Origin of the sequence: Vibrio aquaticus, assembly GCF_003970385.1 — a bacterium.
GTDB classification, from domain to species: Bacteria; Pseudomonadota; Gammaproteobacteria; order Enterobacterales; family Vibrionaceae; genus Vibrio; species Vibrio aquaticus.
Genome location: NZ_RXZH01000001.1, coordinates 634386 through 691876, shown reverse-complemented (window position 1 = coordinate 691876; position 57491 = coordinate 634386). Strand labels below are relative to the sequence as shown.

Annotated in this window: 57 protein-coding genes and 1 pseudogene (2 of these 58 cut by a window edge); 23 read left to right on the top strand and 35 right to left on the bottom strand. The window is 45.7% G+C overall.

The features are described from left to right. A protein-coding gene (locus EJ063_RS02910; RefSeq protein WP_126572501.1) for a methyl-accepting chemotaxis protein crosses the window boundary here: on the top strand, positions 1 to 493 show its end. 1043 nt of this gene lie to the left of the window's left edge; only the last 493 of its 1536 coding nucleotides appear in the window; the start codon falls outside the window, past its left edge; it ends in the stop codon at positions 491 to 493. 21 nt (positions 494 to 514) lie between these two features. Further along, complete coding sequence (locus EJ063_RS02905; protein ID WP_126572500.1) at positions 515 to 1243, top strand: transporter substrate-binding domain-containing protein; 729 nt, start codon at positions 515 to 517, stop codon at positions 1241 to 1243. 81 nt (positions 1244 to 1324) lie between these two features. On the opposite strand, the gene guaD is transcribed toward EJ063_RS02905, so the two are convergent. The 8 genes from guaD to EJ063_RS02865 form a co-directional block, all read right to left on the bottom strand. Then, positions 1325 to 2662 carry a guanine deaminase gene (guaD, locus tag EJ063_RS02900; RefSeq protein WP_126572499.1) on the bottom strand — a complete coding sequence of 446 codons (1338 nt, stop codon included), beginning with the start codon at positions 2660 to 2662 and terminating at the stop codon, positions 1325 to 1327. Between the two features lie 41 nt (positions 2663 to 2703). Then, on the bottom strand, positions 2704 to 3555 hold the full coding sequence (xdhC, locus tag EJ063_RS02895) for a xanthine dehydrogenase accessory protein XdhC (RefSeq protein ID WP_126572498.1): 852 nt from the start codon (positions 3553 to 3555) through the stop codon (positions 2704 to 2706). Positions 3556 to 3585: 30 nt separating this feature from the next. Further along, complete coding sequence (gene xdhB / locus EJ063_RS02890; RefSeq protein WP_126572497.1) at positions 3586 to 5973, bottom strand: xanthine dehydrogenase molybdopterin binding subunit; 2388 nt, start codon at positions 5971 to 5973, stop codon at positions 3586 to 3588. Further along, a complete protein-coding gene (gene xdhA / locus EJ063_RS02885; RefSeq protein ID WP_126572496.1) occupies positions 5966 to 7411 on the bottom strand; it encodes a xanthine dehydrogenase small subunit in 1446 nt (481 codons plus the stop codon). Before xdhA ends, xdhB begins: the two co-directional genes overlap by 8 nt. Positions 7412 to 7735: 324 nt before the next feature. After that, entirely contained in the window at positions 7736 to 8467 is a 732-nt protein-coding gene (locus EJ063_RS02880) for a GntR family transcriptional regulator (RefSeq protein WP_126572495.1), read from the bottom strand. A 198-nt stretch (positions 8468 to 8665) separates the two neighbouring features. Then, positions 8666 to 10327 (bottom strand): methyl-accepting chemotaxis protein, encoded by a 1662-nt coding sequence (locus EJ063_RS02875; protein WP_126572494.1) that lies wholly within the window; start codon positions 10325 to 10327, stop codon positions 8666 to 8668. A 165-nt stretch (positions 10328 to 10492) separates the two neighbouring features. Further along, complete coding sequence (locus EJ063_RS02870; protein ID WP_126572493.1) at positions 10493 to 10876, bottom strand: thiol-disulfide oxidoreductase DCC family protein; 384 nt, start codon at positions 10874 to 10876, stop codon at positions 10493 to 10495. Between the two features lie 37 nt (positions 10877 to 10913). Continuing rightward, positions 10914 to 11684 (bottom strand): DUF4344 domain-containing metallopeptidase, encoded by a 771-nt coding sequence (locus tag EJ063_RS02865; protein ID WP_126572492.1) that lies wholly within the window; start codon positions 11682 to 11684, stop codon positions 10914 to 10916. A gap of 355 nt (positions 11685 to 12039) precedes the next feature. Between EJ063_RS02865 and EJ063_RS02860 the strand changes: the two genes are divergently transcribed. Then, positions 12040 to 14655 carry a hypothetical protein gene (locus tag EJ063_RS02860; protein WP_126572491.1) on the top strand — a complete coding sequence of 872 codons (2616 nt, stop codon included), beginning with the start codon at positions 12040 to 12042 and terminating at the stop codon, positions 14653 to 14655. 154 nt (positions 14656 to 14809) lie between these two features. Next, positions 14810 to 15166, top strand: a complete 357-nt coding sequence (locus tag EJ063_RS02855) for a YibL family ribosome-associated protein (RefSeq protein WP_004418490.1) — start codon at positions 14810 to 14812, stop codon at positions 15164 to 15166. A 68-nt stretch (positions 15167 to 15234) separates the two neighbouring features. Here the strand turns inward: EJ063_RS02855 and EJ063_RS02850 are convergent, their stop codons facing one another. The 4 genes from EJ063_RS02850 to EJ063_RS02835 form a co-directional block, all read right to left on the bottom strand. Continuing rightward, positions 15235 to 16398: an amino acid permease gene (locus EJ063_RS02850; protein WP_126573101.1), complete on the bottom strand. Its 1164-nt coding sequence runs from the start codon at positions 16396 to 16398 to the stop codon at positions 15235 to 15237. 264 nt (positions 16399 to 16662) lie between these two features. Then, the gene (locus EJ063_RS02845; protein WP_126572490.1) at positions 16663 to 16932 is read right to left on the bottom strand and encodes a DksA/TraR family C4-type zinc finger protein; all 270 of its coding nucleotides are present in this window, start codon (positions 16930 to 16932) and stop codon (positions 16663 to 16665) included. Between the two features lie 158 nt (positions 16933 to 17090). Continuing rightward, on the bottom strand, positions 17091 to 18188 hold the full coding sequence (locus EJ063_RS02840; protein WP_126572489.1) for a permease: 1098 nt from the start codon (positions 18186 to 18188) through the stop codon (positions 17091 to 17093). Between the two features lie 214 nt (positions 18189 to 18402). Continuing rightward, positions 18403 to 18726 carry a hypothetical protein gene (locus EJ063_RS02835; RefSeq protein ID WP_126572488.1) on the bottom strand — a complete coding sequence of 108 codons (324 nt, stop codon included), beginning with the start codon at positions 18724 to 18726 and terminating at the stop codon, positions 18403 to 18405. A 152-nt stretch (positions 18727 to 18878) separates the two neighbouring features. Between EJ063_RS02835 and EJ063_RS02830 the strand changes: the two genes are divergently transcribed. From EJ063_RS02830 to EJ063_RS02810, 5 genes are all read left to right on the top strand, one after another. Beyond that, complete coding sequence (locus tag EJ063_RS02830) at positions 18879 to 19199, top strand: helix-turn-helix transcriptional regulator (RefSeq protein WP_126572487.1); 321 nt, start codon at positions 18879 to 18881, stop codon at positions 19197 to 19199. A gap of 143 nt (positions 19200 to 19342) precedes the next feature. Further along, positions 19343 to 19636 (top strand): ArsR/SmtB family transcription factor, encoded by a 294-nt coding sequence (locus tag EJ063_RS02825; RefSeq protein ID WP_126572486.1) that lies wholly within the window; start codon positions 19343 to 19345, stop codon positions 19634 to 19636. After that, a complete protein-coding gene (sigZ, locus tag EJ063_RS02820; protein WP_126572485.1) occupies positions 19623 to 20195 on the top strand; it encodes an RNA polymerase sigma factor SigZ in 573 nt (190 codons plus the stop codon). Before EJ063_RS02825 ends, sigZ begins: the two co-directional genes overlap by 14 nt. Before the next feature lie 110 nt (positions 20196 to 20305). Beyond that, a complete protein-coding gene (locus tag EJ063_RS02815; RefSeq protein ID WP_126572484.1) occupies positions 20306 to 20995 on the top strand; it encodes a glutathione S-transferase family protein in 690 nt (229 codons plus the stop codon). A gap of 124 nt (positions 20996 to 21119) precedes the next feature. Beyond that, positions 21120 to 21506 (top strand): MAPEG family protein, encoded by a 387-nt coding sequence (locus tag EJ063_RS02810; protein WP_126572483.1) that lies wholly within the window; start codon positions 21120 to 21122, stop codon positions 21504 to 21506. A gap of 64 nt (positions 21507 to 21570) precedes the next feature. Here EJ063_RS02810 and EJ063_RS02805 read toward each other — a convergent pair whose 3' ends face one another. Next, positions 21571 to 22593, bottom strand: a complete 1023-nt coding sequence (locus EJ063_RS02805; protein WP_126572482.1) for an acyltransferase — start codon at positions 22591 to 22593, stop codon at positions 21571 to 21573. Positions 22594 to 22920: 327 nt separating this feature from the next. On the opposite strand from EJ063_RS02805, the gene EJ063_RS02800 reads away from it, so the two are divergent. The 6 genes and pseudogenes from EJ063_RS02800 to EJ063_RS02775 all read left to right on the top strand — a co-directional run bounded on the left by EJ063_RS02800 (position 22921) and on the right by EJ063_RS02775 (position 29019). After that, complete coding sequence (locus EJ063_RS02800; protein ID WP_158675983.1) at positions 22921 to 24771, top strand: methyl-accepting chemotaxis protein; 1851 nt, start codon at positions 22921 to 22923, stop codon at positions 24769 to 24771. 74 nt (positions 24772 to 24845) lie between these two features. Beyond that, on the top strand, positions 24846 to 25433 hold the full coding sequence (locus tag EJ063_RS02795) for a TetR/AcrR family transcriptional regulator (RefSeq protein WP_126572480.1): 588 nt from the start codon (positions 24846 to 24848) through the stop codon (positions 25431 to 25433). A 121-nt stretch (positions 25434 to 25554) separates the two neighbouring features. Beyond that, a complete protein-coding gene (locus tag EJ063_RS02790) occupies positions 25555 to 26403 on the top strand; it encodes an alpha/beta hydrolase (RefSeq protein WP_126572479.1) in 849 nt (282 codons plus the stop codon). A gap of 189 nt (positions 26404 to 26592) precedes the next feature. Then, entirely contained in the window at positions 26593 to 27981 is a 1389-nt protein-coding gene (locus EJ063_RS02785) for an SLC13 family permease (RefSeq protein WP_126572478.1), read from the top strand. 51 nt (positions 27982 to 28032) lie between these two features. Next, positions 28033 to 28254: pseudogene (locus EJ063_RS21235) on the top strand (nucleoside/nucleotide kinase family protein); the annotation flags it as partial. 18 nt (positions 28255 to 28272) lie between these two features. Continuing rightward, positions 28273 to 29019, top strand: a complete 747-nt coding sequence (locus EJ063_RS02775; RefSeq protein ID WP_126572477.1) for a phosphatase — start codon at positions 28273 to 28275, stop codon at positions 29017 to 29019. A gap of 61 nt (positions 29020 to 29080) precedes the next feature. On the opposite strand, the gene EJ063_RS02770 is transcribed toward EJ063_RS02775, so the two are convergent. Next, complete coding sequence (locus EJ063_RS02770) at positions 29081 to 29686, bottom strand: LysE family translocator (protein WP_126572476.1); 606 nt, start codon at positions 29684 to 29686, stop codon at positions 29081 to 29083. A 122-nt stretch (positions 29687 to 29808) separates the two neighbouring features. On the opposite strand from EJ063_RS02770, the gene EJ063_RS02765 reads away from it, so the two are divergent. Next, entirely contained in the window at positions 29809 to 30291 is a 483-nt protein-coding gene (locus EJ063_RS02765; protein ID WP_126572475.1) for an Lrp/AsnC family transcriptional regulator, read from the top strand. A gap of 902 nt (positions 30292 to 31193) precedes the next feature. Further along, a complete protein-coding gene (locus tag EJ063_RS02760) occupies positions 31194 to 32243 on the top strand; it encodes an acyltransferase family protein (protein ID WP_126572474.1) in 1050 nt (349 codons plus the stop codon). A gap of 374 nt (positions 32244 to 32617) precedes the next feature. Here the strand turns inward: EJ063_RS02760 and EJ063_RS02755 are convergent, their stop codons facing one another. The 20 genes from EJ063_RS02755 to EJ063_RS02660 all read right to left on the bottom strand — a co-directional run bounded on the left by EJ063_RS02755 (position 32618) and on the right by EJ063_RS02660 (position 51760). Continuing rightward, positions 32618 to 33805, bottom strand: coding sequence for a hypothetical protein (locus EJ063_RS02755; RefSeq protein WP_126572473.1), 1188 nt, complete (start codon positions 33803 to 33805; stop codon positions 32618 to 32620). Between the two features lie 133 nt (positions 33806 to 33938). Next, positions 33939 to 34394: a hypothetical protein gene (locus EJ063_RS02750; RefSeq protein ID WP_126572472.1), complete on the bottom strand. Its 456-nt coding sequence runs from the start codon at positions 34392 to 34394 to the stop codon at positions 33939 to 33941. Positions 34395 to 34407: 13 nt separating this feature from the next. Next, the gene (locus EJ063_RS02745; protein ID WP_126572471.1) at positions 34408 to 36363 is read right to left on the bottom strand and encodes an alkyl/aryl-sulfatase; all 1956 of its coding nucleotides are present in this window, start codon (positions 36361 to 36363) and stop codon (positions 34408 to 34410) included. A gap of 232 nt (positions 36364 to 36595) precedes the next feature. After that, the gene (locus tag EJ063_RS02740) at positions 36596 to 37819 is read right to left on the bottom strand and encodes a beta-ketoacyl-ACP synthase (protein WP_126572470.1); all 1224 of its coding nucleotides are present in this window, start codon (positions 37817 to 37819) and stop codon (positions 36596 to 36598) included. Further along, positions 37816 to 38541, bottom strand: a complete 726-nt coding sequence (locus EJ063_RS02735) for a 3-ketoacyl-ACP reductase FabG2 (protein WP_126572469.1) — start codon at positions 38539 to 38541, stop codon at positions 37816 to 37818. Before EJ063_RS02735 ends, EJ063_RS02740 begins: the two co-directional genes overlap by 4 nt. Continuing rightward, positions 38538 to 39002 carry a hotdog family protein gene (locus tag EJ063_RS02730; RefSeq protein WP_126572468.1) on the bottom strand — a complete coding sequence of 155 codons (465 nt, stop codon included), beginning with the start codon at positions 39000 to 39002 and terminating at the stop codon, positions 38538 to 38540. Before EJ063_RS02730 ends, EJ063_RS02735 begins: the two co-directional genes overlap by 4 nt. After that, positions 38995 to 40182 carry a beta-ketoacyl-[acyl-carrier-protein] synthase family protein gene (locus EJ063_RS02725; protein ID WP_126573100.1) on the bottom strand — a complete coding sequence of 396 codons (1188 nt, stop codon included), beginning with the start codon at positions 40180 to 40182 and terminating at the stop codon, positions 38995 to 38997. Before EJ063_RS02725 ends, EJ063_RS02730 begins: the two co-directional genes overlap by 8 nt. Before the next feature lie 6 nt (positions 40183 to 40188). Beyond that, complete coding sequence (locus tag EJ063_RS02720; RefSeq protein ID WP_126572467.1) at positions 40189 to 40815, bottom strand: DUF3261 domain-containing protein; 627 nt, start codon at positions 40813 to 40815, stop codon at positions 40189 to 40191. Continuing rightward, positions 40812 to 43145: an MMPL family transporter gene (locus EJ063_RS02715; protein WP_126572466.1), complete on the bottom strand. Its 2334-nt coding sequence runs from the start codon at positions 43143 to 43145 to the stop codon at positions 40812 to 40814. The genes EJ063_RS02720 and EJ063_RS02715 overlap by 4 nt, the downstream gene beginning before the upstream one ends. Beyond that, a complete protein-coding gene (locus EJ063_RS02710; RefSeq protein WP_126572465.1) occupies positions 43117 to 43728 on the bottom strand; it encodes an outer membrane lipoprotein carrier protein LolA in 612 nt (203 codons plus the stop codon). The genes EJ063_RS02715 and EJ063_RS02710 overlap by 29 nt, the downstream gene beginning before the upstream one ends. Continuing rightward, a complete protein-coding gene (locus EJ063_RS02705) occupies positions 43725 to 44171 on the bottom strand; it encodes an acyl-CoA thioesterase (protein WP_126572464.1) in 447 nt (148 codons plus the stop codon). The genes EJ063_RS02710 and EJ063_RS02705 overlap by 4 nt, the downstream gene beginning before the upstream one ends. Further along, entirely contained in the window at positions 44171 to 45724 is a 1554-nt protein-coding gene (locus EJ063_RS02700; protein WP_126572463.1) for an HAL/PAL/TAL family ammonia-lyase, read from the bottom strand. Before EJ063_RS02700 ends, EJ063_RS02705 begins: the two co-directional genes overlap by 1 nt. Continuing rightward, positions 45705 to 47408, bottom strand: a complete 1704-nt coding sequence (locus tag EJ063_RS02695; RefSeq protein WP_167469858.1) for a glycosyltransferase family 2 protein — start codon at positions 47406 to 47408, stop codon at positions 45705 to 45707. The genes EJ063_RS02700 and EJ063_RS02695 overlap by 20 nt, the downstream gene beginning before the upstream one ends. A 1-nt stretch (position 47409) precedes the next feature. After that, positions 47410 to 47769, bottom strand: coding sequence for an ApeI family dehydratase (locus EJ063_RS02690; RefSeq protein ID WP_126572461.1), 360 nt, complete (start codon positions 47767 to 47769; stop codon positions 47410 to 47412). Positions 47770 to 47778: 9 nt separating this feature from the next. Beyond that, positions 47779 to 49155 (bottom strand): AMP-binding protein, encoded by a 1377-nt coding sequence (locus EJ063_RS02685; RefSeq protein ID WP_126572460.1) that lies wholly within the window; start codon positions 49153 to 49155, stop codon positions 47779 to 47781. A 5-nt stretch (positions 49156 to 49160) separates the two neighbouring features. Then, positions 49161 to 49721: a COG4648 family protein gene (locus tag EJ063_RS02680; protein ID WP_126572459.1), complete on the bottom strand. Its 561-nt coding sequence runs from the start codon at positions 49719 to 49721 to the stop codon at positions 49161 to 49163. Continuing rightward, on the bottom strand, positions 49721 to 49978 hold the full coding sequence (locus tag EJ063_RS02675; RefSeq protein WP_126572458.1) for an acyl carrier protein: 258 nt from the start codon (positions 49976 to 49978) through the stop codon (positions 49721 to 49723). Before EJ063_RS02675 ends, EJ063_RS02680 begins: the two co-directional genes overlap by 1 nt. Positions 49979 to 49993: 15 nt before the next feature. Continuing rightward, positions 49994 to 50299: a phosphopantetheine-binding protein gene (locus EJ063_RS02670; protein WP_126572457.1), complete on the bottom strand. Its 306-nt coding sequence runs from the start codon at positions 50297 to 50299 to the stop codon at positions 49994 to 49996. Further along, on the bottom strand, positions 50271 to 51035 hold the full coding sequence (locus tag EJ063_RS02665) for a lysophospholipid acyltransferase family protein (RefSeq protein ID WP_167469857.1): 765 nt from the start codon (positions 51033 to 51035) through the stop codon (positions 50271 to 50273). Before EJ063_RS02665 ends, EJ063_RS02670 begins: the two co-directional genes overlap by 29 nt. Further along, positions 51035 to 51760 carry a beta-ketoacyl synthase chain length factor gene (locus tag EJ063_RS02660; protein ID WP_126572456.1) on the bottom strand — a complete coding sequence of 242 codons (726 nt, stop codon included), beginning with the start codon at positions 51758 to 51760 and terminating at the stop codon, positions 51035 to 51037. Before EJ063_RS02660 ends, EJ063_RS02665 begins: the two co-directional genes overlap by 1 nt. A 71-nt stretch (positions 51761 to 51831) precedes the next feature. Here EJ063_RS02660 and EJ063_RS02655 point away from each other — a divergent pair, with 71 nt between their 5' ends. The 5 genes from EJ063_RS02655 (at position 51832) to EJ063_RS02635 (ending at position 55782) form a co-directional block, all read left to right on the top strand. Continuing rightward, positions 51832 to 52224, top strand: a complete 393-nt coding sequence (locus tag EJ063_RS02655) for a hypothetical protein (protein ID WP_126572455.1) — start codon at positions 51832 to 51834, stop codon at positions 52222 to 52224. Between the two features lie 28 nt (positions 52225 to 52252). After that, a complete protein-coding gene (locus EJ063_RS02650; protein WP_126572454.1) occupies positions 52253 to 53320 on the top strand; it encodes a methyltransferase in 1068 nt (355 codons plus the stop codon). A 33-nt stretch (positions 53321 to 53353) separates the two neighbouring features. Next, positions 53354 to 54592 (top strand): NAD(P)/FAD-dependent oxidoreductase, encoded by a 1239-nt coding sequence (locus EJ063_RS02645; protein WP_126572453.1) that lies wholly within the window; start codon positions 53354 to 53356, stop codon positions 54590 to 54592. A gap of 91 nt (positions 54593 to 54683) precedes the next feature. Then, entirely contained in the window at positions 54684 to 54935 is a 252-nt protein-coding gene (locus EJ063_RS02640) for a DUF3081 domain-containing protein (RefSeq protein ID WP_126572452.1), read from the top strand. Positions 54936 to 55086: 151 nt separating this feature from the next. After that, positions 55087 to 55782: a VC0807 family protein gene (locus EJ063_RS02635; protein WP_126572451.1), complete on the top strand. Its 696-nt coding sequence runs from the start codon at positions 55087 to 55089 to the stop codon at positions 55780 to 55782. A 79-nt stretch (positions 55783 to 55861) separates the two neighbouring features. On the opposite strand, the gene EJ063_RS02630 is transcribed toward EJ063_RS02635, so the two are convergent. After that, positions 55862 to 56749, bottom strand: a complete 888-nt coding sequence (locus EJ063_RS02630) for a LysR substrate-binding domain-containing protein (protein WP_126572450.1) — start codon at positions 56747 to 56749, stop codon at positions 55862 to 55864. 90 nt (positions 56750 to 56839) lie between these two features. Here EJ063_RS02630 and EJ063_RS02625 point away from each other — a divergent pair, with 90 nt between their 5' ends. Continuing rightward, a protein-coding gene (locus EJ063_RS02625) for a DMT family transporter (protein WP_126572449.1) crosses the window boundary here: on the top strand, positions 56840 to 57491 show its 5' portion. 281 nt of this gene lie beyond the right edge of the window; the window shows 652 of its 933 coding nt (coding positions 1–652); its start codon is at positions 56840 to 56842; its stop codon lies beyond the right edge, outside the window.

Here is a 57491-nt window from a genome sequence, read left to right as displayed (position 1 = left end):
CAACGATATTTCTGAGCAGACCAATTTGTTGGCGCTTAACGCAGCCATAGAGGCTGCAAGGGCGGGTGAACAAGGCCGAGGCTTCGCCGTTGTAGCAGATGAAGTGCGCAATCTGGCAGTAAAAACGAGTGAGTCGACTGAGCAAATTCAAAAGAATATTGCCGCTTTAGGCGCTGCAACAAAATCGGTTGAAGATGAGTTGACTCGTATTTCGGCCTTGCTTGAACAAACAGCGACCCGAGTGAGTGAATCGAGAGCGTCAGTCAGTGAAGTGGAAAGCTTGATCACTGTTATTTCCGAGCGAAGTGGCCAAATCTCTCAAGCTACCGATGAGCAAAGAATGGCGGTTGAAGAGATAAGCCAAGCGATCGTCGAAGCATCGGAAGCATCGAATGAAGTCTCTTCCGGTGCGACCCAAAATACTAAAAGAACGGAAGAAGTACTGAGTTTAAGTCAGAGTATTGCCAATCACATGGCGAAGTTCCGAACTTAGTCATCAAACAGAGGAAACGTTATGAGAAACTTTTTTTTACTGCTAGCAGGTGCGATGTTTTCTATCGTTGCGCACTCTGCGACCATTACTGCTGCGCAAGACCCATGGGCGCCATTTGTTCAAAAAGATAAGGCTAGCCCGGGCGTCTCGGTAGAGATAATCACAGAAGCGTTTAAGTCTCAGGGGCATACTGTTGATTTTAAAATAATGCCTTGGACACGCGCATTGAATGAGGTCAAAGCAGGTAAAGTGGACGTGCTAGTGGCCACTTGGTTCACCAGCGAGCGGACCTCTTTCCTCAAGTACAGCGAACCGTACCTAGAGAACTCACTCAAGTTTATTAAACGTAAGGGTGATGGCTTCGAATACAATGGGTTAGACAGTTTGTCCGGCAAAACAGTGGGTGTTATTCGTAACTATGGTTATGGCGATGAGTTCTTGGGGGCGACGAACTTTAAGAAACCTGAAGCGAATGACTTGGTGGCAAATGCGAAGAAATTGATGGCGAAACGAATCGATCTAACGCTTGAAGATGAGTTGGTGGCGAAGTCAACACTGTCGGGCGCCGGAATGAATGTCGCCGATTTTGAATTTACAGCCAATGCTCTATCGGTTAATCCCCTGCATGTGACTGCCGGACTGGCTAACCCTAATCATGCTCAATACATAGAAGCGTTTAATAAAGGGCTTGCGGAGATAAAATCTAACGGTACGTTTGATAAAATTCTCGCTAAGTATGGCATTAAATAACGAGTATTTAATAACAACAAAGCGCTCTCAATGATTGAGAGCGCTTTGTTATTCAATAGTTATTAAGCCAGTGAGATAGGCTTAACTAGCGAACTTTTTTACGTCGATGTTTCCTTGCGCATCGTAGGCTTTCTCACCATAAATGAAGGTCTCACACACTGTGCGGTCATCGCCTAAGCTCATTAATACAAACAGCTTTTCTTCAAGAGTAGTGGCTTGGTGCATTCTAAAGCGCATCAACTGAGTTGCGTGTAAATCGAGTACAACAAAGTCAGCTTCTTTACCCACTTCCAAGTTACCAATCTTATCCTCTAGGTGAAGCGAACGTGCGCCCCCTAAGGTGGCTAAGAACAGTGATTTGAGCGGATGAAGCTTCTCTTGCTGCAGCTGCATAATTTTGTACGCTTCACTCATGGTTTGCAGAATCGAAAAGCTGGTACCAGCACCCACATCGGTACCCATGCCAACTCTTACACCGTGCTCTTCAAGTTTAGGCAGCTTAAACAGACCAGAACCCAAGAATAGATTAGAGGTTGGGCAGAAAGCGATAGCCGATTCGGTATCAGCCAAGCGTTTACATTCACAGTCTGATAGATGAATACCGTGAGCGAAGACAGAGCGCTTGTGTAGTAAACCATAATGATCGTAAACATCGAGGTAGGAGTCACGTTCAGGGAACAGTTCAAGTACCCATTCAATCTCTTTCTTGTTTTCAGAAAGGTGAGTGTGCATGTAAACATCAGGATATTCTTCAAGCAGCTTACCCACAGTGGCTAGCTGCTCTGGGGTACTGGTTGGTGCAAAGCGAGGTGTCACCGCATACAACAAACGGTCTTTATTGTGCCACTTTTCGATCAGCTCTTTCGATGCTTCGTAGCCTGATTCTGGGGTGTCTGTTAGGTAATCTGGCGCGTTGCGATCCATTAATACCTTACCCGCAATCATACGCAGTTTGCGTTTTTGCGCTTCTTCGAAGAACACATCGACCGATTCTTTGTGTACGGTACCGAACACCAGTGCCGTTGTCGTGCCGTTACTGGCTAGCTCGTCAAAGAACAGTTTAGCGACTTTGTGCGCGTAGACCGGGTTCTTAAAGCGACGTTCTTCTGGGAAGGTGTAGTTCTCTAGCCAGTCGAGCAGCTGTTCGCCATAAGAAGCAATCATGCCCGTTTGAGGGTAATGAATATGGGTGTCGATAAAGCCTGATGTGATTAGCTTATCTTCGTATTCGGTAATGCTGATATCCTTAGGTTGGCGAGCAAGAACTTCTTCCGTTTCACCGATATCGACAATATGACCATCTTCAACCACGATGATACCGTCATCGAAGAATTGGTAAGAGTTATCCAGTCCGACATCTTTCGGATCAGCGATGCTGTGCAAAATGGCTGCACGATAAGCGTTGCGTTGCGTTGTCATTGTTACTTCCTTTTATAACCCAAAATTAACCACGACTTGGGTTAGGCGATTTTCTCTTCCAATTCGGAATCGCTCTGTTGATTACTTTTACTGTGTGCCGTAGGGCGTTTTTGTTCAAGGGGAATGCCCTGATAGTGTGCGATAAGTTCACCTGCAACCGAGACAGCGATCTCTGCTGGGTGTTTTCCATTCACCATGCTGACACCAATCGGGCAAATCATAGTGTCGATTTGTGCATCGGTGTAACCACGCTGCGCTAAACGCATATCGAATTTCTTACGTTTGGTTAGCGAACCAATCATGCCGAAATAGACGCTGTCATCACGGTCAATAATGGCTCTAGCGAGGTCAAAGTCGAGCTGGTGGTTATGCGTCATCACCAAGTAGTAACTATTTGGTGGCAAGTCACGAACGTCACCCACCGGATCATCGGTGACGACCTTGGTGACATTACGTGGCAGATCTTCAGGGAAAACGTCATCGCGTTCATCAATCCAAGTGACTCGGAAAGGAAGGGTGGAGACGATATGTAAAAGGGCTTTGGCAACATGACCTGCACCGAACACAACCAGATGCTTTTGCGCGGTGCCAATCGGTTCGAAGCTAAGTGTTGCCATTCCGCCGCAACACTGCCCCAAACGAGCACCAAGATTAAAGCGTTCTACTTTTAGTGAGCGTTCACCCGCGATGAGCATTTCACGTGCCATTTTGGTCGCTACGTGCTCTAGATGACCACCACCAATGGTGGCAATCAAGCGGTCACGGGTCACGAGCATTTTGGTTCCGGCATCCCTTGGCACAGAGCCACGGTCTTCCAATACCGTTACCATCACACACGGTTCGCTGTTTTTTTCTAGTTGTGCCAGTTCATGAATCCAATTGTCCTTAAACATACGTCTCTCCTTGAACGGTTAAGCCCTTTGTTATGCTTCCTGAGTGCTTTGCTGTGAGGTCTTCTGAGGCTGAGTCACTTTAGCTATCGCCATCAGAACGCGCTCAGGTGTTGCAGGTGTATCCAGTTTTGGAATGGCACCATCTACGGCAACAGAAGCAATCGCATCTCTTAGAGCGCTCCACACTGACATTCCGAGCATGAACGGCGGTTCACCCACAGCTTTCGAGTTGAATACCGTATCTTCTGGGTTTGCTCTGTTTTCCAAAAGGTGGGTATGGAACTCAATCGGCATATCCGCAATCGCTGGGATCTTGTAACTTGCAGGGCCGTTGGTCATCAAGCGGCCTTGCTCGTTCCAAACCAGCTCTTCAGTCGTTAGCCAGCCTACACCTTGCAGGAAGCCGCCTTCTACCTGACCAATATCGATAGCAGGGTTCAGCGAGGCGCCGACATCGTGAAGAATGTCTGCACGAAGGATCTTGTATTCGCCCGTTAGCGTATCAACGATAACTTCTGAACAAGAGGCACCGTAAGCGTAGTAGTAGAACGGACGGCCACGTGCTTTCTCATGATCGTAGTAGATCTTCGGTGTACGGTAGAAGCCTGTGCTTGATAGCGATACTTGGTTGAAGTAGGCCAGTTGAACAAAGGATTCAAAGGTCATGATCTCATCACGGATGACAATCATGCCGTTTTTAAATATCACTTCCTCTGGCGAGACTTTGAAGTGGCTAGAAGCAAAATCAATCAGGCGTTGTTTGATCGTCAGAGCGGCATTTTGGGCTGCTTTACCATTGAGGTCGGCGCCCGATGAGGCCGCGGTTGGCGATGTGTTCGGTACTTTGTCGGTATTGGTAGCGGTGATTTGGATACGTTCAACATCAACTTGGAACTCCTGTGCAACGATTTGTGCCACTTTGATATTCAAGCCTTGTCCCATTTCAGTACCACCGTGATTCAAATGAATACTGCCATCGGTGTAGATGTGTACTAGAGCACCTGCTTGGTTTAGGAAAGTCGCCGTGAATGAAATACCAAATTTCACCGGAGTAATCGCTAAGCCTTTTTTCAAGATAGGGCTTTGCTTATTGAACTCAGCAATGGCTCTACGACGCGCGTGGTAGTCACTGCTTTGCTCAAGTTGTTCGGTGATCTCTGGTAAGAAGTTATCTTCAACCGTTTGGTAGTAGTGAGTGACGTTACGTCCTTCACCACCGTAGTAATTCGCTTTACGTACTTCGAGAGGATCTTTACCCAGATAGAGCGCAATCTCATCCATGATGTGCTCGATGGTCATCATGCCTTGTGGGCCACCAAAACCACGGTAAGCGGTATTCGATGCCGTGTTAGTCTTACAGCGGTGACCAGTGACTGTCGCATCACCTAGGTAGTAGGCGTTGTCAGAGTGGAACATCGCACGATCGACAATCGAGCTTGATAAATCTGGTGAGTAACCACAGTTACCTGACACGATGATCTCAGAGCCTTGAATCACACCATCATCATCAAAACCAATTTTGTACTGGTTGTAGAATGGGTGGCGTTTACCCGTCATGGTCATGTCTTCTGCGCGCGGTAGGCGCATCTTCGTCGGGCGTTTAGTTAGGTGAGCAATTACAGCTGCCATACATGCAGGTGCTGCGGCTTGGGTCTCTTTACCACCAAAACCACCACCCATGCGGCGCATATCAATCACCACTTTGTGCATTGGAACACCAAGCACTTCGGCAACCAGTTTTTGCACTTCAGTCGGGTTCTGCGTTGAAGTGTAAACGATCATGCCGCCATCTTCGGTTGGCATCACGCTGCTCACTTGGGTTTCAAGGTAGAAGTGCTCTTGACCACCGATATCAATATCGCCCTCAATCACGTGTTTTGCGTTTGCAATGGCAGTTGCTGAGTCGCCACGTTTTTGCTGGTGGCTTTCTGTTACGAACAGCTCTTTTTCCAGTGCTTCTTTGACATCAAGAACAGGAGGTAGCGCTTCGTATTCAACGATAGCCGCTTGAGCCGCTTTGCGTGCTGTTTCCATATCGTTAGCAGCAACGGCAATGATAGGTTGGCCGTAGTATTGAACTAGGCCATCAGCCAGTAGCGGGTCCCCAGGGAAAACCGCACCGATATCCAGTTGACCAGGGATGTCTTCGTGGGTAATGGCAATGGCTACGCCTTCAAATTCGTAACATGGCGAGACATCAAGCTTGGTAATTTTTGCGTGCGCTTGGGTACTTAAACGCGCATACACATGAAGCTGATTCGGGAACTCTAAACGGTCATCGATGTAGACCGCTTCACCGGTTACTTGTTTTGGGGCGCTGTCGTGTTTTACGCTTTTACCAACGCCAGTTTTAAGATCCTGCTTTACGATGGCGACCATCTCATCATGAGAGAGAGTCGGGTGGTGTGCGTTAGACATAAGACGTTACCCTTGTTTCAATCTGGTTATTCTGATGGTTCTGTTCGATGTAGAAGCGGCGCAGCATGTTGGCTGCCGTCATTGAACGGTACTCTTTGCTGGCACGGAAATCGGACAGAGGCTCGAAGTCATTGTGAATCTCTTGCATCGCTTCATTGACGTTCGCTTCCGTCCATTCTTTACCAAGCAGTACATTTTCACATCGAGTGGCACGTTTGGGGGTTGCCGCCATGCCACCAAAGGCGATACGAGCGCTAATCACTTTGTTGTCTTCAATCTGGATATTGAATGCGCCACAAACCGCTGAAATATCATCGTCCAGACGCTTAGAAAGTTTGTAAGCGCGGAACGTCTCATTAGCTTTCGGTTTCGGGATGATCACTTGCTCGATAAACTCACTCTCTTGCTGAGCCGTGACTTTGTAGCTAATGAAGTAATCTTCGATTGGCATTACACGTGATTGCTTGCCACGACGCAGTTTTACTTGCGCGTTGAGTGCAATCAGAAGTGGGGGCGCATCACCGATTGGCGAAGCGTTACCAATGTTGCCGCCAAGCGTGCCTTGGTTACGTACCTGCAGAGAGGCAAAGCGGTGCAGCAATTCACCAAAATCGGTGTAGTGACTAGTAAGAAGCTTGTACGCATCACTGATGGCAACGTTAGCGCCGATATGCAGCGCGTCTTCACTTTCTTCACACACTTTCATGTCTTCTACTTGAGTGACGTTAATCAGTGTTTCGATTTCACGGTGGAACTGAGTCACCTCAAGGGCCAAGTCCGTACCGCCTGCCACCAGTTTGGCATTAGGGTGTGAAGAATAAAGATCAGCCAGCTCATTTACGCTACGAGGAAGGTACGCGGTTAAGTGGCCATAGCTTAGGCTTGCTGGCTGCTCTTGTAGGGTTTGCAGTCTTGCGATGGTGGTTTTCTCTAGTTCTACGAACTGATCCATCAATGGCTCATCAGACGCAAGAGATAACGCAGCATCCACTATTGGACGGTAACCCGTACAGCGACATAAGTTGCCTGCTAGGGATTCCATTACGTCTTCTTTGTTGGCGGCTGGTTTGTTCTTGCTGAGGGCGAACATCGACATAATGAAACCCGGCGTACAGTAACCACATTGTGAACCGTGGAAGTCGACCATCGCTTGCTGAGTCGGGTGCAGTTTGTTGTTGTTTTGAAGATCTTCCACAGTAATCAATTGCTTACCGTGTAGGCTTGAGACGAACGTCAAACAAGAGTTGACTGAACGGTACTGAAGCTGACCGTCGATTACTTCACCTAGTACGACTGTACAGGCACCACAGTCACCTGAACCACAACCTTCTTTGGTACCTGTTTTTTGTACTTCTGTTCTCAGGTATTGAAGGACCGTCATATTTGGCGACAGCTCACTTTCTTGTCTGAGTTCTTGATTGAGTAGGAAAGTAATCAAGAGACCTCCTTGTGTATTGACACTTTTGTTTCGTAATTATTTTTCTGACCTTGTGGTCAATAATTGGTTATTTTGACCACAAGGTCAACTTTAAATTTACAAAAATGCAACATAGAAAGTATGGCTTAAGTTACTTATAAATGAGAACTGACGTAGTAACTGTTTGAAACTTATGAACTAAGTTTTTGGCTAGACTGAAGAATCTTTACGTAAAGTTTTTTAATATTGTACATCTTATTGTGTACAATCTTGATGGGTGAGTATGCTTGGAGCTAAAAAAGCCCAGCGGATCGCTAGGCTAAAGATATCGATATCAATGCGTTACTATCGGTTATTCAGTACATCCGAAAAAACCACGTGCAAATCATTCGATGCCGAGTTGCTATCGAGATTCAATTTAGAGCGAATGTGATCGATGTGCTCTTGCATTAACGATACGGCTTGCTCTGCATCCCCTGACTCGATGGCATCGAGCAGGTTGGAGTGCTCATCCAAAGAACAATTTGAGTGAGTGCCCGTTTCGTATTGAGCAATGAGAAGAGAGGTTTGTGATACTAAGCTGCGTTGGAAAGCCAACAGCGGTGCGTTGTTGGCCATCTCAGCAAGCTTGATATGAAACTCACCAGACAGGCGAAGCCCTTTTCCGTAGTCATTGTTGGCAAAAGCCTCGTTTTCGACCTCAACCAATTTACGACACTCTTCAATCTTCGCTGGGGTAGCGTGTGCAACCGCGAGTTCGGTGATGGCAAGTTCCATGACTTCACGCGCTTTAATGATCTGCTTGGCTTCTGCTTTGGTAGGAGCGGCAACCATTGCACCACGGTTAGGGCGAATACTGACGACCTGCTCCATAGACAAACGCAACAGAGCGCGGCGAATAATGGTGCGGCTGACATTGAAGATCTCGGCCAAAGCTTCTTCGTTAAGCTTGGTCGCTGGTGGTAAACGCTGTTCTAGAATTGCATCAAAAATATGGCAATAAACCACGTCATCTTGAGTTTGACCTGCGACTTTTGTCTTGATGTTTTTTGCCACAGAATTTTTAAGATTTGCCATAGGCGGTTTTCACTCTCAAACCATTTATTTCCCTGATAAAACAATCATACTTTACTTTGTATACATGTGGCTAGCATAGGGAGTGTTTTGCGACCCCTGACTCAGCAATGAGAGTAACAAGCTGTTTACAAATATTGCAATGAAAAAGCCGCTAAGTTCTGACAATCAGAATAGCGGCTTACTTAAGAGCTAATTTGGTTACACTGTGAACCTGCCCACTAAATCATACAGCTCATTGGCTCGATGATTGAGTGCTTGGCTACCCGTTCGGTTTTCATCGGCCAATTCTGCTGATTGCGAGCTTTGATCAGAGATGACGACGATACGCTGAGATATTTCTTGTCCGACTAAGCTTTGCTCCTCGGTCGCAGTGGCAATCAGTGAGTTCATGTCCATGATGGTTCCGATGGATTCTTGAATTTGAATCAGTGCTTGTGCTGCTGCATTGGCTTCATCTACCGTGCTTGCGCCGCGTTTTTGGCTCGATTCCATTGCTTTTACTGCATCGTCGGATGCCGCTTTGAGCTGCTCAATCATTTGGTGGATCTCGCCGGTACTGTCTTGGGTGCGGCTAGCAAGTTTACGGACTTCATCCGCAACTACGGCAAAGCCTCGGCCTTGTTCACCGGCACGGGCTGCCTCAATCGCTGCGTTTAATGCCAATAGATTGGTTTGTTCGGCAATGTCTTGAATCACCTCTAGAGAGGATGAAATGTTTTGCACATCGCCCTCTAATCTAGAGATAACGCTGTTTGCTTGTGAGACTTCTTCGGCCAGCGCTTCGACAGAGCTAGCTGCGGAGTTAACGATGTTTTGGGCATCTTTCGCGTTGTCATCAGCCTCTTTCGCCGAATGAGCGGCTTGGCTAGCATTGTTTGAAATTTCACTGGCTGTTGTGGTCATTTCAGTCATTGCGGTGGCGACTTGTTCGGTCTCCTGGCGTTGACCAGAAGCCAGCTCATCCACTTTTTCCGCGCGGCCTGACATGTTGTTGGTTTCCGATACCACCTGTTGCCCAACGTCACTCACGTTTCGGATTATCTCTTGTAAGCTCGCAACAAAGGCATTGAAATTTTGGCTGAGCTTTGCAAATTCAGGCGCTTTGAAGTCTTCCATTCGAGCTGTTAGATCAGCATCTCCACTGGCGAAGGAACGAATAGAGTCATCAAACATCTCGAGAGGTTTCATAATGGTGCGATTCACCGCAACCGCAAAGATCGCCACGATCCCTGCAATGACTAAACAAAAGACGACAATAGCTGAGAGGGTAGTTTGCAGAGCGCTGTGAGTGGCGTCTTCCATATCGGCGATGATCGCGTCGATGTCATCGGTATAGAACCCCGTACCCAGCATCAGATCCCACTCAGGGATGAAAATAGAATAGCTGAGTTTCGGCAGAGCTTTGGTTTCTCCGGGTTTAGGGAAGTAGTAGGTGGTGAACTCACCGGTTTTAGCGTTGCGAATCAAATCTTGAATAAGGTAATTGCCTTGTTTGTCTTGCAAGTTCCAGTAGCTATCCCCGATTCCTTTTTCACTTTGCCCTTGTACTCGACGTATCCCTTTTGAATCGTAACCAAACACATAACCTGACGCGCCATATTCCAGCGTTTTCAAGGTCGGGTAAGCTTCCTCTAGCGTCGCCCCTTTATCGAGAAAAGGTTGAATGGCCGACTTCGCCATTTGAAGGTAGTTTTTCAGTTCTTCCTTCTTCATGTTCATCATATTGGTGTGGGTGATGTCGATCTGTTGATCATTCAGATCGGTGGTTTTCATATAGGTAAAGCTCAGCATACCTATCGCGATTACAAGCAGCGGTACCAGTGCCAAAATGTAGAGGCGGCTACGAATAGTAAGACTCATACAAACATCCTGTTTTCATTATGGTGGCTGCCCATTAAACAGCCGAGTTATTGAATTATTCTTATAGACCAAAAGTTTATTTTATAAGATTAGTCAATTAATCGGCTAAAGGATGAGATTCTTGATGAGTTTGTGTACTTTCACTCTTAGACTTTAGTTAAACAACTACAGGCACTGCCCGTTGTTGCATCGACTTTTACCCGTGAGTAATCTCGACCAGCGGTAGCGATTTTTCGCAAAATGAAGATACGCTTTGTCAGCAAAGGGTTTGACGAGCTTCCAACGAAGCGGGGCGTAGAGCCACCCTTTTCCGACCAGTGACCAGGCTTGATATGTCACGTCTAACCCGAGAATTAGGTGACCTTGTTCATCAAGTGCATGCAAAATGGTTGATGCTTCTTTGGCGTCTATCATCGGGTATTGTTCAATGATGGATGTTTGTATATCCACCAACGCAATAGAGTTATTGGCATCGGAGTGTTTTAGGTGTTCCATCTCTTTGACGCATAGAGGGCAGTATCCATCGTAGAAAATCGTCAGTTTTGTCATGTTTACCTCGTTTTAGCTTTTCTACGATGAAGCACGGTTACTGATCATTTTTATGGGTCAAATATGAGTGCCAGTTATCAGAGATAGCTTGATACTGATAGATACAGAAGTCTTTGCGTTCGGTTAGGTAGTCGTTTTCTACCTCATCGAGTAAGTTCTCATGTTTTTCTGGGTCACTACCGTAAACCAAACACAAGGTAGAGAAGTAACGCTGTAAGTCGAAGCTGTGTTCATCGATATACTCACCGAAATCGTAATAATCGGGTCTATCTTCTGATTCAAAAGCAAACATGTCGGCAGCACTTATCGCTGCGCTGTCACCATCCTCTACATACTCAATCATCAAGACCGCGGCCAAGTTATCAACGGCGTCTTCCTCTTTGCCCAAGATTGGAATGTTCTGGTCAGCAATATAGGCGTGCCCAGCTTCATGCAGCAGGGTGTGAAGAACAGTATCAATCGCTCCTGATTGGGCTGGTTTCCCGTACTTCTCTTGATATTCATTCTTCGTAAAGTAAGTCAGTGACTCGTCATAAAATGAATAGGGCATTTGAACAACATGCTTTTCTGGATCATACAAGGGGCCATCTTTACTACCGTATTCGACAGTGAGCGTCTTTTTGAATGGGAACAACTGATCGGAGAGTTCAATCACGGTTTCATTAACGCCACTTTGCTCAAGCGCCTGTTTGACTTGTACTTCGTTGTTGTCGGTAGGCTCCAGGTAAGTCACTCGAATATTGTTTGATTCAGCGTAGGTATGAGACGTGAGTAGTAAACCAAAAAGTAAGCAGGATAAACGAAACATAACTGTCCTTAGAGTAGAGAGGCCACTTTTTTATATTGGCACAGTTTGGTGGTGATTGCAGAAATTCTAAATTAGAAAAAAATTATATTAATTAATGGCTTGTTACATTCTCATCGCTTTATAGTCTCAGTCCTGAGAAAGGGTTTTATAAATTCCACTGTCATTGCACTGTGACTCGCATTCAAATAAGTACGATATTTTGATAACAAAAATATCAACTTAAAACATGATCACCATGACATTTATTTATTCATCACGCTGATATTTTCACCGAGCATTTACACTACCGCCGACACATGAGCATTTTGGTAGGTATCTGATTATGGATAGATTAATTGAAACTTGGAGATAGTTTATGATGTTTAAGCGTTCCTCACTGGCGTTAGCTGTCGCTTTTACTTTGAGTGCATGTGGTGGCTCGGATGAAGGGAGCGATAGCTCTTCTCAGGGAAGCTCGTTAACGGCAAAAGCAGCCGATGGTTACTTGATTGGTGCTAATGCTTGTTTGGATATGAATAACAATAAAGTTTGTGAGTCTTCAGAACCGAACGCAGTAACAGGTGACAATGGTGAGTTTACCTTAACGGGATTGACTGAAGAGCAGCTTGCAAATGGCGTCCTACTTATAGAAGTTATTGCCGGGCAAACCATCGATTCCGATAACCCTGGGGTGACGCTTACCCAAGGTTACAGTTTGACGGCCCCTCCTGGTTCAGAATTTATCAGTCCTCTAACCACCATGATTCAAAACGAGGTTGAAAAGGGCAATTCTGTTGAAGGAGCTAAAGCGAGCGTTCAACAAAAACTTGGTTTTTCAGTGGATCTAACTAAAGACTATATCGCTCAGAAAAATGATGACACTCTTAGTGCTGAGGAACGCAACAACTACGAGAATTTGCATAGAGTTGCTCAGGTTACAGCCAGTGTCATCGCGTCTAAAACTGATGAGTTAAAGCAAGCAAGTAATGGAGCAGGGGTTAGTGATAGCGACTTCTTCGCGTTACTGATTGAGGAAGCAACCCTAGTTGTGGATACGATTGCTGGGCAGGTCCTTGCTAATGGTGATAACTTTGACCCTAAGGAAGTGGCTAGCACCATTAAGCAGGATCATATCAACTTAGGTGTCGGTAACTTAGTCGATAAGATCAAAGAGAACCAAGCGAACAAGAATAAGAAAGCGGCAGACCTTGCAGCTTTGGTTGCTGAAGACGGCGTTAATTGGTTCCACAGTGAAGCGAATTCTAATCAGCCATTCACACTAGAATTCGGCACTTTGAGACTTGAAGGTGATGGTAGCCTTACTGACGTTGAATTTGGTTATGATTACCAAACGCCGGGTTTTATCCCACTCATTCCTGAACAAGATACTCAGTCGATGCTACTTGATGAGTCAGGTTGGGTGCTGAAAGATGACACGATAACGGATCTAATTCCGAATCGAGACAAAAGCGTAACAGTCGTCAAAGCGTCTTCGGTGCTGAATGAGAAAGCGACAGCCCAACAAGTAGATGTCGGTGGACTCAACATTTCAACTGTCCTAGAAAAAACGGCCGGTGAAGGCGTTTGGTCGAAAGTCGTGCCGTCAAATCTAACTTTCCCAGATAATACAACTGCATACAAGCTCAAGACTGACTTTATCAACCGTGGTTACTTCGGATTCCAAAAAGGTACATGGTGTGAAGGTACCGATCGTTACACAGAGCTAAACAACATGTGTAACGGTGTAAGTGCCAACAATATTAGCACTTGGCTACGAACTCTTGAATCTACACTAGCGCAAGATGTAAGGGACCGTTCAGGTGGTTTTGATACTACAGACCTGCCTGTTATGGGGGCATTCGGTAAGCATGGTACTTTACCACTATACGCTCAATTGCTGCCTAATGGGGATATTGTTTATTACTCTGGTGACGAGCTTGGTGAGCTAACTAAGTTTGCGCAGAAAGGTAATTGGGAAGATCTAACGGTTTATGGCCAAACTGTCAGAAAAGTCACTCTACCCGAAGCTATCGCAGCTAAAACCATGTCAAACAATTATGATCCGAAAAATAACACAGCCTACTTTGCTGAGGTCGCAGGTTCAGTGCGAATTACTTGGTTTGTCGACCTAGAGAGTTCATCAGAATCTGAATATGTGTTTGATGCAGCAACCCAGGAGTTGATCCTGAACCATTATGAGCAGCCATTGAATCTGCAAGCATGTCTAGACTCTTTACCTGATGCGACTTTTGCCGCTATACCGGGTGATCAAATTAACTATAGCGTAAACCGTGTGCTTAATGGTGGTGAGCCGGTAGAGCTAGCTTACGAGTTTGATTATTTAGGCAACAACTTCTCGTGGTTAGACGATATAGCTAATGTGACAGGCCTTCCTGTTTGGATGACAAATTGGCAAGGTTCGCTAGAGAAAACGAAGATCAGCGTTCTGAGTGCGGAAGGGGAGTTATTGGGCTATGAGCACGCTTATCAAAAAGGCCAGCAGTACTTAGGTCAAGAAGGCTATTCTGCTCAGGGCATTGCTAGCTATGGTACGGCTAAAGTCGGGTTATCGGAGGATGTTAACTCGAATGAAAAACTATTGGGTGTGGAAACAGTGCATACACAAGCAACAAATGCCCCATTGTATAATGTGATGGATTACTCCGTATACCCTGAGTTGCTTATTGCGGAAGGGTTACGCGATGTTCGAGTAGAAACACCGTTGAGCTGGATTACAAGTGGTTGGAACCTAGCTAAGTTCGACTACCGCGAAATCTATCTAGGTAAAGAGACGGTGTCTGTTCCAGCAGGCGATTTTGAAGCTTGTAAGGTGATTAGCTATACTGACTATCCAGATGCTGAAGTTGCTGATACCGATGTGACTTGGTTGATTAATCAAGGCTTCGTTAAAAAGTCTCGTAATGCACCTTCTTGGGGCGCAAATATTGAGATGGAAGCTACGTCTATCGATCAAGGTGTTATCATTCGATGACCTTCGATTAAGAACGAAAGCCAGTGCTGGTTAGCGCTGGCTTTTTTGTTTGTACACATGAACAAAAAATAACCATAATGACGATTATCATTAGGGAGGCGATTATCCTTATGCTACACTCGCCGCCCTTTTCTGTTTCAACGAGATAATGACCATGAGCCTTAAGAAAGAACTACAAAACCTGAATAACCGTATCGATAACTGCAATCGCAAACTTGATGCTGCAAAAGGCCGTGGTGATGGCGAAATGATCAAGAAGTTTACTGATGAGCTAGATAAGCTAAACAAAAAAGTAAGCTCAATGAAGCACAAGCAACAATATGACATGAACAAAGAGCGTAAAAGCCTGCAAGACATGCCGTTTTCTCGTGAAATCACTAAAGCAGAACAGGCTGATATGGGTAAACTGAAAAAGTCTGTGCGTGGTTTAGTGGTTGTTCACCCAATGACGAAACTGGGTAAAGAGCTAAAAATTCAGGTGATGACAGGTTACGCACCGAAAAAATTCTAATTGTTGGTTAAGACCAATAATCCAAAAAAAGCGCCGATTGGCGCTTTTTTTGTGTCTGAATAATGGGGTTAACTCATAAACCAAGAGACGAAGATCAAGGCACCAAACAAGAAAGTGACATTGAGTGCCAAACTGCCACCGCCTGCGGTATAAGAGCTTTCTAAACATAGGTTAGGGAAGTCTGGTTGACGTACCTTTTTCACCATCATGAGTGGTCCCCAAATCGCTAAGAATACTAATACCATTCCGGCGTAGTCGAGCATGCTAACGAACTGGTTTGAGAACAGACTTGCCAAAGCCAGTGGTAGTACAAACGTCAGCAAGTAAGCGGCTGGCTTATTTGTGGTAATCGCATCTTGGTTTTGGTCGTAAAGCGCCATAGAAACACCGAGGAAAGAGGTCACAAGCGCAAGCGCAGAGAAGATTGCCACAATCGTTTTGATCATAGATTGCGATTCACTGAAGGCGTTAATCAGCTCTGAGATATTGTGGAAGCGGCTGATCGCGTCTGTGCCTAGGTTGCCGATAATGGCAAATAACCAAATTAGGTAACAGAACAGAGGGATCAGAGAGCCGAGCAAAATCATGTTTCTGATTTCTTTTTGGCTGGCTTCACGGTTGTAGTCAATCAAGGAAGGGATCACCACCATCGACGCAAAACTAGTAAAGATAATCGCGCTGTATTTTACGATATCGTTGACTGAGTAATCTGAGTCTTGAGTGATGTAATCGAGATTAATGTTGTTAAGCAGCGAGAAAATGACGATAAACAGCATTGCGACCATCATTAAGAATAAGCCACGGTTCAGGCGGTCAATGTGCCCTTTGCCTGCAACAACAATTACCCCCATCAACAAACTAAATAGGGTATAGCAGGTCGTGGTAGAGACCGAGAACCCTACATCACTCAGCAGTTTGTTGAGGATGTCACCAATGCCAAGGATGTAAGCAATCGACATACAAACGAGCAGTAGGTAGAACAAGATATTAATGAAGTGCTGACCTGCTTTACCTAGAGTTAGATACGCCACACTGCTCATGCTGTTGCTTTGTTTCGTTTTACTGCAAGCTTCAGCGAGAAGAAGCGCAGAGAAGGTGGTGCCGATAAAGATAAACAGCATTAAAACGGAACTGACGATAAAACCGAATTGGGCCAATACCATGGGGATAGCAAGCATGCCTGCCCCAAGAGCGGTTCCTGCTAAAATCAAGGAACTGCCAAATAACTTCATATTCAAAAGAAAATACCTTACCTAAAAATAATTACAGCTTAAGTTGTAAAAAAATATTTCCACAAGCCTAACAAACTTGAGCTCAAAACGGAGGCCGTTTTTTCTAAGAATTATTGATTTTTTCTAAAATAATTTGCTGGCAATTATTGAGTGAATAATTTTTAAGGTAAGGGATTTTTGTGATGAATGTTGTAACGGTGAACGGGTGGCACAATGAGTGTGTGCGCTCATATCAGGCGAAGCCCGACGACTTCGCCATTGTTGTTACCGTAGTTGACTGTCTTTACTGGCTCTACGGTTGTAGGAACTGAATGCTTTCTCGCGTGCATCTTGCTTCTCTTGGCACTCGATACAGTACTCAACACCCGGAAGGATCTTTCGTCGAGCGGCTGGGATCAGTTCACCACATTCTAAGCAGTAATCGCTGTCATTGTATTCGTGGTGAAGGAGCGTACGAGCGCGGTTAATTGCATCAATAACAGTGGCATCGATTTGGTCTTGAACGCCACCATCTTTTGTAAATCCATTCGCCATAATGGTCTCCAGTGTAATGAATGACTAGGAGAGCATTATCGATTATTTAGCCAGCGTTGATAATAAATAGAATCGTGAATTACTATTACTTAGATGTAATAAAAGCCCTTCAAAAAGGGCTTTTAACGTTGATGGGGTTAACCAAAGTTCTTATGGGATTAACCAAAGATAAAGCTGTATAGGAAGCCTGCACCGATTGCCATACCTAAGATGACGGTAAGGAAAGCCGCAATCATCTGGTTCTTAAAAATAGACTTCAGCAAAATCACCTCGGTTAGACTTGCCCCAGCACTACCGATGATTAATGCCATCACAGAACCAAGTGCCATACCTTTTTGTACTAATGCCGCGCTTAATGGAATCACCGCTTCAGCGCGAATGTACAATGGAATACCGATGATGGCTGCAACTGGGATCGCGTACCACTTGCCTGCACCTGCGTACTGCGCAATCAACTCTGTTGGGATGAAGCCATAAATAAATGAACCCATCGCAATACCTAGCATCAAGTATGGGAACACTTGTTTAAAGTCTTTCCATGTTGAGTGCCAAATTCTTACCCAGCGGCTTGGCTCGCTCTTTTCAACGATGGTAGCGGTTGCCGCACCATCAGAACCGCAGCAGCTAACTTCAACTGCTGGTTCTTCTTTTGTTCCACAGCAGGCGTCAGTTTTTGCCATGACTGGAGCTGCTTCACCGCAGCTAGAAGTTGCACATGATGACTCTTTCTTTGGCGCTGGTTTAGTGTCGCCACAGCTCGTACCACAACTTGACGCTTCTGCTGCTTGGTAAGCTTCTGGCTTTACGTAACGCTCAAAGCCCAGCTTTTCTAATGTGTAACCAGCGACTACAGACACTGTCATCGCGACCAAGAAATAGAACAGCGCGACTTTCCAGCCGAAGGTGATGACAAACAAACCAATGATAACTGGGTTAAGCAACGGACTACCAAATAGAAACACCATCATCGGACCGAAGCCAGCTCTTGCACGCAGCAAACCTTTTAAGAAAGGAATGGTTGAGCATGAACAGAAAGGGGTGATAGCACCGAGTAGGGCAGCAACCACGTAACCTTTACCATTACGTGAGCTTAGGATCGATTGGATCTTTTGTGGTGTCAAAAACTCTTGCAGAACCCCAACGATATAGCTGATCGCGAGAAATAAAATAATCAGTTCAGTGGCAAGAAAGGCAAACATATTGAGCGCCTCAGTGGCCATGGTGACTAATTCGTTGCTTGGGAAACCTGTGTTCATAATGTAACTCCAAATTCGCTAATGAATGAATCTGAGTTGTTCAAATTCATTTCGACTTTTCTCGAATTATAGAAATAAAAAATGACAGATCAACCTTTTATTTCCATAAATGTCGAAATAAAGGGTTAAGTGGTTGTTTTTATGTGTTATTAATTGTTTAAGGTGAGAGTGCGAAGAGGATTTTTCTGTACCTTATCAACTAAGGGAAGCTCAGTTAGGCAAAAAACAGAGATTGCTCGAACCAGCTATCAATCAAACGAATATGGAAACTGATACAAACTACGCCACAAAACGCAATTTCACGTTCTGGCTCAGACATCTTAGCTAGAATGCTTTCTATCTCACTCAGGGCGATCAACTCTTCATGCAGTTTGAGTTCTTTGTAGGTCATCAGTCGTTGCTGAGCTTGGGTAAGGGCCACTTTCTTTTGGGGAGTGAGCGGCTCAATCAACTGCCATTTGGTATTGCATTGGACACCAATAAGCGTTTGCAAATTGCGACTGTGAACTTTGCAGGTTGCATTGAGAGGGTATCGCATTCTTTTCCTTAAGGAGGCTTTTTTAACGTAAGTGTCTTGTTTTGCTCGATTTTATTCATCTACCTCTAATGGGTAAATGTAGACCGGAAAAGATGGTCCACTTATTGCTCGAATTAGGACAAATATGTCCAGTGGATTGAGGGGGGGCGGTTATGGAGCCCATCATTACGGTGATAATGGAACGTAGGAAGCAAGCGGGTCTATCACAAGATAAGGTCGCGAAATTGGCTGGGATGAGTACTAAAACTTATCAGCGTATTGAGCGAGGCGAGTCAGATCTCAAGCTTTCTCAGTACCGAGCAATTTTACGTTCTCTAGGAATGACCCATTTAGATGTGGCCATGGATGAATTGTCGGTGAGGAAAATCGAATCTGATGACCTTATCTCGGCGGTAAGGCTTTTAGACAAAGAATCAAAGCTACTTTTGATCCGATTTATTCTGCAACTCTCTAAGTCTTTTAAAACAACATAATGTCATCGGCCTTTGCGTAGCGATAGCACGAGATCCATTTGCACACCTTCTATTTGCAAACTCTCTATTTGCGAACTCTCTATCTTGCAAATAGGTTATATTTCGATTATTTTGGAAATATAAATTTCTTTATGGAGTCTCGTATGGAACTCGAAATCGTTGCAAAGGCGCTCAAAGAGCTAGGCCATCCGACGCGTTTGTCGATTTACAAAGCGATTGTAAAAGCGGGCTACCAAGGTGTAGCGGTTGGTACAATCCAAGAAAAATTGGCCATTCCAGGTTCAACACTCTCACACCATATTTCAAGCTTGGCTTCAGCGGGCTTACTCAGTCAACGTCGTGAAGGGCGCACGCTTTTCTGTGTGGCTGAATATCAATGCTTAGAAGGTGTGATTGGTTTTCTTCAAGATGAGTGCTGCGCAGATGAAGCTTGCTAGTTCAACCTTCTCGTTAGAGAGCGTTTGGGGTGAATATCAAAGCGCTTTAAAATCGTTTCTGCATTCCAAAGTGAGTAATCCAGATGATGTGGATGACTTACAACAAGAGATTTTAATCAAAACACACCAAAATCTTGCCACAGTAAAAGAGGCGGATAGCGTTAAGTCATGGCTATTCCAATTGGCCAATCGAACCATTATCGATTTTTATCGCAAGCGCGCTCGTCAGCAGCGAGATGGAGAATTGAACCCTGACGATTTGTGGTTCGAACAAGAGGAAGCTTCTTTAGAACAAGAGATGGCAGAATGCATTCAGCCGTTTGTTGATGCCTTACCACAAGAACAGTCATCGTTGATCAGTGCTGTGGATTTGCAAGGAGCGAGTCAAAAGCAGCTCGCAGATAAAGTTGGACTAAGCTATTCAACGCTTAAGTCACGAGTTCAAAAAGGCCGCGTTGAGTTAAGAAAACTGTTTGAAGAGTGCTGTACTTTGCAATTAGATAAAAACGGCAGCGTGATTGATTGTGAAGTAAAATCAGATGGTTGCGGAAAGTGCTGAAATTAATTTCAAAAAAATTCGTCTGATCTTCGTCTTTTAAAAAGTCTACCCGTCTTAAGGGTGTAAGTGATGCAAAACAGGCATCCTCCCTAAATGAGAAGAGTAGTAACATGATTAAGATTATCAGCTTTAAAATTTGTCCATTTGTTCAACGCGTAACTGCAGCGCTAGAAGCGAAAAAAATTCCTTATGAGATCGAGTACATTAGCTTGAGCAACAAGCCACAGTGGTTCTTAGATATCTCACCAAATGGTCAAGTACCTTTGCTAGTAACAGAAAGTGGCACAGCACTGTTTGAGTCAGACGCCATTATCGAATACATCGAAGATGAGTTTGGTCCACTAGAACAAGGCGTGACTAACGAGCAACGTGCTTTAGACCGTGCATGGAGCTACTTAGGTTCTAAACATTACTTGGCGCAATGCGGCACTATGCGCAGCAGCGACAAAGCAACACTGACCGAAAAAGTTGCTAACCTTGCTAAAGCATTCGCTAAGGTAGAAAAGCAAGTGGCAGGCCCATTCTTTAAAGGCGAGAAACTCAGCAACGTTGATATGGCGTGGTTACCTCTGCTGCACCGCGCTCACATCATCAAAGCGCATACCTGCTTTGATATGCTTGATGGCTTCCCAAGAGTTCAAGCGTGGCAACAGCAGCTGATGGAAACTGGCCTAGTAGAGATAACCGTCGCGGAAGACTTTGAAGAGGCATTTACCGGTTTCTACCTGTCGGAGCAAACCTTTCTTGGTAAAGGTGAAGACTGCAAGCCAAACAACGGCTGTGGCACAAACTGCTGTTAATTAATTGAGATTATGATCAAGCCTCGCGAATTTGCGGGGCTTTTTGCTATTTGAGACTTGGTATCGATGAAAGATTACCTACACTGATAAGGTTTTAGTTATCTAATACATACGGAGAAGAACAATGGTCACTGCGCTCTATGCGGCAATTTTGGCAGCCCTGATGATTTGGCTGTCGATCCAAGTCATCAAACAACGTAGAAAAGCACAGGTGAAATATGCCGATGGCGGTGTCGATGCCTTAACCATCGCACGAAGTGCCCAAAGCAATGCCGTCGATTATGTGCCGATAACCCTCATGTTGATGGCGCTGCTTGAACATAATGGTGCACAGCTTTGGATGATTCACCTATGTGGTATTACGTTTGTGGTAGGGCGAGTTTTACATGCGAAAGGGATTTTGGCGGATAGATTAAAAGGGCGAGTCTCTGGTATGAAGCTGACCTTTCTGGTGATGGCGGCACTGATTGTGCTCAATATCGCTTATTTGCCGTTTGAGAGGCTGTGGTAACAAGCTCTAATAAAAAAGCGATGGTGGGAGCCATCGCTTTTTCAAACTTAATGATTTATTGAACTTACCTAAATAACCAACGGTAAAGCGGTGTCTTTTCAACAAGCCTAACTACGAGGTAGGTAAAGACGAAAGCCCCAAACAACACCGTCATATCTTTACTAAAGCCGCTCAGTTGTAAGATGCCTGATACGTTCATCATGACGATGATCATCGGTAGGTGAGCAACGTACATTGGCAGCACATATTTCGATTGCTTTGTCAGCCAGCGATTTTCTCCAAGTGTCGGTTTTGCTAGTAACCACATAAAGCAGCCTGTTCCCCATAACACGGTGCCAAACAGAAAATCATTAGCATTAAATGGCTGTTCAAATTGGTTTAAAAGCAACGCCTCAGCGAAATGCATGGCGAAGCCCAATAGAGCCAATGTTAATGCTTGTCGGGCGGTCGCTTGGATATTCTTTTGACGAATGGTAAAGCCAATGGCAAACAGCAGGGTGCTAAAGAACGGGCCGTTACGTGTAAAAATTGGTGACCAGAACTCGGTCAAACCTTGATAGCTGCCCGCAAGTACTCCGTATACGTACAACGTGAAAGCGAGAGGGATCAGCAGGTCAATCTTGTTTAACTTAGACAAGAGTGCCGTGATAGCCGCTGCACACATTAACGCGGGAATAAACCATAAGTGAACCAAGCCGCCTTCAAATAATGTGTTTAAAGGCGTTTGTGCGAGATAGCCCCAGTAGCCTTGTCGCTCTGCCAAATAACCGGCTTCCGTTACCGTTCCAAGATTAAACGGCATCGCCAGACAGATAGCACTCCATACTAAAAAAATCTTCAGTAGTGGCGACAGATACTGTTTGAGTGTCGTCGTAGGGTCTACGATTAGTTTAGGTTGAATTAAATAGCCTGAAATTAGAAAAAAGAGTGGGACAGCAAATCGAGTGGCTTGATTGAACACATAACCGAGCCAAGGCGTACCGTCATACTGCCAGTAGCTGATAAACATCTGGCAATGCATAGCAATAATGGCGCAAATCGCAACGACTCGGCCGAACTCGATACTGATGATTTTTTTAGGACTCATAACGTCATAGCAAAAAGAAACAAAGGCCCTGACAGTATCACCTCCCGGAATGTACACAATTGATTTCGAGAGGGGTTTCTCTATCACGTTACAGTATTCTCCGTGGTTTGAGATATAGCTCTCCTTTTTGTATCGCAAGAGGGCACCAAAGGCAGGTTAGGTCTGTTTAAGTTTGCGTTAATGGCAGGTGTATGAAATTATAGAATGATATTCTGTATGTTTGGGGGCAATATGTTTAATGGGGTTAAAATAAGCACTAAAATTGTTGTGGCTTTCGCGGCATGTTTCATTTGTTTTGGAATGTCAGCCTATGTGAGCTATCAGGGCATGCAACGAGCTATTGACAGCTTTAAGGTGTTTGGAAAACTGTCGCAAGAAACGACGCTCATCGGCCAAGTGCAAGCCAATATGCTGCAAACACGTTTAGGTGTGAATGAATTTCTTGCCACCCATGATGATGCTTATCTGCTTGCGTTTAATCAGCGGTTAGAGAGAACAAAAACTTTACTGTCGGATCTTGAAAGTTACCTACATGACGAAGAAAGCCTACGCCATTTTGCCAAGATCAATACGGAAATTGCCGACTATGCGCATGATTTTGACCTGTTACAGAAAGAAGTTCACGAGTTTGATGTTTCACTACATGGCGCGATGAAACAGCAGGAAACATCCGCATTGAATGCAATAGAGACCTTGCTAAAAAGTGCCCACAAAAGTGGTGATGCAGATATTGAGTACTACTCCGCTCTTTTGATGGAAACCTTCCTATTCTCAAAAATCTCAGTTTCAAACTACCTACAAGACCCTAAGAAAACACCGCTTAGCGAGCCAAACAAATACCTACAGACGACGCTTCCTGAGGCGGAACAGTCATTAGAAAAAGTACTGAAAACGGCAGAGCAAAAACGCCTTTTGGAGGAGTTTGAGGGCCAGCGTGTTCTCTATTTGGGTGAGTTTAAACACGTCGTCGAACTGAAACAGCAAGAAGAGTTTCTAACTCGAGATTTGATCCGACTAGGTGAAGATATTTCGGTTGAGCTTGAAGCGATTAAGTACACCGCAATTGAGCAACAAAATACGATGGTCCCTCAAATGCAGCAGCAGAAAGAGCGTACGATTACAGCGATGGTCATCGCTGCTCTGATTGCTATTGTTATCGGTATCGGTTTTGCGACTTGGGTTCGTCACTCTATTTTGACGGGTATTGCCCGCGTTAAAGTGATTTCTCAGAACCTAGCGCAAGGCAATTTGTCGGTGAAAGTTGAAAACAAACATCGAGATGAGCTAGGGGAACTGCTTGAAGATATGCAGGGTACGATGCAGTCACTGCGCGATATTGTCGGTGAGGTGTCTGAGTCTAGTCATCGAGCAGGAGCCATGTCTGAAGAGCTGTCACAGATTACCCAATTGACGAACCAATCGACCATCGCGCTTAAAGCGGAAATGGAAGGGGTGTCGACGGCAATAGAGCAGCTATCTGCAAGTACTCTTGAAATCTCGACCAGTGCACAAGGCGCGTCGGAGTTCACCAAACAGGCAACGTTTAATGCTGAAGAAAGCCTCAGCGTGGTTGGACAAACATTGGATGATATCCGTGTAATTGAAAATGAAATGACTGCAAGTGTGGAGCAGATTCAGAACTTGCATCAAGAGTCTATCAACATTGGTTCAATATTAGAGACGATTCGTGGCGTCGCCGACCAAACCAACTTGTTAGCGCTGAATGCCGCAATCGAAGCAGCAAGGGCTGGCGAGCAAGGACGTGGCTTTGCGGTTGTGGCGGATGAAGTTCGAACTCTCGCGCAGCGAACTCAAGACGCGACTCACCAAATTGAAACCTTAATTGGTGGACTTCAATCGGGGGCAGAAAAAGCCACAAGCTCCATCGCGAGCAGTCATAAAAAGGTCACAGAGACGTCGGAACAAGCCATCTCTGCGACGGATAAACTGGAGGCAATCAAGAGCTCGATTTATGAACTCAATGAGCTAAATACTCAAATTGCTACCGCAGTTGAAGAGCAAAGCACCGTTGCCAACAGTGTCAGCGGTAGTGTTCAAGAAACGAACGAGATTACCGTCCAAGCTTCCGAATCAGTCACTGAAATCTCGGCTGCAGCCACGGAATTAACCAGTGTTGCACAACACCTAGATATGCAGATGAAACGCTTCACCCTATAGTGGTCGAACCGGTTAAGTGTTGCAAAAAAGAACGAGTGTGCTAAAAATAACGGTGTGGATGATGAGAGATTTGTATGAGTAAAGGCAAAGCGACCCGAGAAAATATCTTAAGCAAAGCATTTGAGCTAGCGAGTATCAATGGATTAGAAAGCTTAACCATTGGTGAACTAGCCAAGCAATGCGAGATGTCGAAAAGCGGTCTGTTTGCGCATTTTAACTCCAAAGACAACTTACAAATCTCGGTTCTAGACTATGCGAACCAGATTTTTACTGAACGCGTTATTGCGCCAGCGAGAATGAGCACATCGATTTCTATTGAAGAGAAGCTCAACACATTGCTCGATAACTGGTTAGGCTGGAATCACTCGTTTCAAGGCAGTTGTATGTTCCTTGATGCTTGGAAAGAAACGTGTGCCGAAGCGCCTCCTACGCAGGTGGTGTTGAAAAAGACCATCGCAACTTGGATAGACTACTTGACGATTCAAGTCGCGAAAGGCGTTGAGAGTGGCGAGTTTAGAGCGGATTTAGATCCTAAGCAGGCGACATTTGAACTGTATGGTCTTTATCTCAGTGCGCACTTGTTTTACTCCCTTCACGGTGAGCAAGCGAGTTATGAGCACTTTTGGCAAGGCGTGAAACGTCAAATCGCTAGCTGGAAGTAACAAGAACAAAATAAGCCAAACCGACATGTTTGGCTTATTATTTACATAAAAATAGCACGGTCGTTCGCTTTGTTGTAATGCTCTTCATTGGCGGCAGATCGAGCCTCAAAAGGACAGAACCATGAGTGAGAAGATCTACTTTAATACCTCGCAAAAATTCAGCGTGAAAAAGAGTCTTGTGAATTTAACCACCAGGCTTCACCACACTCTCGCGCCAAAGCACGCGGAGAAAACGGCCAGAAAACTGTTACTAACGCCAGCACGCCCAGAACCTAAAAATTCAGAGCCAGCAGGGCTTGTTAAAGCGGAAGTGGAATCAAAAGAAGGAACGCTGCAGACTTACTCACTGGGCAGTGGTCCTGTATGGGTACTCGCACACGGCTGGTCAGGCAGCGCGAGTCAGTTTTATCCGTTGATGGAACACATTGCCAGCCGAGGCTTCACAGCGCTGGCATACGATCACCCAGGACACGGTAAAAGTGGTGGTGTGTATGGTCATATCCCTGCCTTTGTAAACGGCCTCGAAGCAATTCTAGACAGTGTTGATGAGGTGGCGGGGTTAGTCGCACATAGCATGGGCACGGCATCTTCGATTGAATGTCACCATCAGAAGCTAGTAGACAAACCTTTCCTATTGATTGCACCTGTTCTTGATTACCTCGACAATTTGTTTGGTAGCGTGGCGCGTTCGGGCTATTCGATGAAGTTGTTTAATGCCGTGGTGTCTGAAATCGAAGAACAATACCGATACCCAATTCAGTCGGTTGATCCTTACAATAAACTTAAACTTCGCACTGCGGCGACCATTATCGTTCATGATGAAGGGGACAAGTTCGCTAAGTTTGATGTGTCAGAAAGAGCGGCTGGCGAAATGGAGAACGTGACTCTAATTGCGACTAAAGGCCAAGGTCACGGACGAGTGATGAAATGTACTGAAGTGATGGATAGCTTTGATGCACTCATTAACTGATAGCTTTGTAGAATATTCAGTCGGATAATGAGCGGCTAAATGTATGTTAAATAGTTAAATTTATCATATATTTAACATTGTTAACCTTAATATTGATGTGGTTAACAATTTCGCAATGGAAAATATTTCCTGAAGGGCTTATGTGGGATCATTTGATATGCCATTAGGCCCTCATAAGGAAATATAATAATGAATAGAAATGATAGTGTCCCTCTGCCTAGCAATACCCGAGAATGGTTCTTTAATCGAAATAGCATGATTATCCTCGCGGATGTTGTGCTCTTTGCGGTGATGTACTTTACCCTCCCTTTTGATCCTCAAGTCGTCTTAGGGCTTTGTATGCTAACCTTCATCGCCATTCTTTGGTTGACGGAAGCATTGCATGTCACCGTTACCGCAATACTCGTCCCAGTAATGGCGGTGCTATTTGGGGTTTTTGATACTCAAACCGCTCTGAACAACTTTGCCAATTCCATCATCTTCCTCTTCCTTGGCGGCTTTGCGCTTGCCGCGGCGATGCACAGGCAGGGGCTAGATAAAGTGATTGCAGACAAGGTGCTCATTATCGCTCAAGGCAAAATGAGTGTGGCAGTATTTATGCTGTTTGGTGTGACAGCCGCTTTGTCTATGTGGATCAGTAACACGGCAACCACAGCAATGATGCTGCCCTTAGTGCTGGGTGTGCTGAGTAAAGTGAACTCTGAAAGTGGTCATAAAACCTATGTGTTTGTTCTACTTGGTATTGCTTACAGTGCCAGTATTGGCGGCATTGCAACGATTGTTGGTAGCCCACCGAATGCGATTGCTGCCGCGGAAGTCGGGCTAACCTTTACCGAGTGGATGAGCTTCGGCTTACCGACTGCACTTATCTTGCTGCCAATCGCTATCGCCACTCTGTTTGTGATTTTAAAGCCTGATCTCCAAGGAAAGTTCGAACTCAACCATGATGCAGTGAACTGGGATAAAGGTAAGGTGGTGACTTTAGCCATTTTTGCCGCCACAGTGTGCCTTTGGATCTTCAGCAAGCCAATCAATGCGATGCTTGGTGGGTACGCGAAATTTGATACTGTGGTTGCGTTAGGGGCGATAGTGGCCGTTAACTTTGCACGAGTCGTGCATTGGAAAGATATTGAAAAGACCGCAGATTGGGGCGTATTACTGCTATTCGGCGGTGGTATCTGTTTAAGTAACGTCCTGAAAGCAACAGGGACAAGTGTCTTCTTAGCCAATGGTTTGAGTGAGATGATTGCCCACCTTGGCATCTTTTTCATCATTGCAGTTATCGCTGTGTTTGTTGTGTTCTTAACCGAGTTTGCCAGTAATACGGCCAGTGCCGCGCTATTGATCCCGGTATTCGCAACGGTTGCTGAAGCCTTTGGCATGTCGCCAGTGATCTTATCGGTACTGATCGCAGTGGCGGCTTCTTGTGCCTTCATGTTGCCTGTTGCAACGCCACCAAATGCGATTGTGTTTGGCTCTGGGCATATAAAGCAAAGTGAAATGATGCGAGTGGGTATTATTTTAAATATCGCCTGTATTTTAGCGTTGACGTTCATTGCCCTGACTTTTTGGGCGTAACTAGACTCAAATCTGCAAATCCTGTCAGTGATGGCAGGGTGAATTTAACCCTTAAGGCAAGCGAGCGACTTTACGATTTTCATCGACACTGACCCGAAATACCTTGAAGAGAGGCTGGTAAACCGTAAGATCCGTGGAGGCACTTCTCCAGAAGAGGCCCAACGTTTTTATGATCAGTCCGATTCAAAGAATGTCGAGAAGGTGTTAAACCATTCAATTGATGCCGATTTGACGCTTTACATGAATCAAGATGGTTCATTTGAAATTAACTAACTGAATTTAGGAGGTACGATGGAAATCGTTGTCGACAGCCATACTCATACGATTGCCAGTGGGCACGCTTACAGCACCATCTTAGAAAATGCGCAGGCCTCCAAAGCTAAGGGGTTAAAGCTTCTTTGTACGACAGATCATGCTCCAGAAATGCCAGGTGCCCCCCACTACTGGTTTTTCAACAATCAAAGGATCTTGCCCCGCTTTCTTCACGATGTCGGTATTTTGCGCGGCTGCGAAGCCAACACGCTCAATACTGACGGTGATTTAGATTTGCCGCCATCGTCTTACCAGCACCTTGATTGGATCATTGCCAGTTTCCATGAGCCGGTATTTGCCCCATCCACTGAAGAACTGCACACCGAGGCGCTGATCAATGTGATTAAAAAGGGTAAGGCAGATGTGCTAGGGCACTTAGGTAATCCGAACTTCCCGTTTGATATCAAAGCGGTTCTAGAGTGCGCTAAAGAGCACAACGTAGCGATTGAAATCAACAACACCTCGCTGACGGGCAAAAGCCGTAAAGGCAGCGACAGCCGCTGTGCTCAAATCGTCGAGATTGGTAAAGAAGTTGGTGTGTATTTCACGACCGGTTCTGATGCTCATTTTTGTGAGGAAATTGCTCACCTAGATTTAGCCAAAGCGTTATTAAAGAAGTATGGTGTTGATGAAGAAAAAGTCATTTCGACTTCCACATCTAGGTTTTTGAATTTCTTGTTGTTGCGTGGCAAAGAACGCATCGAGGAATTTGCTGAGCTGTACTAAGTACCGTTCCTGATTCATGAAAAAGCCCTAGCAGCATGCCGTTGCTAGGGCTTTTGTTTGTCTAAATTACACTCGGCTGAGAGACAACAAACATCGCAATCATGGCTAAACAGCCACCAAAGCATCGATTGATGATGGCGAGTTTCTTTGGTGATTGGATTAGCTGGTTGAGCATAGTGCCGAAGTAGGCCCACATAGCCATACCGATCACCCCTGTTATGACCATTCCGCTGATAATTATCACGGCTTGAATCAGATAGCTTTCATTCGGTGAGATAAACTGAGAAAACACCGTTAGTGATGCGACCCAACTTTTCGGGTTGAGGATTTGCACCAGAACCCCCGAGGCAAAGCCAGACTTCTTGACGGTGCTGTTGGTATCTAACCTTGTATTAGCGATGCCCCAAGCCATGTAGAGCAGGTAGCCAGCTCCTAACCACTTCATCACTGTGTAAAGCTCAGGATAAAGGCTAAACAGCCCCACTAGACCAACACTAGAACCGACTAGCAGGATGATGACTCCCACCGCACAACCAAACATAAATGGGATGGTGGCACTGAACCCATAGCGACTCGATAGGCCTAGCAAGGCAATATTACCCGCTCCAGGGACTATAGAAATAGAAACGGCAAATAGCATAAATGCCATCATGATTTGAGCGCTCATTAACTCTTCCTCAGATAATTATTATTTTTGATGTGAGATCAGTCTATCGAATCGGCTAGGAATAAAATTGCTAAATGAGTTAAAATTAAAATCAACTTGAGCAGACTATTTCTAAAAACAGTATGAAGCAGAAAGAATCCACCAATAATGTGCTAGATGACACTGATTTAACCATTTTGCGACACATCCAAGAAGATGGCCGAATCAGCAACAGTAAGCTGGCCGAAAAGGTTAACTTAAGCGAAACCCCATGCTGGCGCCGTTGGAAGAAAATGGAAGAAGAGGGCTACATTGAGGGTTACCAAGCCAAGCTCAATCGCAAGAAGATGGGTTATCAGGTTTCCGGTTTCACCTTAGTGACTTTAGGCAGCCATGAGGTTGAAAACACCGAACCGTTTGAAGATTTTGTCGCTGAAGCTGGCTGGATTCAAATGTGCCACTGCATTGCTGGTGGTGCAGATTACATCGTTCAGGTGGTCGCTAAAGATCTGGATGAATACTTCGATCGAATTAGCTCAATGCGCCGAGTGAAAGGGGTCAGCTCGATTCAATCTAATGTCTCGGTAAAAGAGATCAAAAGTACCTTTCAGTTGCCGTTGGTGTAATGTGTCCCTAAGCAGTTTTTAAAAGGTTGTTCTAAGTTGGATTTGCTCCTTCTTGAGTCATGCATCTAAGCTTATGTATCGATAATTGGCAACGTTGATATACAAATAGTAATGAATGGTAAAAGGCAAGGCCTGACACTGCTTGTTTGCTCTTGGATAGGCTTAACACCTCGGCAGTACGCCAGTGGTGATACTACCAGATGAGGCAAAATCAGCAAACGGCGTAAACCCACACTCAGAAAGCTTCTTCTCCACGGTGCGCGAGTCATACTGAATAGAAGCTCAGTAAAAGATGACCCCCTTAGCCGCTAGATGAATGGCTTAAAAGAACGCACGCATCCATGAAAATGTCCCGTCGCTATAGCAAACAAGCTTGCTCGTATTAGATGGCTGTACTGGCTAGCATAACCGAATTCCAAGCTTCCAAGGCATGATAAAGCCACGTACTGAAAACCAGACACAAGGAAACGGTAGCAACACATTTAATGAATAAACGGCATTCTCCCCGCTTGGAACTTCGAAGGGGTAACTGCTTGAAAGTAAGAGCCTTGTGTATAGGTAAACAGGGCTCTTGAGTCTCATTATAGCGCTTCGTAAACAAGCGAAAACAGACACCGGATATATGTCAAAAGACCGTGTTTTTTAACTCGCGCTAGTACCGTTAATCAGGTGAATTTATGTGACAGAAGAACAATTATGTCTTTTAACCTTTTCTGAGAATACTTCTCAATCAGCTTGCAATGACCCATCTATGTGTCAAATTTCCGAACGGCACCACACTATTATGGATTTGTAACTATTTCATCTTTGTATAAGAGCGTGCAATTTTATTCTTACTATTAAGATAAGGCCAAATTTCATGTAAAAGTACTTCAAAACACAATAGCAACCAGTCAGTCTTTGTGACTAAAAGTACTATGCCGGTTTTTGGTTATATGAAGAGTAGAAATGTAAAAATAGATACCTTAAGAGGTCTAGCTTGTTTGTTGCTTGTTACATATCACGTAATAGGCTCTGAACCACAGAATGGATTGAGGATCGCTGAAGGGGCTTATCGAGAGCTCAATGACATTTTGGCATATTTGCGCATGCCTCTCTTTACTTTTTTGTCGGGATTGGTGTATGCGTATCGTCCTTTTCAAACCGGGGCGAAAGACTTCTTGGTTAAAAAAGCCAGACGTCTTTTGCTACCGATGCTCATCGTCGGAACCGCATTCGCATTTCTTCAGTCTATAACACCAGGTTCTAATGCAAGTATCACTCAATGGTATCTACTGCATATTAAGCCAGTCGCTCATTTTTGGTTTATTGAATCTCTGTTTGTTTTGTTTGTTTTAATTGTGCTTTTTGAGAGAAGCAAACTGTTCGATACGTTTGGTAAGTTCACAGTTACATTTGCTGCAATGTCATGTTTGTATCTGTCGCCGATTGATATTGCATACTTCTCCATTAATGGGACTCTCTATCTCGCCCCTTACTTCTTTGCCGGCATGGCAATGAAACGGTATGTCGCACTAAATAAATTAAATGGCAATTGGAGGGGGCTGATGCTCGGTTCGGTTGTTGTTACCTATTATTTGGTCGGTAATGAGATTGTTATTATCGACGAACAACGTTCGCTCTTGGCCTTAGTACTCGGGATATGCTCATGTGTAGCGTTAATGGGGATGGGATTAAAAAACGAATTTCTTGCTAGGATCGGCGTCTACTCGTATTCGATCTATATATTCCATGTGTTTTTTACCGCGTCAAGCCGAATTCTTCTTCTAAAGTTAAATGTTAGCCAGATCGAGTTGATAATTTTAATATCTCTAACACTGGGCGTTGTTGGTCCAATAGTAGTCGAAAAAGTACTCGAAAGATTTAACATTGTTCGAGCTTTGTTTTTGGGCAAACCTGCTTGGCGAGAGAGAAAAAAGAAGCGGTTTTCTAAGGTAGAGTCGCCAAGTTAGTTTTACGCTCTATTAAGGCGTATTTAGTGTTAGGCTAAAAACACAAAACCCAAAGTTGTTGCAATTATGCTTTGCGTTGGGCGGCTCTTTAAGCGCTTGATTATGTAAACATCCCTTTCTTAGCGGCACTCGAAACTCGAAGTTAGCGAAGCCCCCTTCAGTCATTTACAATACTAAACGTTACTCGAAAACAATTAGTAGAACTGAATCTCTAGTTAGGTTTTGTCCAGCATTTTTTGGCTGCAGTTGGTTTACAAAGGGCATGTAATAGGGGCAAGCAGGTCGCACTAACGATCGAGTCGAGATTCACATACGGATTTGTAATGCCTATAAACTGGTGAACGGTAGATATACTATTCACCAGTCCATTCTAGTTACAGGTACAGCTTCGCAATCTCATCCCACTTTTTCTTACCGATAACCTTAGCTAATTCTGCAATTGAAGCTCTAGAAAGGCTGCCATCTTTATTGTAAGTCATACTCGGCAATCGTGAATCTAAACTCTCTCCTCTATCCATTAGGCTCTGGTCGATAGCTTGCCAAAATGCTGGCCCCTTGACGTAGAACAGTGGGTAATATTGGTACTGTTGCTTCTTTGAAACTAGGTTGTTGGCTTCAAGTAGTCCCGTACTCGCAAATGGGAAGCTTTGCTTAAAGTCGTTCCATTGAGTCTGAGGAGTGACAAAGTCATACGGCGTCTTGTCTAGAGACTTGTTCGCATAGTACTCCGCAATACTTTCTGACGCCCACAGTGGCGAGTTGGTGTCGAGTAAGTGCATGGACTCGTGAGCTGCAATCTTAAGCAGCATTGGCATTTCATCATCTTCTAATTGACCATTGTTTAAGATGACATTAATCAGAATCTTATCGCTACCGGCGGCTCCACTGACACTACCCGCTTGTTTATCTCGGCTAAAGAAAGCAATATCCCACTGATTCACCGTACTGTCAGGGAACAGGCTAATGAGGTAGTTCAACTGGGACTCAAGTGCTGGTTTCCAGTCGTCCATAGTTTTTAAAATTTGCCCGGTATCCGTGGTGACCTTAATCGTTTTACCATTGATATTTAGATCGACTGGCTTAAGACCCCAAATAACAAACAGTGGTGGTTGGTCGGCATCAGGCATCCAGCCGCATTGATTATCCGGAGAGCAGACTTGTGCGGGAATAGGCTTATCATTGTTCCCAGAAAAACGCGGAAGAGAGTTAAATTCACTGACAAAATTCCAGCCCTTGGTCGGCTGATAGCTATCGATTTGTTTGGCGATATCGAAGCCGTCTTGGTCTATTTCAGCAAGCGGTAATTGCCAAGTGATATGGTCACACTGAATAGGCATTTGGTACTTAATCGCAGATTGGTTTCCATTCGCAGTAACGCAGAATAAAGCGGGCTGTGTGTCGTTAGCGAGTGTTCTTGCTGGCAGAGCGTGAAACGTTCCGAGGTCTTTTGTCTCAATGCTGACGGTTACGGTGTCAGGGCTAGTAGAAGCCGGTTCGATTTGATATTTGAGCGTTGGTTCAGCAGAAGCAAGAAACGCAGTAGAGAGCATTAATAGAGACATAGATAGTGGCTATGGGAGATTTGTAATAGTGGTTGGAGTAGGGACGCCAACATTAGTTCAATCGAGAGTAGATATACGAATAACCAAAAAAGGACTGGCAACCACCAGTCCGTTTTTTCTATCACATGAACGACTAGGACTGAGCCACGATGCCAAGAGACTTAGCTGCTTCGATGGTTAAGTCATTGCTGACGAGGTTATGCAGCGCTGCTTCTGAGAGCAGTAGCACTGGTACTTCGCCTGTTGGCTTATTTACATGAATCATCACTTGTTTGCCTGCTTGGTATTTTGACCAAAGCTGGCTATCGACAAGATAAATGTAAGTGACATCGGGCAAACCTTGCGACTGTTTTGCCATGATTTGAAGCCACCAACTGGCTCGGCGTAATCCTTGTTGCCCCTCTAGATACTGTGGCAGCTCAATCGACTCACTACGAATGGCTTGCTGAGTAGAAATAGCGATATCTAAAGCACCGGGGTAACTCTCAGAGAAAGGGTTAGTAAATTGCCCATCGTAAGAGCAAGCCCAACTCAGTGGGCTTGCCAGCATTGCGAGAGCAGCAACCGCTAAAAGCTTATTTCGCTTCATACTGCACTCCTGCTTATGGGGTTACGATATTGAACCAGAAGTTGAACGTATCGAGCATACCAACAAAGTCCTTAAACACTTTCTTGTCGCCATCGAGTTTAATGTCACCATTGGCGATGGCTTGTTCTAGCGTTACGTTGCCAAGCTGAACATCATCCAAAGAAGCTTTGGTTAAGGTCAGCGAGACGTCTGGTTTGTCAGTTTGCTTGCGCGTATGGTTCAGCACCGAGTTCTCAACATACAAGGTGTATTGTTCATCAAGGTCGGTGAAGTCGAGGTTAATCGCGAAGTCTTTACCTGCTGCTTTCTCAGGCAGAATACGCACCGCCAGATAGTCGAACAACATTTCAGGAGGCATGTTTCTGATGATGTCAGGCGAGGCCGTGTTAGTACCACCGGCTGATGGTGTGCCATTTCTTAGCTCAAACGCACCTTGCAGATAAACAGAACGCCACGGGCCTGATTCTGATTGATAACCCAGCTGTTCATAGGTGTCGGCGAGAAGTGCCTTACCTTTTTTACTTTGCGGGTTCGCAAACACAACATGTTTAAGCACTTCGGCTACCCAGCGGTATTTGCCATCATTAAAGTCCGCTTGCGCCTTTTTAATGACTTCTTGCTCACCACCCATATATTCGACATACATGACCGCCGCATTAGTCGGTGGTAGGTTATTCAAGTCGGATGGATTACCGTTATACCAACCCATGTAACGTTGATACACCGCTCGGCTGTTATGACGTAACGTGCCGTAGTAGCCACGGGTACTCCAATTGTTCTCGATCTCGTCTGGGAACTGGATGATCTCAGAAATTTCAGAACCGATGTAGCCTTGGTTCATCAGGCGAACGGTTTGGTCATGCGTATATTTATACATGTCACGCTGCTTCTTAAAGTAATCGACAATGTCTTCTTGGCCCCACAGCGGCCAGTGGTGACTTTGGAATTTCACTTCGACTTCATCGCCCCACAGTTCAATGGTTTCTTGCAGGTAACTCGACCATTTCAGAGCATCACGAACCTGTGCGCCGCGAAGCGTTAGGATGTTGTGCATGGTGTTGGTTGAGTTTTCTGCCATCCACAGCGCTTTTTTGTCTGGGAAGTAGGTGTTAATTTCAGTCGGTGCTTCAGAGCCAGGCGTATATTGGAAAACCATCTTCACGCCATCAACAGTGCGTTCTTCACCGGTTTTCTCAATCATATCGGTTGGCTTGATTAAGGTCGCTAGGCCTGTCGATGTGGTTTGTCCTAAACCGCCGTTAACGCCACCACGTTCATTTCTAGGTAACAGCGCGCCATACATGTAAACCGCTCTTCGGCCCATGGCATTACCGGCAATGACGTTCTCTGATACTGCGTGTTCAGTAAAACCGTGAGAGGCGATGATCTCGACTTTGCCATCAAGCACATCTTGCTCATCGACAATGCCTCTGACACCACCGAAGTGGTCAATGTGGCTATGGCTATAGATGACCGCAACAACCGGTCTCTCACCAAGCTCGCTATTTACAAACGCCAAAGCTGCTTTGGCGGTTTCTTGGGAAATGAGTGGATCAAAGACGATCCAACCGGTGTCGCCTTTGACAAAAGTAATGTTCGAGAGATCGTAACCACGCACCTGATAGATGCCGTCCGTCACTTCAAACAGGCCATTGATCATATTCAGTTGAGCATTACGCCAAAGGCTTGGGTTAACGCTGTCAGGCGCGGGCGCATCGAGTGTGATGTATTGTTTGTATGCTTCCAGATCCCAAACCACATCACCGTTGTCGTTTTTGATGGTCACCACATCTTGTTTTGCGATGAAGCCACGTTGTGCATCTTTGAAATCTTGTTTGTCTTTGAAGGGTAGTGTCTGTTTTACCTTGTTATTGACGTCAATCGTGGCTTGTGTGGCTGGCTTTTGATCGTTGGCACTGAGGCCCGATGAGACAAATAGCGCGACAATGGCTATCGCAATCGGCTTCATAACTCACTCCTTAAGAATATGATAGTAGTCACTTATTAGTGTAGAAGTGAATTATGAAACGGCTCGTTTTTTTAAGTAAAATCAGACTTTTGTTTAGGCTTTGTGATTTGTTGCAATCACCGACATAGAAAGACTGATTATTTACTCAACAATAAGCAGTTGGATAGCGCTAGAAACAAAAAACGGACTGGCGTTAACCAGTCCGTTTTGTTGTTTTCAGTGTTGCTTCGAGTTAGATCTTTTTAAAGATGATCGAAGTGTTGATGCCGCCGAACGCAAAGTTGTTACTCATTAAGTATTCAACGTTGAGTTCGCGTCCTTGACCGGTGATGTAGTCTAGGTTACCGCACTGTTCGTCTAGAGACTCTAGGTTCAGCGTTGGGCTAAACCAGCCTGTGTGCATCATCTCTAAGCTTAACCAAGCTTCAATCGCACCACATGCGCCAAGTGTATGACCAAAGTAGCTCTTCAATGAGCTGATTGGCACTTTACCCAGAGCGTTGGCTGTTGCGTTACTCTCTGCAATATCGCCACGGTCAGTTGCGGTGCCGTGCGCTGAAACGTAGTCGATCTTCTCCGCTTCAATGCCCGCATCTTGCAGTGCCATTTCCATACAGATTTGCATGGTTTCCATTTGAGGTTGAGTCACATGAGCGGCATCGCAGTTGCTCGCAAAGCCAATGATCTCTGCATAGATCTTTGCTCCGCGCGCTTTCGCATGTTCATACTCTTCAAGCACTAGCGTACCTGCACCTTCACCAATCACTAGGCCGTCACGATGGGTATCGTATGGGCGAGGGGTCGATTTTGGCGATTCGTTTTTTAAGCTGGTGGCAAATAGGGTATCAAATACCGCAGATTCCGTTGGGCAAAGCTCTTCGCCGCCACCGGCTACCATCACGGTTTGGTAGCCATGTTTGATCGCTTCATAAGCGTAACCGATCGCTTGGCTACCAGAAGTACATGCGCTGCTGGTGGGAATCACTCGGCCTTTTAAGCCAAAGAACAGGCCAACGTTAACCGCGGTTGTATGCGGCATCATCTGCACGTAAGTAGTGGCGGTAATCGCTTTGGTTGTTTTATCGTTGAGCATAACGCCAAAAGCACCAATTGCATCGGTACTGCCGGTAGATGAGCCATAAGCAATACCGGCTTGGCCGTTGGTCAGTACATCGTTACCGATGAGGCCAGCTTGGATAAGCGCATTTTCAGTTGCCACAGTCGCAAGCTTCGCCACTCGACCCATGCCGCGCACTTGTTTGCGTTTGTAGTGTTTCGGTAATTCGAAATCATCTACAGGAGCAGCAAGTTTGGTGTTTAGGCCGTCATACTGCTCGTAAGATTCCATGTATTGAGTAGCGTTCTCACAAGCACGAAGTTTAGGCTCTACTGCTTGCCAGTCGTTACCAAAGGCCGTAACGCCCGACATACCTGTTACAACGACTCGGCGGCTCATACTAAGCCTCCGTTAACCGAGATAACTTGGCGAGTGACATAGCTGGCAATGTCAGACATTAGGTAGCTCACAAGGCCCGCGACTTCTTCTGGTTCACCCATACGGCGAAGGGGGATTTGTGGCATTGCATGTTCTTTAACGTGCTCATCAACCATGCCCGTATCAATCAAGCCAGGGGCAACACAGTTCACGGTGATTTTGCGTTTCGCCAGTTCTAAAGCGAGAGATTTCGTTGCACCAATCACACCGGCTTTCGCAGCGCTGTAGTTGGTTTGGCCTCGGTTGCCCATTAAGCCCGATACCGATGCAAGAGTGACAATTCGGCCACCTTTACGCTTTTGCACCATCGGCATGACACATGGGTGAAGCACGTTGTAGAAGCTATCCAGGTTAGTGTGTATAACGCCATCCCACTCTTCTTCTGTCATTGCAGGGAAAGCCGTATCACGAGTGATGCCAGCATTGTTCACCACACCGTAGTAAGCGCCGTGCTCTGCGATGTCGGCTTCGAGCTTTTCACGGCACTCTTCACGATTACTAATATCAAACTTAATGAGGCGACCGTTACCGCCGTTTTCTTCAATGGTATTCAGCGTTTCTTGAGCACCTTTTTGGTCACCCATGTAGTGAACAACAATGGCAAATCCGTCTGCAGCAAGTTGAGTGGCGATAGCTTTGCCAATCCCTTTACTTGCACCTGTCACTAATACTTGTCGGGTCATTGTTGACTCCTGATTTTCATTTCTTCTAATTTTTCTTCTGATGGAACGTAGACGTTCAGTTGGCAACTGGCGACGATCTGTTGCTCAAATTCAATTCGAGCGGTGAAGACTGCCATACCGTTATCTTCCATCATTTTTTCGGCATAGATATCGAGTAACTGTCCGTTGTTAAAACTATCACAATGCGCACTGTAACGGCGACTTCCAAGTAAGAATCCGATAGGCGGCTCGCTGCCTTTTTGTAAAGCATGATAGCCAGACCAAGCGGCAACGGATTGCGCCATAAACTCGATGCCCACATAAGCAGGCAGAGTCTGTGATTGTTGATTAAAGAACGGGTTCTTCGCACCAATCTCAACTTGGCAATGAATCGAATCAGACTGAATATCGAGCGCTCGATCAATTAAGATCATTGGCTCATCGTGGGGCAGTAGCTGCGCAATATCTGGGTAGTTAGTCATGGGTATAACCAAAAATAAGGCTAATGTTATTACCGCCAAAGGCAAAAGAGTTGCTTAAAATGGCTTTACCTTGCAGTTTAGTTGGCGTCTCAACCAGAGTCACCTCTATGTCGTCTGCTTTGTTGTGGCAATGCTGCATTGGCAGTAACAAATCGTGTTTAAGTATGTGCCACGCAATTGCGGCTTCGGTTGCGCTTGCTGCACCGAGTGTATGGCCAGTTAGAGGCTTGGTTGAACTCACTGGCACGCTTGAGCCGAATACGCGATAGATGGCTTTGCTTTCCATACTGTCATTCAGTGGTGTTGCAGTGCCGTGGGCATTGATATAGCCAATATCGCTTGGCTCTAGCCCTGCATCATCCAGCGCTTTTTGCATCGCTTGTTCGGCGCCAGTGCCTTCTGGGTGAGGGGCTGAAATATGATGAGCATCGGAGCTGTCGCCCGCACCAAGTAGCGCAATCGAAGAAGGCGTGGTGCTGACCAGCATTAACGCGGCAGATTCACCGATATTGATGCCGTCACGATCGGTGCTAAACGGCTGACAATGAGTGCTAGAGAGCGCTTCTAAACCGTGGAAACCATTCAGAGTCAGTCGACACAAAGTATCAACACCGCCAAGAATTACCGCATCGACAACTCCGCTACGCAATAGGCGCTGCGCAGTGATAAAGACACGGCCACTTGATGAGCAAGCGGTTGAAATCGCATAGCACGGACCGGTTAGGTCGAAATACTGAGCAATGAACTCGCTGGTATTGCCCAGCTCTTGCTTGCGGTAATGGTAATCAACAGGGAATTGGCCTTGCTCGCTCTTTTGCTGGAAAGCTTGCTCGCCATCAGAGATTCCTGATGTACTGGTGCCAACTACAACGGCAACACGGTTGTGACCAAACTGCTCAATCGCTTGACGCACGCTAGGTTCAATTGCAGACAACGCAGACAGTGCCAGTTGGTTGTTACGAGTATCAAAGCAAGAAAGATGCTCAGGAATATTGGGTAGCGCTTCACTCACCTGACCAGTCACTGTATGCGCACCGGTGTTGAGTGTTGTTGTGTCTGCAACCATATTGGCAGAGCGCTCACCACTGAGGCAGCTTACTACCTCCGATTCGGTTGAGCCCATTGCGCTGTGAAAACCACAACTTTGGATGTAAATGGGTGTCGATAGATTTGCTTTCATAGACATTTACTGCGCTGTCGTTGGTTCTTTCTGAAACTGGAGCGTGTTGATGGTGATGGTGTAATCGTCAACGAGGTGATGGAACACAATCTCACTGTTTAATCGCTCATTATTACCGTATTTGATGTCGATAACTTGCTGGCCTTCAGCATCAAAAATCGCTCTAGAATCAGCAGTATCAATAACCTGCCACCTTACCTTATTTAGAGAATCATCCCAAGCAGAACGAGGCCAGAGAGTGATCATTAGATTAAATAGTACCTGCTCTGGAGGCGGCAGCACATTTCCTAAACCCGGTAAGACTTCAGTGGTGACTTCTTGTCCTTGGTAGGTCAAAGACAAAATGCGAGTTCCCCAAGAGGAGAAGCCAGCCAAAACGACTTTCTCGCTGCTGACTTGCAGTTGCACAGGTAACTGTTCAGAGCGTGAGGCACGGTCTACTGACCATGAGGCACTGATTAATTGACTGGCGGTTAATCCATAACCAAGAGAACGAGGGGTAGGTAGGTTGACCAATTCACCTTTAGCGATCTCAACTTGTGGCGTGACCACTTGAGGTTTGGCCGCACAAGCAAGCAGCGCACCGGAGAGCCCGATAACAAGACCGATTTTTGCCCAATGAGCGAACGTCATGATTTGTTCTCCTGAATCGCAAGGGGAGAGAGTAACCAAGCGACAAAAATGCCGCATAAAACCGTGATCCCGAAGCTATGAATCGCATGAGTTTGGCTTAAAGAAAGTAAGCCAAACGACAGTAACGTTGTCATCGCTGATAGGGTAATGGCGAGTAATGTACTTGGACTGCGAGCTTTTTCAGCAAAAAACAACGTGTAGTCTATGCCGATCCCAATTATGAGAATAAGTGCGAGTAAATTGAACAGATTGAGCGTCGAACCAACTGCTGATGCGGCCGCTAAACCTGCCACGCAGGCAATAAGCGAAGGGATCAGAATCTTAGTCGCATGAGCAAAACCATAGCGTTTGGTCAGTACCGCACCAATCACAACCAGTGCAATGACGATAAGTTCCATCACTTTGGTTCGATACTCCGAAAACAGCTCAGAGATCTCTTCTGCTTTGTTGAGGTAGCTAAGGTCGTCATGTTGAGCAACAAAAGCTTTGATCACCTCTAGGTCTGTAACACCGTTAAGTAAAACCACGCTGGCAACCTGTTGACCAACTTGCCCAACGTATAAAAAGCGAATCGGCTCAGATACCGATTGAGTCAGGTAGCTTTGCAGTGACACGGGGCTGAGCGTTTCTTTTAGTTGCGGCGTTTTCTCTAGCTTTAGAGTGCGAGTCAATAAATCCGCTTGATTCTGATACAGCTGAGAGACCAACTCATAATCCGCCGCTTGAGTCTGCTCAGAGCGAATATATTGAGTGAGGCTTTGATAGCCGTTAATCGTTTTATCTTGCTGCCATTGATTGAGGGTTTGGCCTAGTAATTCGAGTCTAACAAGTAAGCTTTCATCATCGTCTGCCGTGACCACAAGCATCTGCTGTGAAGAGGTCACTCCTGTTAGTTTTGCAATCAACGCTTCTTGCGATTTCAGAGACTCTGGCATGGCTTGTAGCTGTCGAATATCATCATCATACGTCAGGCTTGTCATCGGGATAAGCGCAAGTGCCAAGCATGTCAAAGGCAGGGAAAGGCGAACTTTAGGCTTTTGCCAAATTGACAGCCATTTTTTCCACAGAGATTGACCCGGCAGAGGGCGGTTCGGAGTTGGCGCTTTGGCCAGTATCGGATACCAAGCTACCACTGTAGCATAAGCCGCGATTAAGCCAACGGAGGAGAACAACGCCAACTGCTGTAACCCTGGGAAAGGCGCGATCATCATGCCCATATAGCCGATCAAACTGGTAATAAGCCCCATCGTGATGGCGGCAAAGATATGTTTTAGGCCTTTTTCGCTGTCCCATTTGTTACCAGCGGCAAGGCGTTCGGTGAGATAGTGGAAAGCATAATCGATAGAAACACCAATTAAGCTGGCACCAAACACCAAGCTAAACAGATGTACTGTGCCGAAGATAGAAATGGTAACGGCGAATGAAGCCAGTAGACCAATAGCAATCGAAAGCAATGCCAAAGAAAGTGGTGCGGCACTGCGGAAAACCCCAAGGATCAATACGATTACGCCGAGCAATGAGAAAACACCAATGGTGCTGATCTCAGATTTGGCGCTCTGTGTACCGAACTCAGCATAGAAAAGTACGCCTGTGTGATAGACATCGGCATCGAATGTGGCTGCAATCTGCTGCTCAGTTTGCGCAATGGTCGCCACACTCTGCTGGGCACTTAGGCTATATGGTGATTGGTTGAGCGTGGCATTAACCAGTACGTAAGTTTTGCCTTGGTATTCACGGCTAAGAAATCCGTCAGTGAGCGTGAATGCCCCGCCTAGTTGAGTTAACTGGCTAAGGTAATCTCGGAAGATCAAAAATGGGTCTTGGCTTAGCTCACTGCCAGTCACTCCAGAAAATGGGTTATAGATAGATTGAATAACGTGTTGAACTTGTGCTTCCGGTTGTGTGGTTAACCGTGCTCTTTGTTCAGATGTGAGCTGTTGGAATCGGTGCTGAAAATAGTAGTCAGCCCACTGCTGCTGTTGGGTCGCTTCGACTTTGCCAGTGACATTGGCGAAAACAGTCAGATCTTTGAGGGAGTGAGTCAGAGATTCCGCAGCGGCATAGCTTTGCTCACTATCGGGCGCACTCACAACAAACACGACTTTGTCGCTTAAATTGTCAGAGACGGCTTCAAACGCTTGTTCTGCGACAGGGTTTTGCTGGTTCTTCGGCAGCAGTTTAAGAATGTTGGTTTCAATAGGAGAAGACGGCGCACTCAGCCATTGAAAGGATAATAGGGCTAGGAATAGACACACCATTCCTAGCCACGAGAATGCAATACGCTGACTGTTGCGAGATGAATTAGAAGCTGAACTGCGCTTTTTCAGCATCGGTGAGTCCTTCAGGCTGATGAGTCTGATTTGTGAAAAGGATTTCAGTTTTATCGCCACGAAGCTCTTTAAGCTCTAGACGATCGATATTGTCATTACCCGTTAAAGTAATCGCCTCGAAAACGGCATTCAAAGGGGCATTGAGTGGAGTGAGCACTAGCGTCCATTGATTGTCTCCGGCGCTAAAAGCAATGTCGAACTGTTCTTTTAAAGCGTCGGTATCGCCATGAAAGACGGCCAAAAAGATGTGGCTAAAGTAGAACGCCATTGGGTTCTCTTTTGCAGTGACCACTTTTGGGATTTGACCGGCGAAGGTTTGACGCAGCTTATCTTGGGTTAACACTAAACCAACCGGGAAAGGCGTGGCTTGTTGCCACAGTAGCCCTTGCTCCTTGTTGAGGGTGAATTGACCCTCAGAGCTTAAAGGCTGCTCGAACATCTCGATATGGCGCTTCTGAGTAAAATCCCCTCGCACCGTATCGTGTTGAGAAAGTTGCGTTTGTAAGGCATCAAGGTTGGCCACACTCGACCAAGCAAGAGGAGACGCAACAGTAAGCCACAAACAAAGCATACGTTTGATCATTGGAGCTTTCCTTGTTGATGCCATTGAGTGACTTTGTCGATGAAAACGTTGGGAGAGGCAAAACACATTTCTTGTTGCTCAATCGAAACTGCAACTTGAGTGGTGTGCGCTTTACACATGCGTTGACCGCTCTTTGCATCGTAAATCACATAGTCAACGCGTAAGCGGTTTTCCCACTCGGTCAGTTTGGCTGTCACACGAATCTCATGGTTAAACGGTATCGCTTTGACGTACTTTACTCGGGTATCAATGATCGGCCACATATAGCCAGAGGCTTGCATCGCCAAATAGCCGTAGTCGATTTTATCCATCATGATGCGTCGAGCTTCTTCAAAAAAACGGAAGTAGTTGCCATGATAGATAACGCCCATTGGGTCAGCATCTTGGAATGAGGTGACTAATGTCACCTCTGACTTTAATGGAAACTCGATTGCTTGCTCCATTATGCCTCCGAGTAAAGTGACCAGTGACGTTGCTGGATACGATCAATAAAGTGTCTTAGGTCGTGCTCTAGCGGACGGTCTTCAATCACAAATTCAAACTCGCTTAAGACGGCATCACGGATCATTTTCAGATTGTCACTCATGTGGTGTTCGTCTAGTTCGTTGTGGCGACGACGAATTTCTACCGCTTGTGTACTGGCGAGCAGTGACGCTGCTGCGACTTGTTCAGTCAGTTCCAACACTCGGATACAGTCACGCGCCGCAATCGTGCCCATGCTCACTTTGTCTTGGTTGTGACATTCGGTTGAACGAGAGAAAACGCTTGCAGGCATGGTGTGTTTCAGCGCTTCTGCTGTCCACGCTGAGATACCAATTTGCACCGCCTTAAAGCCGTGGTTGATTGGTTTACGCTCACCTTCAGCACCAGTTAGGTTGAATGGCAGGCCATTGTTGAACTTGTAGTCCATCAACTGTGCCATCTGGCGATCGAGCAAGTCAGCAAGGTTAGCGATGCCGGTTTTCAGTGTATCCATCGCCATAGCAATGTGGCCGCCATAGAAGTGACCGCCGTGAAGGACACGTTCGTTGTCACCATCAATAATCGGGTTATCGTTAGCACTGTTTAGCTCGTTCTCAATCATCGAACGTAGCCATGGCAGTGAATCTTGTACTACACCGATAACGTGAGGCGCACAGCGAAGAGAGTAACGATCTTGTAGGCGATCACTGTTACGAGGCGGGCGATCGGCTTTCAGATCGTCACGAAGCCAAGCAGCAACTTGTTGTTGACCAGGGTGAGGTTTTACAGCAAAGAGTGCTTCATCGAAATGGAAGTCATTGCCGTGAATGCCGACAGATACCATGGCAGTAATTTTGGTACAAAGCTGAGCCAAATATTCCGCACGTTTGTAAGCAAGGCAAGCAAGCGCTGTCATGACTGACGTACCGTTCATCAGTGCTAAGCCTTCTTTTGGCTTAAGGTGAATTGGGTCAATGCCAAGTTCAGCATACACTTCAGCGGTAGGGCGAACTTCGCCTTTGTATAGGACGTCACGCTCACCAATTAAGGCCGCGGCTAGGTAGGAAAGAGGGGTTAAGTCTCCACTTGCGCCGACTGAACCTTCTTGCGGAATACGTGGCGCAATATCTTGGTTAATCAGCGTCACGATTTGATTAAGCAGATCGTGCGTTACGCCAGAGACACCTTGTGCTAGTGAACAAAGGCGAGTCGCCAATACGGCGCGAGCTTGTTCATGAGACAATACTTCACCCAGTCCACAGCCGTGGAAGCGAGTCAGGTGCAGAGGAAGCTCATCGACCAAGTTAGGCGGAATAGCAACGGTGCACGAGTCACCATAGCCGGTCGTTACGCCATAGATGACGCCTTCTTCTTTTAGCAGGCGCTCAAGAAAAGCGACACCACGGTCGATTTTCGCAGTAAATTCAGGCGAGCTATTGATGTCCGCATTGGCACCTTGAGCTATCGCTACCACATCTTCAATGGTAAGAGCCTGTGCGCCAAACGTAATGGTGTTAGTGTTTTGCGTCGTCATCTTGCTGATTACTTAATGTCCAAAAATTGAAAAAATTATACCACTGTAAAGGCGCTTGTAATGTGTAGTGCTCTAGGCGATTGGCGTAGGTTTGTACCACGGCCTCCAAAGCTTGTTGACGCTCTTTTCTTGGTAATACGATCTTGTCGCTAAAATGTTCGAAATAGACGTTAAAGTGAGGGGTTTCACTGGCGTCATCTCTTAAACCAAATAGCAGATATACAGGAGCCTTTAGCACAGAGGCAAGCATAAATGGCCCTTGTGGGAAAGGTGCTGGCTGGCCCAAAAAGTCTGCCCAAACGGAACGACTCTCTTTGCTGGTGGAGGTGCGATCGCCGACGATCACAACCCATTCACCTTGCTCAATCTTTTGCTGCAATAAAATGGCCGTATCTGGCCCCATTGAGCTAACTTGAATCAAGTTGAGGTCTGAGCTTGGGTTCACCGCTTTCATCACGGTATTAAAGCGTTCTGCGTGCTCGGTAAAGACCAGAGCATTAATCTTAATATGTTTGTGTCGACGGCCAAGTGCTCGGCATAGCTCAATATTACCAAGGTGCGAGCCTAACAATAGAACGCCTTGGTTGTTGTCGACCATCACTTGAAACTGTTCATGCCCGTGAATGGTTAAGTTGTCGACGCTGAAGTCGCCTTTCCATGCTGCAAGTTTATCGAGCATGGTGTGGCCAAAAGAGAGCAGATGATGATAGCTATCCAAAGGTTGAGGAAGGTCGATCTGTTTTTGAGCCGCGTAAGCCGACAGCTGTGACAAGTAGTGCTCTGATGCTTGTTTAGCGTCTTTGCCTGTGAGGTGGTAATAACGCATCACCAGCTTAAGGATAAGGTTGAACGCTTTACGGCCAAGTAGGCTATAAATAGCAAGCATCAGCTTAATACCGATGATGGTTCCTTGCTCTTGACGCTTAGACCAATGGGCGTTATTGGCTTTGCGGCGATTTCGTTTAAGTAAGCTTGGGATCCTTGGCAACATGCCAAAAAAGAGGCGAGTGTGCATCCAGCTTATCTTGACGTTATCCCACAACGCATCGAAATGGGAAATGCCACCCTCAGGGTAGATAACACGGGTTTCGACAAAGTCGATTTCTACACCTTCCCAGTACATGCGCACAAGAATCTCGATATCGAAATCCATCCGAGTGCCGATGTCGTATTTGTTTAACACCGCAATGGTTTTATCAACGGGGTAGGCACGAAAGCCACACATGCTGTCTTTGATGGCAAAGGAGAGTGTCTCTATCCAAACCCAAATATGGGTCGCATATCGGCCATACAATCGCGCCTTGGGCACGCTGTCATCGTAGATAGGTTGCCCAGACACAAGATGTTCAGGGTGAGCTTGAGAGGCTTCAATTAACTTAGGCAGCGCTTGAATATCGTGCTGACCATCGGCATCAATCTGTATCACATGGCTATAGTCAAGCTGGTGAGCGAAACGAACACCGGCCATGACTGCGCCGCCTTTGCCTTGGTTCTCAGTTAACGTTACCACTTTAACGTTATCGAGTTGAGCGACAGCATCTAAGGCTAGTTTGGTTTCTTGGTTGCTACCATCGTCGACAATAATAAAAGGCAGTGAAAAAGGCTGTAGCGACGAAACCACGTCAGCAATCGTGCTGCCGTGGTTGTAACAAGGGATCAAGAAACAAGGTTGGTATGTGGTCACGTTATTCACCCAACTTCATTTTTCCGGAAGAGTGAACCACTAAGCGGTCAGCCGCTTGGGAGCTGTACTTAAATGCCAGCTTTTGCTTCTCATCATCCCAAACTAACGACAATTCTACCGTGGCATTAGGCAGAATCGGTTCTTGAAACTTAATCACTTCCATACCTTTAAAAAGAGGTGGCGTGTTTAAATGCTCAATCGCATAAAACAGTGCCCAATCGATTTGACTCACACCCGGAAGCAAAGGGAAATGGGTAAAGTGACCACGAAAGTCTAAGATACTGGCATCGACTTTCATGGTTAACGTAGCCTGATTGTCTTCAACGACTACGTTGGTAATGGTGGGTTTTCTCTGTTCCATTTTTCTATCTTATTGGAATAACTGTTCGATATCGGCGACAAGACGTTTACCTTGGCTGTTTAAGGGGATCTCGTCAACCACACGATACTTTCTCGGAATAGCGATCGGTTCTAACCAATTGCGCAGTTCCTTTCTCAGTGTAAGCCAAAACTTCCCTTTACCTTCAATTGTCATCTGCTGCTGCCCGTGTGAGTTAAGCACAATCACGGCACACAGTGACAATCGGTTCCCTTCCATCATTGGGATTACGCAGCTTTCTTCAATCCACGCTAGCTGCTCTAAGCGTTGTTCTACTTCAACAAGAGAAATGCGCTTCTCTTCGACTTTTACTACTCGATCTGTACGTCCTTTCAGCTCAAAAGAAACGTCATCATGAAAATAACACTCATCGGCGGTTTGATACCAGCTTTCTCCTGCAATATGCGGTGCGTTCAATCGCAAGCAGTTTTCTTGGTTAAGCTGTGCGTTCACCGTTGGGAATAAGCGCCAAGGAGTTTGCGCTGTTACCTGTTGACGATGCGCAATGCCGCCGGTTTCAGTACTGCCAAACACTTCAATAGGCAGATGTGAAAACAGAGCCTGACTGTGTAAAGCGGCACTGTTTGGCAGTGGGCCACCGGAAGAAAACAGGCAGCGTAAAGGCGTTGGCTTGTGTTCTTCGGTTAACCTTTTCAGCAGCGCTGGGCTACTGATTAACGCGGTGTTTTCGTCTGCATGTTGAACGAGCTGCTCTGGAAACTCGAGGTTATGAATGGCAAAAGGTCTGGCCGCACAAAGAGGCCACAACACTCGAAATAGCAAACCATAAATATGCTGATGAGAAACCGTACTCTCAATGCGAGCTCCAACAAGGCGCTCTCCCCATAGAGACTGAAGAATGTGCAGCTCCAGGTCGATTTGGAGTAGGCTTTTTTCAATCGCTTTGGCTTTGCCGCTAGAGCCAGAAGTAAACAGGGTGAGTTGGATGTGTTCTATATCGAGCGCTGACCATGTGAATGTCGTTACATCCAAACGTTCATCTTGGTATTCAACACCGTAGGCTTGAACCCCTTCAGCGACAGCAATTTCACTATCATGCAGCAGCAGATCAAAATGAGGGGTGAGCTCTTTGACCGCTTCTGGCTGATAGTTGCCCGGTAATACCAAGGCTTTACCAGCGTGGCATGCTGCAAAGAATGCCACTGAAAATAGGTAGCTGTCACTAAAGCAAAGCGCAATTCTTTTCGAGCTTTGCTGCGCCAGATAAGAACTCAACTGAGCGACGTCACTTTGAAATTGCTGCCAGTCGATTTTCTGTTCTTGATGAAAAGCGACAGGAGAGCGTTCTGAGCGAGGTGTGCTCAGAAGGTGCTGCAAAGAAACAAAGGAAGAAGCTTCGAAGCTCATAAGAGTTAGTGATCCTTTCGAATAAACTGTCGCACGATCCACTCAATGGCAAATAAAGAGCCGGCGAGTAGGTAGCTGATTAGCCCGTTGTAGAGCGTCCAAACTTCTAGAGGTTGAAAGCAGGTATAGAGTGCTATCAGCCCATTGATTGTGAAGAATGCACACCAAATTGCAGTCACTTGACGGGTGTATACAACGCCGCTTTCTGGCAAATTGGGTTCTTGAAGACGAGCTAGGCGTTCAATTATGGTTTGAGGCTGTTTTAAGCTGGTGGCAAACAATGCCAACATGCAGGCATTAACCACAACCGGATAAAACATCATCCAACCATGCTGTTTAAACCACACACTTAAGCCCACAAGCGTGATACCAACAAGGGCGCTCGCTTGAGCTACAGATTTGAGTTCTTTCAGTTTTGAACGTTGAACGGAGAATAGTCGAACTCCCAAGGCAAAGATCAAAACGATCCCTACCAAGGAAGTTCCAAATCGCTCTAAGCCAAAATAGATGGCGAAGGGATAGGCGAGCAGAACAACTGCAGACAAAACTGTCAGCAATTGACGCATTAGGCTTCCTTAAGAAGCTCAGTCACTGCGTTGACTACGTCATCGACCGTACGCACGGTACTAAATTCCGCAGGTTTGATTTTTTTGCCTGTCACATTTTGAAGATGAACAACAAGGTCCACGGCATCAATGCTGTCAAGATCAAGGTCTTGATAGAGGTGTGCGTCTGGCACGATATCGGCCGCATCAATTTCAAACAATTCTTCAAGTGCGCTTTTCACTTGTTCAAATACTTGGTCTTTATTTACATCAGTCATGAAAGTACCTACGAATTATTCACTAGCTTGAGCAGAAATGTACTTAGCAAGATTGCTTACTGAAGCAAAGTGCTCGCGCGTATTTGAGTCGTCTGCATCAATCACAATGTTGTACTTTTTCTTGATAGCTAAACCCAATTCTAGAGCATCAATAGAGTCTAGACCGAGACCGTCGCCAAAGAGTGGTGCGTCCGTTTCAATTTCTTCAATCGTTAAGTCTTCTAGATTGAGTGCATCAATAATAAGTTGTTTGATTTCGTTGTGTAGTTTTTCCACTTGGACCTGCTTGTGACTATTGGTTTTCTGGAAAGAGTGTTTCAGCCAAATGCTGTTGTAAGCGGCGAGCCGCTATCGTTGGTGACGTAGTTTGCTTGATAAAAGGCTCAACCTCAACTTTATCCTTAACTTCAACAAGGAAAAAAGGCTTAGTTGGGGGAACTTGATACCACTTTGTCTCTTTTGTGAGAAAGCTCGGAGAGACACTAATATGAACTAGACGCAAGTCGCGCTTTGTGCGTACGGCAATTTGAGCCGAACCACGTTGTAATTTTGATTCCACTCCCGGTGTGGTTCTTGTCCCTTCAGGAAAGACAAGAAGTACATTTCCTTGCTCGAACCGCTGTTCACAAATAGAGAGTAAATCATCTGGGGTTTCGTTGGGAATATATCCTGCAGCTTTGACGATATGCTTCATAAACGGGTTTCGCCAAATGGCCGATTTAACCAAGCAATCGCAACGTTCTAATTGTGAGGCAATCAAAACATAATCAATAAGGCTGGGATGGTTTGCGACGATCAAACAGTTTCGGTCTTGTTTTAAAACCTCCGCCCCCACTATTTTGTAGTCAATGGCACCTGTGAACTTCATTAAACGGCAAAATAGATCAAATGAGCGTTGTATTGAACGTTGTACTTTATATTCGGCTTCGGTTTGCTCTGCGGTAAATAATTTGGTGAGTGGGACAACAATAAAGCTCAGTACAAGCCCACCTAGGCCGAAAACAGCAAAACAAAATCCGGTTGCGACCACGCGCCAATATTGATTGAGTTTATTCATCAACGTGTCCAGCGCCACGATTGACGTGGAGAGTGGACTTCCCACGAGGAGGCCTGAGATACAAACTGGCGAATAAACGCCAATCCTTGAGGTAGCGAGCTATCTGAATCCTTGACTGGAGACAGCGCTTCGACGGATAAATCATCGCCAGCGGAGAGTACCAATCCTAACGCATAGCCGCGGTAATCTTGAACTTCAAATTCTTGATAGCATTCCGGCAAAGGTTCATCAAAATCAATCACTAACACTTTGTGGTCTGGGTGACTGTCGAGATACAGCCAGGCATCGAGAATGGCACTTTGAAAGGTGTTGTCGCCGGCAGCAATGGAAGTTAGGGGGATCGCTTTTTTAGTAGCGATAGTCGCAAGGCCGGCCGCCGTGTTATGCACTGACTGAGAAAACGCCATCGGTGACGCTTCTTCACCCTTTAAAATATCTTCGAGCAACGCTGCGCTGCGGTGAAGTTCACCGTGACGGCTAGCAAACACTAGGTAGTCCACGTCATGCTCATTGAGTAATTCAACCGAGGTTTGCACGGCCAATTTGGACAGGTTACTCATTCGACGTCGCATCATTGGGGGGATGGCAGAGGTGATTAATTGGGTTTCTTCGGGCCAATGTAAAGTATTTGCCCAACTTTCCCAATCTTGAGACATCGAGAATCCGTTAGAATGCGCGAGCCATGCATCGATATTGAATAACATTTTTAAATCTTGTTTTGGCATATAGAGATTGAATTGTTGTGATTACAGCGAAATACTATTACAGACTTACCAAATAATAAGGAATAACTTCTATGTCACCAATTAAGTTACTCGGCGCATTTCTGCTTACTTTATTACTCGTTGGTTGTGGACGTGTGCAGCCAGTAATGAACGTTGAGGATACTCCAGTTAGATATAATCTTCAAAGCAAACAAGTGAAGATGGCGATTATGCAAGCAGCAACAAATCGTGGCTGGATTGTCGAAGAAGTGAATGACCAAGAGTTAAATGCAAAAATCAACGTTCGCTCACACTACGCAGAGGTGAAAATCCCTTATAGCGCAAAATTTTACTCAATTATTTATCTCAACTCAGATAATTTGAAAGCAGAAGATGGCAAAATCCATCGTAACTACAACCGTTGGGTGAATAACCTCAACGTTGATATTCAGCGTCAGCTTTCATTACAAGCGACGTCTCAGTAAATAAATGAAATAAATAGTTAGGTTTTTCGTGTTAGATAAAAACAAAGATCGATTTAATGCCTTAGAAGCAAAAACGGAAGCTCAGAAGCTTTCATTTGCTCCGATTGTCTTCCACACCGCCAGAACGCTGCGTGATTTAGGTGTGCTGAAAGCACTTGACCAAACGGGCTCAAAGGGCATGACAGCAGAGCACATCGCCCAGCAGACGGAAGTGTCGGAATATGGAGTGAAAGTACTGCTCGATATGGCGATCAGTGCCGATATTGTTTTGTGGGAAAAACCTAACTATTCACTGAGTAACCTAGGTTTCTTTATTCTTTACGATGGAATGACCAATGCAAACATGGATTTCACAGCTGACGTTTGTTACGCCGCCATGATGCACTTGACCGAATCTATCGTAGAAGGCAAACCGGCAGGCCTGAAAGAGCTGGGGGAGTGGGAAACCATTTACCAAGGCTTATCTCAGTTGCCGAAGCAAGCAAAAGAGAGCTGGTTTAAATTTGACCATTTCTATTCGGATCGTTCTTTCCCGATCCTATTAGCAGAAGTGTTTAAATCTAAACCGAAAACCTTAGTCGATATTGGTGGTAATACCGGTAAGTGGGCAATGCAATGTTGTCACCACGATGCCGATGTGAACATCACCATTGTTGATCTGCCTCAGCAATTAGAGATGGCAATGGAGAACGCGAAAGCGCAAGGTCACGATCATCGTGTGACGCCATTTCCAGCCAATATGCTCGACAAAGCACAAACCCTTCCTGAACATGCCGATGTTTGGTGGATGAGCCAATTCCTCGACTGTTTCTCGCCAATGGAAATCTTGAGCATTCTTAAACGCGTTAAGAATCAGCTGCGTGAAGGCGATTCAGTGTATGTTCTAGAGCTTTTCTGGGATGCGCAGAAATACGAAGCGGCCTCATACAGCTTGAATGCCACTTCGCTTTACTTTACCTGTTTGGCCAACGGGAACAGCCGCTTCTACCGTAGTGATGACTTCTTAGAGATTGTCGCTGAAGCGGGGCTGGTGGTTGAAGAAAGAACAGACAACATTGGTCTGGGCCACACATTATTAAAACTAAAAGCACAATAACGGTCATTGACCGAACCGATTTGAAGTTTCGTTATGCATAAAGAAAATACGCAAGTATTAGTGGTGGGCGCTGGCCCATCAGGATCGACTGTCTCTGCGCTGCTCCATGCGCAAAACATCCAGGTGATTGCGATTGAAAAAGCGCAATTCCCTCGCTTCTCTATTGGTGAAAGCTTACTGCCGGCTTGTATGGAAGTGGTGGAACAAGCGGGCATGCTTGAAGCGGTTAAGAATGCCGATTTCCAATACAAAGACGGCGCGGCCTTTAGAAGAAATGGCGTTTATACGCAGTTCGATTTCACTGATAAGTTTACATCAGGCCCAGGCACGACCTACCAGGTTCAGCGCGGTAACTTCGATAAAGTGCTGGCAGATAGCGCAGCAGATCAAGGCGTAGAGATTCGCTATCAACATGAGTTGCTAGAGCTAGAGTTTGTAGGCGAACGCTCTTTGTTAACTGTCAACGATCAACACGGCAATCCGTACCAAATTGAAGCCGATTATGTGCTTGATGCGAGCGGCTTTGGTCGTGTACTTCCTCGCATGCTCGATTTAGAAGAGCCATCTTGTCTGCCGCCACGTAAAGCGATTTTCACTCACATTGTCGATAATATTGATGAGTCAAAAATCGAATACGATCGCAATAAGATCCTGATCTCTGTTCACCCAGACAACCATGATGTGTGGTATTGGTTAATCCCATTCTCGAATGGTGTTTGCTCGTTTGGTGTGGTCGGTGAGCCATCGTTTTTTGAAAACTACCCACAAGATAAGATTGCTGCCCTAAAACAGTTGGCGAGTGAAGAGCCTGGCTTGGCAACGCTTCTTGCTGACTCTGAGTACCCAAATCAAGCCGGCGAACTAGGCGGCTATTCGGCGAACGTTAAGCAATTGGCGACCAAACATTATGCGTTGCTAGGTAATGCGGGTGAGTTTCTTGATCCTGTTTTCTCTTCTGGTGTGACGATTGCCATGAAGTCAGCGCAATATGCGGCTGACTGTGTTGTGCGCCAGCTCAATGGCGAACAGGTTGATTGGCAGCAAGAATACGCACAGCCGCTAATGGTTGGCGTAAATACGTTTAGAACCTATGTCGAAGGTTGGTATAACGGCATGCTTCAAGACGTAATTTTCTATCAAAATCCTAACCTTCGCATCAAGCAGATGATCAGCTCGATCTTAGCGGGTTATGCTTGGGATACTGAAAATCCATACGTTAAGAACAGCTTACAAAGGCTAACGACACTGGCTGAAGTTGTCCGAGAAAGTTAACTGCTTTTGGTTTGATTTAACGCAAGGGTCGAGTTAGCGAAATAGCCACCTATTGCTCATACTTAATGGGTAAGACTAAGGAAGGTGGCGTATGAAAAATGAACTCGACCCAGGTAAAATCTTGCAAGCGTATGAATCGGTCATGACGAATGGCTCACCGACCGAACACGGCAAAATCTATGAAGGTGTAGAAGCGTTCTCTGATTATGACGGTTACAACGTCTATATGCGAGGGAATGGGGTAGAATTGAAAGTCGGCTTTCATAATACCTATCATCTAGAGTATGACCAAGAACATCTGCGAGACAGTTTCTTAAAGAAAGTGGCCCAGTTAGCAAAATAGACCTAAGCCCTTGGCTGAATTAGCTTGAGGGCTTTTGCATTTTAATAACTCGTTACACAGCATGAACGCATTGGTAACGTTTAAGGCTTTACATCTTGGCGTCATCAGGGAACAATCCCCCACAGATTTTAAAAATAGTGCACTAGATATTATGAGCAACACGGCAAACAAAAAGTCGAACCCTTTGTTCGAGATTATTTTCAACGTTTTCCTCCCGTCATTTATTTTGATGAAATTCAGTGGAGAAGAGCATCTCGGAACAGGGCTTGCGCTGATTGTTGCGCTAGCATTCCCTCTCGCTTTTGGCGGCATGGAACTAATCCGAAACAAGAAGTTTAACTTCATCGCAGCCCTTGGCTTTATCAGCGTATTGCTGACGGGTGGTATCGGCCTGCTTGAGCTTGATACGCGTTGGTTGGCGCTGAAAGAAGCGTTGATTCCGGGCCTGATTGGTTTAGCGGTTCTTGGCTCAACGTTCACTCGTTACCCATTTGTGCAAAAAGTGATTTTCACGCCAGCACTGCTTAACATGCCACTGATTGAAGAGCGTTTGAAAGAGAAGGGCAACCCAGAGCGTTTTGAGCGTTGCCTGATGAACACCAACTACTTGTTCGCTAGCACATTCGCATTTTCTTCAGCGATGAACTATTTCTTGGCGACGTGGATTGTCACCAGTCCAGCAGGTACCGCGGAGTTTAACGAAGAGCTCGGCAAACTGACGCTCTACAGCTACCCAATGATTGCGATTCCAAGCTTGGTAATGATGATGGGTATCTTCTACTACGTTTGGCGCCAAGTTCGCGCAATGACATCACTAGAAACAGAGCAGATCTTCATTACGAAGTAATCTTTGTTTCACTCAAATATGAAAAGCCTAGCGACTTCAACTTCGCTGGGCTTTTTTGTGCCTGTCTTACGCGCTGCTATCAGCCGCTAAACTCACTTCTTAACCAACTGCGCAGCAAGAGGATATTCTCATTCTTTAACTTGTCAGGCGCACAAGCAAAATAGAAATCTTGGTGCGGATTAATCACCGCATCGCCCACTTCTACAAGCATCCCGTGTTCGACATCGTCACGAATAAATTGGCGATGAGTAACAAAGACCCCAAGCTTTCGCGTAGCAGCCTGTACCGCTTGTACGGACGCTGAAAAGCTAAGGTTGTGGGCAGAGTCGGGTACATCGAGTTGATAATGGGAGCACCATACTTGCCAGTCATGCTTGCGCCTATCATTGGCGGCAATGATCGCTGGATATTGAGCGAGCAGCGATTGTGGTGTTGTATTGTCATCAACCAGTTCAGGGCTGGCGACCATGATCAATTCGTCTTGGGCTAATCGCTCGCAATAGTAGTCTTGCCACTGGTCGGTTTTACCGTGAATGATCGCCACATCGACCCCTTCTGACTCCATGGTAAAGCTGCCGGTTAAGGTAGAAATACGCACATCTAACTGCGGAGCAAATTGATTGATTTGGTTCACCCTAGGAATCCACCAATGCATCGCCAACGAGTTAACCATATTAAGTGTGAGACGGTGACTGTGTTGTTCTTCAATCATGGATTGGGTCGCCTGAACGATCTTCTCTAAGGCAGGGGCGACTTGCTTGTAGTATTTTCGGCCATTGGCATTGAGCGTGACATTGCGGCCGACACGTTGGAATAACGCTTGTCCTAACTGCTGCTCCAAGGATTTGATCGCTTGGCTGACGGCCGAGTGGCTGACACTCAGTTGGTTGGCTGCCTCTGTCATGCTGCCTGTTTCAGCAACAGCAACAAAAGAGTAGAGAGACTTAAGCGGAGCGTATTTTTTCATCTGTTAGTTTTTCTTACATAATCTGTCAATTTTACGCGTTATTCGTTTGCCAATTGAACCACTACACTTTGGGCCAACAAGGGAGGAATTATGCCTAATCAGTTGTACCCAGTGTTGTTCATGTTGTCGTCTACTTTCAGTTTGTCATTAACCGGTCTTTTTTCCAAGTATCTTACTCAGTATCTAGACGGCACACTGCTCAGTTTATTACGTTTTTTAACGCCTGCACTTATTTTATTTGCAGTGTTGGGTTTGAAAAAAATGCGTCTTCCACAACGCTCATTACTCAAGCCGCTCTGGGTGCGGGCACTATGTATTGGCTTGTGCCAAGTCTGTTTTATCTATGCCTTACAGCATCTGAGCTTGGTAGAAAGTGTGGTGCTGTTTAGCACGGGACCACTGTTTATCCCTTTGTTAGAAAAGCTAATCTTTTCAGTCAGAGTCAGCCGATTGAATATGCTTGGCCTTGGTTTAACCTTTTTAGGCGTGATTCTGTTAGCTGGGGATATCTCGGGCTTTGAATTTCGGCCTGAACTCTTGGTTGGGCTGTGCGCAGGAATGCTCAATGCAGGGTCCCAGTTGAGTTTGTATCGAGCGAGCAAAACGGATCTCAATGCCTTTGAAATCAACTTTTGGACTTTTGTTTTTGCCACTCTGATTATCGTGCCGATTGTCATGTTCAATCTAGTGAGCGGCCCGCAAGTGATGGTCTCGTCAGATGTAAGAATAGAATGGTTAATTG

What these genes read in the sequence shown, in the direction of transcription:
- EJ063_RS02905 (WP_126572500.1), top strand. Translation starts at nt 515, where the DNA reads ATGAGAAACTTTTTTTTACTGCTAGCAGGTGCGATGTTTTCTATCGTT.
- guaD (WP_126572499.1), bottom strand. Translation starts at nt 2,662, where the DNA reads ATGACAACGCAACGCAACGCTTATCGTGCAGCCATTTTGCACAGCATC.
- xdhC (WP_126572498.1), bottom strand. Translation starts at nt 3,555, where the DNA reads ATGTTTAAGGACAATTGGATTCATGAACTGGCACAACTAGAAAAAAAC.
- xdhB (WP_126572497.1), bottom strand. Translation starts at nt 5,973, where the DNA reads ATGTCTAACGCACACCACCCGACTCTCTCTCATGATGAGATGGTCGCC.
- EJ063_RS02880 (WP_126572495.1), bottom strand. Translation starts at nt 8,467, where the DNA reads ATGGCAAATCTTAAAAATTCTGTGGCAAAAAACATCAAGACAAAAGTC.
- EJ063_RS02875 (WP_126572494.1), bottom strand. Translation starts at nt 10,327, where the DNA reads ATGAGTCTTACTATTCGTAGCCGCCTCTACATTTTGGCACTGGTACCG.
- EJ063_RS02870 (WP_126572493.1), bottom strand. Translation starts at nt 10,876, where the DNA reads ATGACAAAACTGACGATTTTCTACGATGGATACTGCCCTCTATGCGTC.
- EJ063_RS02865 (WP_126572492.1), bottom strand. Translation starts at nt 11,684, where the DNA reads ATGTTTCGTTTATCCTGCTTACTTTTTGGTTTACTACTCACGTCTCAT.
- EJ063_RS02860 (WP_126572491.1), top strand. Translation starts at nt 12,040, where the DNA reads ATGATGTTTAAGCGTTCCTCACTGGCGTTAGCTGTCGCTTTTACTTTG.
- EJ063_RS02855 (WP_004418490.1), top strand. Translation starts at nt 14,810, where the DNA reads ATGAGCCTTAAGAAAGAACTACAAAACCTGAATAACCGTATCGATAAC.
- EJ063_RS02850 (WP_126573101.1), bottom strand. Translation starts at nt 16,398, where the DNA reads ATGAAGTTATTTGGCAGTTCCTTGATTTTAGCAGGAACCGCTCTTGGG.
- EJ063_RS02845 (WP_126572490.1), bottom strand. Translation starts at nt 16,932, where the DNA reads ATGGCGAATGGATTTACAAAAGATGGTGGCGTTCAAGACCAAATCGAT.
- EJ063_RS02840 (WP_126572489.1), bottom strand. Translation starts at nt 18,188, where the DNA reads ATGAACACAGGTTTCCCAAGCAACGAATTAGTCACCATGGCCACTGAG.
- EJ063_RS02835 (WP_126572488.1), bottom strand. Translation starts at nt 18,726, where the DNA reads ATGCGATACCCTCTCAATGCAACCTGCAAAGTTCACAGTCGCAATTTG.
- EJ063_RS02830 (WP_126572487.1), top strand. Translation starts at nt 18,879, where the DNA reads ATGGAGCCCATCATTACGGTGATAATGGAACGTAGGAAGCAAGCGGGT.
- EJ063_RS02825 (WP_126572486.1), top strand. Translation starts at nt 19,343, where the DNA reads ATGGAACTCGAAATCGTTGCAAAGGCGCTCAAAGAGCTAGGCCATCCG.
- sigZ (WP_126572485.1), top strand. Translation starts at nt 19,623, where the DNA reads ATGAAGCTTGCTAGTTCAACCTTCTCGTTAGAGAGCGTTTGGGGTGAA.
- EJ063_RS02815 (WP_126572484.1), top strand. Translation starts at nt 20,306, where the DNA reads ATGATTAAGATTATCAGCTTTAAAATTTGTCCATTTGTTCAACGCGTA.
- EJ063_RS02810 (WP_126572483.1), top strand. Translation starts at nt 21,120, where the DNA reads ATGGTCACTGCGCTCTATGCGGCAATTTTGGCAGCCCTGATGATTTGG.
- EJ063_RS02805 (WP_126572482.1), bottom strand. Translation starts at nt 22,593, where the DNA reads ATGAGTCCTAAAAAAATCATCAGTATCGAGTTCGGCCGAGTCGTTGCG.
- EJ063_RS02800 (WP_158675983.1), top strand. Translation starts at nt 22,921, where the DNA reads ATGCAACGAGCTATTGACAGCTTTAAGGTGTTTGGAAAACTGTCGCAA.
- EJ063_RS02795 (WP_126572480.1), top strand. Translation starts at nt 24,846, where the DNA reads ATGAGTAAAGGCAAAGCGACCCGAGAAAATATCTTAAGCAAAGCATTT.
- EJ063_RS02790 (WP_126572479.1), top strand. Translation starts at nt 25,555, where the DNA reads ATGAGTGAGAAGATCTACTTTAATACCTCGCAAAAATTCAGCGTGAAA.
- EJ063_RS02785 (WP_126572478.1), top strand. Translation starts at nt 26,593, where the DNA reads ATGAATAGAAATGATAGTGTCCCTCTGCCTAGCAATACCCGAGAATGG.
- EJ063_RS02775 (WP_126572477.1), top strand. Translation starts at nt 28,273, where the DNA reads ATGGAAATCGTTGTCGACAGCCATACTCATACGATTGCCAGTGGGCAC.
- EJ063_RS02770 (WP_126572476.1), bottom strand. Translation starts at nt 29,686, where the DNA reads ATGAGCGCTCAAATCATGATGGCATTTATGCTATTTGCCGTTTCTATT.
- EJ063_RS02765 (WP_126572475.1), top strand. Translation starts at nt 29,809, where the DNA reads ATGAAGCAGAAAGAATCCACCAATAATGTGCTAGATGACACTGATTTA.
- EJ063_RS02755 (WP_126572473.1), bottom strand. Translation starts at nt 33,805, where the DNA reads ATGTCTCTATTAATGCTCTCTACTGCGTTTCTTGCTTCTGCTGAACCA.
- EJ063_RS02750 (WP_126572472.1), bottom strand. Translation starts at nt 34,394, where the DNA reads ATGAAGCGAAATAAGCTTTTAGCGGTTGCTGCTCTCGCAATGCTGGCA.
- EJ063_RS02745 (WP_126572471.1), bottom strand. Translation starts at nt 36,363, where the DNA reads ATGAAGCCGATTGCGATAGCCATTGTCGCGCTATTTGTCTCATCGGGC.
- EJ063_RS02740 (WP_126572470.1), bottom strand. Translation starts at nt 37,819, where the DNA reads ATGAGCCGCCGAGTCGTTGTAACAGGTATGTCGGGCGTTACGGCCTTT.
- EJ063_RS02735 (WP_126572469.1), bottom strand. Translation starts at nt 38,541, where the DNA reads ATGACCCGACAAGTATTAGTGACAGGTGCAAGTAAAGGGATTGGCAAA.
- EJ063_RS02730 (WP_126572468.1), bottom strand. Translation starts at nt 39,002, where the DNA reads ATGACTAACTACCCAGATATTGCGCAGCTACTGCCCCACGATGAGCCA.
- EJ063_RS02725 (WP_126573100.1), bottom strand. Translation starts at nt 40,182, where the DNA reads ATGAAAGCAAATCTATCGACACCCATTTACATCCAAAGTTGTGGTTTT.
- EJ063_RS02720 (WP_126572467.1), bottom strand. Translation starts at nt 40,815, where the DNA reads ATGACGTTCGCTCATTGGGCAAAAATCGGTCTTGTTATCGGGCTCTCC.
- EJ063_RS02715 (WP_126572466.1), bottom strand. Translation starts at nt 43,145, where the DNA reads ATGCTGAAAAAGCGCAGTTCAGCTTCTAATTCATCTCGCAACAGTCAG.
- EJ063_RS02710 (WP_126572465.1), bottom strand. Translation starts at nt 43,728, where the DNA reads ATGATCAAACGTATGCTTTGTTTGTGGCTTACTGTTGCGTCTCCTCTT.
- EJ063_RS02705 (WP_126572464.1), bottom strand. Translation starts at nt 44,171, where the DNA reads ATGGAGCAAGCAATCGAGTTTCCATTAAAGTCAGAGGTGACATTAGTC.
- EJ063_RS02700 (WP_126572463.1), bottom strand. Translation starts at nt 45,724, where the DNA reads ATGACGACGCAAAACACTAACACCATTACGTTTGGCGCACAGGCTCTT.
- EJ063_RS02690 (WP_126572461.1), bottom strand. Translation starts at nt 47,769, where the DNA reads ATGGAACAGAGAAAACCCACCATTACCAACGTAGTCGTTGAAGACAAT.
- EJ063_RS02685 (WP_126572460.1), bottom strand. Translation starts at nt 49,155, where the DNA reads ATGAGCTTCGAAGCTTCTTCCTTTGTTTCTTTGCAGCACCTTCTGAGC.
- EJ063_RS02680 (WP_126572459.1), bottom strand. Translation starts at nt 49,721, where the DNA reads ATGCGTCAATTGCTGACAGTTTTGTCTGCAGTTGTTCTGCTCGCCTAT.
- EJ063_RS02675 (WP_126572458.1), bottom strand. Translation starts at nt 49,978, where the DNA reads ATGACTGATGTAAATAAAGACCAAGTATTTGAACAAGTGAAAAGCGCA.
- EJ063_RS02665 (WP_167469857.1), bottom strand. Translation starts at nt 51,035, where the DNA reads ATGAATAAACTCAATCAATATTGGCGCGTGGTCGCAACCGGATTTTGT.
- EJ063_RS02660 (WP_126572456.1), bottom strand. Translation starts at nt 51,760, where the DNA reads ATGCCAAAACAAGATTTAAAAATGTTATTCAATATCGATGCATGGCTC.
- EJ063_RS02655 (WP_126572455.1), top strand. Translation starts at nt 51,832, where the DNA reads ATGTCACCAATTAAGTTACTCGGCGCATTTCTGCTTACTTTATTACTC.
- EJ063_RS02645 (WP_126572453.1), top strand. Translation starts at nt 53,354, where the DNA reads ATGCATAAAGAAAATACGCAAGTATTAGTGGTGGGCGCTGGCCCATCA.
- EJ063_RS02640 (WP_126572452.1), top strand. Translation starts at nt 54,684, where the DNA reads ATGAAAAATGAACTCGACCCAGGTAAAATCTTGCAAGCGTATGAATCG.
- EJ063_RS02635 (WP_126572451.1), top strand. Translation starts at nt 55,087, where the DNA reads ATGAGCAACACGGCAAACAAAAAGTCGAACCCTTTGTTCGAGATTATT.
- EJ063_RS02630 (WP_126572450.1), bottom strand. Translation starts at nt 56,749, where the DNA reads ATGAAAAAATACGCTCCGCTTAAGTCTCTCTACTCTTTTGTTGCTGTT.